The sequence below is a fragment of the Nocardia sp. NPDC050713 genome, assembly GCF_040654315.1.
Lineage (GTDB): Bacteria > Actinomycetota > Actinomycetes > Mycobacteriales > Mycobacteriaceae > Nocardia.
The window spans coordinates 57150-113542 of the sequence record NZ_JBFAHS010000022.1 but is presented as its reverse complement, the minus strand read 5'-3'; the positions used below and the strand labels follow the sequence as shown (position 1 = coordinate 113542).

Genomic DNA, 56393 nt, shown 5'->3' with positions numbered 1-56393 from the left:
CCAGGTGGCGCGTGCAGCCGGACTGGAATACGGTGCCTCGTTCCTCGGCGCCGCCGCGTCCGGCCTCGATTATGCTCGCCACGGGGCACCTCCCCGCGCCCGCCCCGCTCCGGATGGCCCGCCGCAGGAGGCATTTCCCATGGCCGACGCCCGCTTCGCCCGCACCAAGCGGATCATGCTCTGGACCGATCTCGGTTTCCTCGCGTACTGGGTCGCGACAGCGCTCGGCGCGCTCAGCGTCGGTACCGACCCTTTTCTGCGCCAATGGAACTGGTCGTTCCTCGGGCTCGACCTCGCCGCCATCGGCATCGGCCTCGCGAGCCTGGCCGTCACAGGCAGGCAGCCCGCGCTGGCCGAGCGGATGATGCTCGTCTCGTTGACCGCGACGGCCGCCGCGGGACTGATGGCGCTGAACTTCTACCTGGTGCGCTGCGAATTCGACCCGGCATGGTGGATACCGAACGCCTGGTTGCTGTTCTTCCCCATCGTCGCCATGACAACGATGATGGTCACTTCCGCGGGACGCGGGCGAATCCCCGATGCTGGATGATCGCTACCGCTCGTTCCGAGCGAGGGCACTCCCGCGAGCATGATTGTTCCCGCTGATCACGGCCGGTTCGAAGCAGACATCGACGAGACTATGTTGGGTTCGAATTCTCCTCGGGCGCAAGGATCTTCGACCCATACCCGCGGGTCGCGACCGGAAACACGGACAGCATCACCCCTGTGAAATCGCATCACGGATCTACCGTCCCATTGTGAGAATCACCAAGTTCGGTGTGTCGTTATCCTCGATTCGATCTTGGTTGCGATATGTTCGCCGCGGATAGTGGCCGTCGCCTGCGGCCTCGGGCAGCCACGGAGACGAAGGAGGTGCGCCAAGCCTCGCACGACCATCCGCCGCGAGGGGCGATGGCGTGCACGCGTCTCCAGCGACCCATTCCATTTCGACCGCGCTTCACGCGGTGACCGAAGTCGCTCCACTGCGTCGTTCCCACCTTGTCAAATACGTCACCGATGTCCGCCGCGGCCCCTCATCCCACGGTCGTCCATCGGCGATGCCCCAATGGACGAAAGAAAGACCGTGTCCAGAGTCACGACTCGAATATTGATCCTCGTCTCGAGCATCCTGTCCCTAGGCGTCCTGTGCGCCCCGGCGCAGGCCGATCCCCTTTATCCCGAACCCGATCCGGACCCGTTCTACAGCGCGCCCGCCGAACTGGCCGCGTTGCAGCCCGGCGACGTCGTCCGGACACGCAAGATCGACACCGGCCTCTACGTCGGCACCGAAGGCTGGCAGGTGGCCTTCCGCTCCACCAATTCCGGTGGCAATCCCATCATGGGCATCACCACCGTCCTGCTCCCCATCGGAGTGAGCAACCCGCCCCTGGTCTCCTACCAGGCATTGATCAATTCCCTTGGCTCCCGGTGTAATCCGTCGCGCTCGCTGTTCAACGGCGAACTCCAGGACGCGCCGGGCGCGTTGCTGCCGATCGGCCGCGGCTGGGCCGTCTCCCTGCCGGACTACCTCGGCCCGACCGTCGCCTACGGCGCGGCCAAGCTCAGCGGCATGGTCACGCTGGACAGTGTGAAGGCGGTGCAGAAGGTCGCCGAACTCGGCCTCGGTTCTTCGCAGGTCGCGATCGCGGGCTACTCGGGCGGCGGCATGGCCACCGCGTGGGCTGCCGCGCTCCAGCCGACCTACGCGCCCGACCTGAAGCTGACCGCCGCCGTCGCCGGTGGCATCCCCGCCGATCTCGAGCAGATGGCGCTCGGCCTCGGCTTCGAACCGCACCCCGGTTTCGGCCTGGCCTTCGCCGCCGCGATGGGGTTGGAGCGGGAATACCCTGAGCGGCTGCCGATCTCGGATCAGCTGAACCCGAACGGCCTGTGGTTCCGCGAGTTCACCCACGACGCCTGCCGCCGCTTCCTGCTCTTCCACGGCGCCTTCCGCAGCGCCGACCAGATGGCCGCCTCCAAGAGCCTGATGGACAGCCCCGAGGCGCGAGAAGTGCTGCACGAGAACAGCTTGCGCCACTACGAAGGCGTGCCGACCGTGCCGACCTATCTGTGGCAGGGCCGCTACGACACGCTGACGCCGTTCGACTCGGTCGCCGAGGTCGCCGATCGCTACTGCAAGGCGGGCGCCCCGGTGAAGCTGGTGACCTACGACATCGCGGAGCACATGACCGCGGCCGCCGCCGGATTCGCCGACGCGTGGAACTACGTCGAGTCGCGCTTCCGCGGTGATCCGGTGCCGACCAGCTGCTGACCCGGTATAGAACCGAAAGGGGACGCCCCGCCATCCGGCCGGGCGTCCCTTCTGTCGTTCCGGGCACCCGACGGCGCGGTGGCACCGCACTGTCCGCCCGATCCCGGTGCGTCACCGACCGGTCAGAGCGAACCGCCGCCGCCGATCATCCACGGGTTGAACGCGCACGTCAGCTCGATGGACGCCTGCGGGTCCAGGGCGCGCAACGCGATGGCCGCGGCGCGCGGCGAGTACATCAGCGTCAGGTGATCGGACATGTCCTGCTCGCAGCCGTCCTGCAGCGCGATGTTCTGCACCGGGGCGTCCGGACCCGGTTGCAGGAAGGTCCATTCGAACGGGTTCGAGATCTGGTCGTGCCTGGTGCCGATCGCGGTGTACTCGATGCCCGGCACGGTGTCGCCGTCCCGGTTCAGGTGGGCGTAGAACTCCGAACCGACGACCTGCTGGATGTTGGCCGCGCCGATCAGTGGCCGGTAGAAGCCGAGGATGGGGATGCCCAGGTTGGTGATGAGCCGTCCCAGTGTCGCCATGCCCATCAGCGAGGTGCCGTGGTTGGTGCCGCCGAAAGAGATGAGCTTGCCGACCTTGTCCGCGCCGCCTTCGAATTTCAGGTACTGGCTCGAGACTGGTCCGCCCTGGGAATGCGCGATGATGTCGACCTTCTCGGCGCCGGTGGCGGCCAGCACGGTGTCGACGTACTCGCGAAGCTGACGGGCCGAATCCTCCATCGGGCCGACGCCGTAGCGGCCGGGCAGGAGCGGTCCGAGGCCGCCGCCCTCGAACAGGCTCGCGCGGCCGAAGTTGAAGGTGAAGACGCAGTACCCGGCGCGGGCGACCCGCGGCGACAGGTACGCGAAGGTGTCGTAGGCGTTCAGCCAGGTGCCGTGCACCAGCACCACCGGGCGCGGATGTTCCGCACTGGGACGACAATTCGGCTGGTTCGCACCTGCGGGGGCCGCGTCGGGATGGCTGAGGCCGTGGGCGAAAGCCGCGAGGAACGCCGATACCTCGGGCCCCTCACCCGCCACCCGGGAGGCGTGGCTGCGCCCGGCCGAACCCGAGCCGCTGCCCGAGCTGCTTCCGGTGTCCACGATGGGCTGCGGCTGCCTGCCGTCCGGCGCGGGCCGCAGCCCGGCGCGGACCAGATCGGCGAGCTGCTGCTCGACCGACACGCCCACGGTGGGCTCGGGCGCGGCCGCCGCGGGACCGATGGCGTGGGTCGCGCCGAGAACCGTCACGCCCGCCACGACGGCTGCCGCGACGACACCCCGCAGTCGGCCTATAGGTCTATGTCTGACTCGTGCAAGAGAGACGACCCGCATGGAATCACACTCCAAAACTAGCGGTGAAAGTTTCCAAGGCGACCGTAAGGCCGATAAACTAGCAGCGCAAGTTTTTGTCTCCTGCGACAATGCTGCGACAGGACAAGGAGGCAAACCGTGGCCCGACCCCGCCACCCACTGCTCAACCGAGCGCGCATCGTGGCCACCGCACTGGCACTGCTCGACGCCGAGGGCATGGCGGCGGTGTCCACCAGGCGCATCGCCGCCGAACTCGGTGTTCAGGGACCGTCGCTGTACAACCACGTCGGCACCAAGGACGAACTCATCGATGCCATCGCCGACACGGTGCTCGGCGAGGTCGACACCGGAATGTTCGCCGCGCTCGGCCCGGAGAACCCGGATTGGCGTACGGCACTGTGGGATTGGGCCTACTCCTACCGCGCCGCCATGGCCGCCCACCCGAACATCGTCCCCGCGCTCGCGGGCGGCCCCGGGCATCGCCCCAACGCGCTGCGGATCGCCGACGCGGTGTTCGGTGGCTTGGTCGCGGCGGGCTGGCCGCGCCGCGAGGCGACCAAAGTCGGCGCACTGATGCGCTATTTCATCACCGGCTCCGCGCTCGCGTCGTTCGCCGCGGGATTCCCCGCCGACGCGACGGTCTACGGCGGCGACTACCCGCACCTCAGTGAAGCCCATCTGCTCGCCGATCGGCAACATCGCATCGACGAGGACGCCTTCGAGGTGGGGCTGCGTGCGCTGTTGGACGGACTCGGCGACCGCTATCGCACGGTGCGCGACGCGCTGTCCGATCGCCCCTGATTCGCCGCCGCCCTCCGGCGACCGTTCACGCGACGCGGAACGAGCCCGAATTGTCCGGATAGGGTGGAGTCGTGAACGTAGAGGTAACACCCTTGCCGGGTATTGGTGTCCGCAAAGATTTTCCGTTGAAGAACAACCGACGCGTCGGCGTGATCGACCACCGCGACGGCACTTTGGACCTGATCGTCAGCAAGCCCGACAACCCCGACGTCACCGAGCAGATCTCGCTCACCCGGCGCGAAGCGTCGCTGCTCGCCAACTTGCTCGGCGCACCGCAGGTGGTCGCTCAATTGCAAGACGAGCACCGCGCATTCGACGGGGTGATCACCCGGCAGCTCACCGTTCGCCCGGGCTCGCCCTACGACGGCAGGCCGCTCGGCGACACCGCGATGCGGACGCGTACCAAGACGTCCATCGTCGCGCTCGTGCGCGCCGGGCACGTGATCGCCTCGCCGGGACCGGAATTCGCGTTCGCCGCCTTCGACGTCCTGATCGTCGTCGGCACCGCGGACGGTCTGGCGGCCGCCGCCATCATCCTCACGGACGGCTGAGGCGTGGTGGCACACGAAACCGCGCTCTCCTTGATCCAGCTGGGCGCGGTCTTCTTCGGCCTCGGCCTGCTCGGCCGCATCGCCGCGCGCATCGGCATGTCGCCGATCCCGTTCTACCTGGTCGGCGGTTTGATGTTCGGCACAGGCGGTCTCGTCGAACTGGACCATGTCGATTCGTTCATCCATCTGGCCAGCGAGATCGGCGTCGTCCTTCTGCTGCTGCTGCTCGGGCTGGAATACACTGCCGCCGAACTCGTCACCGGCCTGCGCCGATCCTGGGCGGCCGGTGTGGTCGACATCGTGCTCAACGCCACCCCCGGCGTGCTCGTCGCGCTCTTCCTGGGCTGGGGTCTGACCGGCGCCATCGCGATGGCGGGCGTCACCTACATCTCCTCGTCGGGCATCGTCGCCAAGGTGCTCAACGACCTGGGCAGGCTGGGCAACCGGGAGACCCCCACGATTCTGTCCATCCTGGTGTTCGAGGACCTGGTGATGGCCGGTTACCTGCCGGTGCTGACGGCGGTGCTCGCGAGCGCGGGGTTCCTGGCCGGTCTCACCACCGTCGGAATCGCCCTGCTCGCCGTCACGGTCGTGCTCGTGGTCGCGCTGCGCTACGGGCGCTACGTCTCGATGATCGTGGACAGCGACGATCGCGAGATCTTCCTGCTCAAGCTGCTCGGCTCGGCGCTGCTCGTCGCGGGTCTCGCGTCCGCGCTCCAGGTCTCGGCCGCGGTGGGGGCGTTCCTGCTCGGTATCGCGATCTCGGATTCGACGGCGCACAACGCCACCAAGATCCTGGAGCCGTTGCGCGACTTGTTCGCCGCGCTGTTCTTCGTGCTGTTCGGGCTGAGCACGGATCCGTCGACCATTCCCCCGGTGCTGGGCTGGGCCTGCCTGCTCGCCGTGGTCACCACGGCCACCAAGGTCGCCACCGGCTGGTGGGCCGCCAAACGCGCGGGCACCTCGCGGTACGGGCGGGCGCGCGCGGGCACGGCGTTGGTCGCGCACGGCGAGTTCTCCATCGTCATCGCGGGATTGGCGGTCACCGCGGGCGCGGTGCCGACCGAGTTCGCGGCGCTGGCGACGACGTACGTGCTGCTGATGGCGGTGCTCGGCCCGATAGCGGCGCGTGTGGTGGAACCCGTTCTGGTGTGGCGCGACCGTCGCGTGGCCCGTCCCGTCTGACGAGCGACCCTCCCGGAAACGACCCGGCGCGGCCCCTCAGCGTAGCGGGGCCGTCGTGGTGTTCGACCGGCCGACGTATTCGTCGTTGAGCAGGTGATAAGCCTGCCCCAGATCGGTCAGCGCACGCCGCCAACGGATTTCGGAGTCGCTGCCCGCGGGGTTGCGGCTCAGCTCCAGCAACGCCGTCGTGGCGTCGGCCGACCGAGTGGCCGCGGCGAGCAATACCGGCGCGGGCTCGGCGGTCGCGTCCTCGGCCATCGCGCCGATGCGGTCGTGCAGCTCCGCGGCGTCGGCGCACATCCGTTCGGCCGGGTCCTCGGCCACCGGAATGGCATGGCGCGGTTCGCCGCCGACCACGTGTCGCAGCAGACCGACCAGCAGCGCCCGCTCCGCGGCGGCGTCCCTCGGTCCGTCGAAGGGCGGGTCCACCGCGTCCGGGTCGATGTGCAGTATCGCCAAGACGGCCCGCAACTGCGCGATGGTCACCACGTGCTCGGCCCCTCCCTGCCCTGCGCCGGGCGACCGATGTGTTCGTCCGCCTGGAATGTCCCCGTCACCGCACACCCCTTCTCGTCGGCCGCGTGCGACGCGCGAACCTCCGCCGCCGGGCCGGGGATAGTGTTTGCCAGATCTTCACTGAACGAGGGCCAAACTATCCAAAACCTCGACGGATGTCTCGGGAATCGACATCTAAAACAGAGTCTCGCGGGGTGGCGGCCATAGTCGCGGCGCGTCGCGATCCGCGCCTGGGCGGCGCCGGTCGCGAATAGGATTGCGCGGGAAGCACGCTCACGATCGGCGCGACCGCGGAAAGCATGGGGAGACGATGACGACTGGACGGTGGCGGCAGCCCGCCGCACTGCGTGCGATCGCCGCACTGGCGGTCATCGGCCTGACGGTCGGCGGCTGCGCGACTCTGCTCGGCGAGCCCGCCCCACCGCCTTCCGCCGACGAGATCGCGGCGGTCTCAGCCGAATTGACCGAATTGCCGTCTTCCGAGGTCGCCGAACAACAGGTCGCGTCGGTCGTCGAACAGATCGTGGCCGCCGCCTCGGCGCTCGAACCCGCGCTGCGCTGGCGCCAGACCGAAGACCGCGCGATCGGGCCCTGCTACGGGCCTTACGCGCACACCGGCGGCCGGCGCGTGGTCCTGCCGCGCTACCGCACCGAGGGTTCGCTGCCCGCGGCGGCGTGGCTGGGATTCCAGGAGACGGCGCGCGCGCTGGCCGTGTCCGTCGGCGCGACGGACATGCTGCCGGGCGGTAGCTTGTCACCCGACCGGCACGTCACCTTCGAGGGCGGCGACGGCGCGCGGTGGGACAGCGACACCGAGCTGTCGATCTTCGCGGACGCCCGGTCGATGACGATCACCGCGGTCGTGGGTTGTCGTCTATCCGCCGAGCAGTGATCGAGCCGCGCTCTCGTACGCCGGATCACCGGCGCCGACGATCTACCCGAGCTACGGCGGGCAGCTGCACCGAGCCAAGCGGCCGAAGGTCAGGCCGCCAGATGCTCGGTGTCGTCGCCGAGTGCCCGGTCGCGCAACGTCTTCAACGTCTTGGCGAGGATGCGCGAGATCTGCATCTGCGACACCCCGAGGCGCTCGGCGATCTGGGCCTGGGTCCGGTTCTCGAAGAACCGCATGACGAGCACCTGGCGTTCACGCTCCGGCAGTTCGGCGAGCAGCGGACGCACGGCCATCGCGTCCTCCAGCAGCCGGTAGCAGGGTTCCTCCGCGCCGAGGGTGTCGACCGCGGCGCGCGGCGAGCTGTCGTCGTCGTTGTCGCGCGGCGTGGCGTCCAGTGAGCTCGCCTGGTAGCCGTTGCTCGCGACCAGTGCCTGGGTGATCTCGGTGAGTTCCACATCGAGTTCGGCGGCGAGTTCGCGGGCGGTGGGCATACGGCCGAGCCGCTGCGCGAGCGTGTCGGTGGCGGGGCCGATCAGCTGCTGAATCTCTTTGAGCCGCCGCGGGACCCGCACCGACCAGGTGCGGTCGCGGAAGTGCCGCCGCACCTCCCCCATCACGGTCGGCACCGCGAACGACAGGAAGGAACTGCCGCGGGAGACGTCGAAGCGATCCACGGCCTGCACCAACCCGAGGCGGGCGATTTGGTGCAGGTCGTCGAACGCCTCGCCGCGGCCCGCGAAGCGACGCGCGATGTGTTCGGCCAGCGGCAGGCACATCCGGACGATGTCCTCCCGCAGCCGATGCCGGTGCGGGTCGTTCTCGTCCAGGCTCGCCAGCTTCTCGAACCACGGCTCGACGTTGTCGTACGAGTCCGTACGGGCGGTGTCGTCCGCGGCGCCCACGGTCGATTCCTGCTTCATCCGATGTCCCTCGTTTCCCACTGAATTCGACACTGATCGGATACCCGCGACCCCGTTATCGAAACGTGATCGCAAAGAAATCGGTCTCACCTGGGCCGACGGACCACCGCCCCGCGCGGATCAGAGGATGGGCCGACCGCCCGTCACCGCGAGCCGCGCGCCCGAGATGTAGCTGCCGTCGTCGGAGGCGAGCAGCACGTAGGCCGCCGCGAGTTCGGCGGGTTGACCCGCACGCCCCAGCGGCGTGTCGTCACCGAACTTCGTGACCTTCTCCACCGGCATGGTCGAGGGGATCAGCGGCGTCCAGATCGGTCCCGGCGCGACGCTGTTGACCCGAATCCCGCGCTCCCCCAACAACTGCGCCAGGCTGGCGGAGAAGTTGGCGATGGCCGCCTTGGTCGCCGCGTAGGGCGCCAGCGTCGGCGAGGGCATGTCCGAGTTCACCGACGAGCTGCCGATGATCGACGAGCCCGAAGGCATATGCGGCAGTGCGGCTTTCACGAGATAGAAGTACGCGCCGACGTTCAGCTTGAAGGTGTGGTCGAACTCCTCGTCGGAGATCTCCTCGAGGGTCTCGTGGGTCATCTGGTAGGCCGCGTTGCTCACCAGCACATCCACCTTGCCGAACTCCTGTACGGCGCGATCGATGACGGCGCGGCAGTGCGCGGGATCGGCGAGATCGCCTGCCACCAGCACGGCCTTGCGGCCCGCCTGGGTCACCAGATCGGCGACCTGCTTCGCGTCCTCGTCCTCGTCGAGATAGGAGATCAGCACATCGGCGCCTTCCCTGGCGAACGCGATCGCCACCGCGCGCCCGATGCCGCTGTCGGCGCCGGTGATCACCGCCGCCTTGCCGGTGAGCTTGCCCGAACCGCGGTAGCTGTCCTCGCCGCAGTCCGGCACCGGCGTCATCCTGGCCTGGACGCCGGGGACCTCTTGCTGCTGCTCCGGAAAACCCATTGCTCAACTCCTCCTGATGAATTCCTGCGCTTTGGCTTTCATGCCCTGGGTGATGAAGCGCCTGGCATCGGGATCACCGCGCAGTACGGCTTCGGCGGTGTCCTTCAACTGCTCCCAGGTGGCGTGCGGCGGGATGGGCGGCACCTCGGGATCGCACAGCACGTCGAGCACCACCGGACAGTCGGCGTTCAGCGCGCGATCCCAGGCGGGGCCCAGATCCTCTGGCGCCTCGACGGTGATCGCGGCCAACCCCATGACCCGGGCGACCTCCGCGTAGGAGACCTCCGGAAGCGATTGCGACTCCTCGAATTTCGGCGCGCCGCCCATCGCGCGCAGCTCCCAGGTGACCTGGTTGAGGTCGTTGTTGTGGAAGACGCAGACGATCAGCCGCGGATCCGACCAGCGGCGCCGGTAGCGGGCGATGGTGAGCAGCTCGGCGAGCCCGTTCATCTGCATCGCGCCGTCGCCGACCAGCGCGATCGCGGGCCGGTCCGGGTGGGCGAACTTCGCGCCGATGGCGTACGGGACGCCAGGACCCATCGTCGCGAGCGTCCCGGACAGCGAGCCGCGCATCTGGCCGCGGAAGCGCAGGCACCGGGCATACCAGTTGGTCGAGGAGCCCGAATCCGCCGTGACTATGGCGTTCTCGGGAATGCGTTGGGACAGTTCCCAGACCACGCGCATGGGGTTGAGCGGCTGCGCGTCCAGCATCGACTGCCGTTCGAGCGTCTCCCACCAGCGGGCCACGTTCTTCTCCACCTTCTCCCGCCACGACCGATCGGTCTTGCGCTGGATCAGCGGAATCAGCTCGGCCAGTGTGGATTTCGCGTCGCCCACCAGATTCACCTCGGTGGGGTACCGCATGCCGATCATGGTGCCGTCGATATCGATCTGCACCGCACGCGCCTGACCGAACTCGGGCAGGAACTGCGAGTAGGGGAAGCTGGAGCCGACGATGAGCAGGGTGTCGCAATCGCGCATCAGCTCGTAACTCGGCCTGCTGCCGAGCAATCCGATCGGCCCGGTGACGAACGGCAGATCGTCGGGGAGCACGTCCTTGCCGAGCAGCGCCTTCGCCACGCCCGCGCCGGTGCGGTCGGCGATCTCCACGACCTCCGCGGCGGCCGAGCGCGCGCCCTGGCCGATCAGGATCGCGACCCGTGATCCGGCGTCGAGGATCTCCGCGGCGCGCCGGATCTGGTCGCTCGCAGGGATCACTCGCGCGGGCGGCAGCGCGCCCGGCGGGCTGGAGGGCACCTGCTTGAAGGCGTGCTCGGGTGGCTCGTACTCTTCCTCCTGGAGGTCGGAGGGGATGATCACCGCCGTCGGCGCGCGCCGCGTGATGGCGACGCGGAAGGCGCGGTCGAGCGCGTTGGGCAACTGACTGGCGACATTGACCTCGACCACGTACTCGGCGACGTCCTGGAACAGGTTTTGCAGATCCACTTCCTGCTGGTAGCTGCCGCCCATCGCGCTGCGCGCGGTTTGCCCGACGATCGCCACCACCGGCACGTGATCGAGTTTGGCGTCGTAGAGGCCGTTCAGCAGATGGATCGCGCCCGGCCCCGAGGTGGCGGTGCAGACACCGGCGTTGCCGCTGAACTTGGCGTAGCCGGTGGCCTCGAACGCCGACATCTCCTCGTGCCTGGCCTGGATGAACGCGGGGTCGTCGTCGGCTCGCCCGAATGCGGCGACCAAGCCGTTGATGCCGTCACCGGGATATCCGAAGACCTGCTGGACACCCCATTCGCGCAGTCGTCGCACGACGTAGTCGCCGACCTGTTGACCCATGGTTCCTCCTGTCGGTGCGTCGCTGTCGGGATCCGTCCTCAGGCGGTGGCGCGGCGGTGCTTGCGGTGGCTGGTGTCACACAAGGGATAGGTCTTGGAACGGCGGCACAGGCAGATCGCGACCTGGAAGCGGTCGCAGCGGATCGTCTTCCCGTCGGCGGTCACGAGCTCCACCGGACCCTCGACGAGAGCGGGCCCGTCGTCGGTGAAAGTGACTCGCCTGCGCTCATTTTCGGATTCGATCGGCACGGATCACCACCAGATCTTCCTTGTCCTGGCCGGGTTCGATGAGTCCGATCGAAGCGAGCCAGTCGGCGCGCCCGCGCAGCACCGGCCCGAAGGGAACGGTGTGGCGGGCCACGATCGCGGCTTTCAAACCGGTGTCGCGTAATTGAATCAGCGTGCTGTCCGGATCGGACAGCATCGAGTGCACGACCAGCGCCGCGCCTCGGGGTTTCAGCAGATCCGGCATCATCCGGCACAGCCGGTCGAGCGCACCGCGCCCGGACACACCCGCGTTCCACGCGCGCGCCGCCCCGTGGTGGCCAGCGCCCGCGGGCGCTGGCACGTAGGGCGGATTGGCGAGAACGAGATCGAAGCGGCGTCCGCGCAGCGCGCGGCTGAAGTCGCCGCGGATCACCTCGGCCCCGATCCCCCGGATCCGGCAGTTCAGCCACGCCGACGCCGCCGCGGATCGGGAGATATCCACAGCGGTGACCGCCCTGGCGCCACCGCGCGCGGCCGCGATGGCCAATGCCCCGCTTCCCGTGCACACGTCCAGCACGTGCCCACCGCGCGGAATGCCCGCCTCGGACAGCGCCATGGCCAACAACCAGGTATCCGTTTGCGGGCGGTAGACCCAGGGCGGGCGAATCAACATCACGTACGCCGGATAGCCGGAATGAGCCGAATTAATCGTGCGGTCCGGCAGAACCCGGCTCACCGTCGCGCAGCGAACCGCGTCCCGCCTCCCAGCAGCCCAGCACATGCTCGGCGAACCGGTCTTCCAGCAGGTTCGTGGCCTGAATGCCGAACACCACCGATTCGGTCAACTCGGGCTCCTTGGCGAGCAGGTCGCCGATCACGTCGCGGCGCATGACCTGTTCGTGCACCGCGTCGGCTTCGACGTGCTCGCGGTAGAACAGCGTGCAGGCGGGATCGGCGTCGAGGCGGCGCAGCGCCTCCACCATCCGCCGCGCCCCCGGCGGCGAGCTGATCTCCACGGTCGCGAAATGACCGACGAGCGCCCCGCGCAGCTCACGGTGCAGTCCGAACAGCGAGATCGTGTCCATCAGGGCGAACATCGGCGCCGGAATCACGTCCAGATAGTGCAGATAGTCCGGATTCAGGCCCGCCGCGGCCATCAGCTTCGCGTACAGCTCGGCGTGCACCCGTTCGCCGCGCCCGCCGCCGAACTCGTCGAACTCGACCGCGACCAGCGACGCTTTAGCCTGACCGCGCAGCCGCGGAATGGCCCATGCGTACGGATCGGCCTCTTTGTGGTGGTAGAGCGAGCGGTGCACCAGGTACTCGCGCATCTGCCACCACTCGCCGCGATCGAGCAGGAACTGGCTCGGCCCGCTCGCCTCGACCGGTGTCACGAGCAGCTGTTCGAGTTCCCCTTCCAGATCGGTCCCGCCGGGGACGGCGTCGCGCAGCCCGCGCAGCAGCCGCTGTTCCATCTCGGCACGCAACCCGAGCAGGCCGGGGTCCCACTCCCAGCCGGGATGAACCTTCGCGAACCCGTAGTAGTGCAACTCGTAGCAGGTGTGCAGGGCGAGAAGCAGATCCTCGTCGAACGGGTCCGTCGACCCGGCCCCCGGTACGGACTGTCCCGGCGTGCCGTGCAGGAGTTCGACCACCGCCGCGGACAGCTCGCCGCGCGGCTCGGGCATGGGCTGGGCTTTCGGGACCATGGTCGCTGTCATGCTGGTGGTTTACCCCGCTCGCGCCGGGTTATCGCCCGGCTTCCGAGTGAGCCCGCCTGGCTCCTGGTCGATCAGGCCGCGGAGGCGGTTCTCACGAGGCGGACCGCAGCCGCTCGGCGACGACCTCGGCGATCGCCGCGGCCGCGCGCACCCCGGCGCCACGGGTCTGCCACGCGCGCCAGCGTCCGGTGTCCAGCTCGCGGGCTCGGGCGAGCAAGCCGGGCCAGTCCTCGAGATCGGGCCAGCGGTCGAGCGTCAGCGCCATGCCCGCCGACGCGAGTGCGCGCGCGGTGGCCAGTTGTTCGTCGAACGGGCGCGGCGCGGGCACCACCACGGCGGGTTTGCCCGCAGCAGCGACATCGGCGATCGCACCCTGCCCGGCGTGCGTCACGATCACGTCGGCCCGGCACAGCTCCGGCCACGGGTCGTCCACCCAGTCACCCAATGCGATAGTGCGCCAACGATATTGATGGTGACGCAGGGCGCAGGCGCGCACCATCCCCGCCGTGAACGCCGCACCGCCCGCGCCGCCGACGACCAGCACCGTCGGGCGGTCGTCGCGTGCCGCGAACAGCGGGGGGCGGCCGTCGAATCGGGTGATGCCGCCGACATAGCGGGTCTTGTCCGTGTACGGGCGCAGCCACGACGGATCGTAGAGTTCGCGCGGCCACGCCGCGATCAGGCGTTCGGCGATGCGGTGCACCAGCTGGTGGGCGGGATCGGTACGGGCGCCGGGCAGCGCCATGTAGACGACGGGCACCCCGTGCAGGCGGGCCAGCAGCGCCACCTCCACCGACACGTCCACCACCAGCGCGTCCGGCCGCGTCGCCGCGAGCCACGCCGCGACCGCCGCCATCCGCTCGGCCTGCCCGCGATCGTGTCGCGGCGCCCAGTGCAGAACGCCCGACGCGGTGGGATCGCGGACCGTCGCGGGAAGGTTGCCGGCGGGCAGGCGCACGACGTCGTCGAAGATCTCGTCGTCGGAGAGTGCCAGCGAGGACAGCGCCGTGACCGGCTGCGCTAGACAGGCGCTGATGCGGCGAGCGCGGACGAGATGTCCCGAGCCGTGGTGGTGGATGTAGTAACCGATCACGCGGCCCCCCGGTGCGTGCAAGGTCCCCGAGCTGGCAGAGGCCGAGGTCGGCGCGGATACGCCATGGCGAACCACACCAGGTCCGGGCCGCCGGGCCCCGGTGTCCATTGCGCGAGACCGTACATCGGACCTCCCGGCGGATCTGCGGTGACGTGCGACGATGCGGATCTACCCGGCCGAGTGCCCGGCAAACCTGGAGCACATTCCACTGGCGGGTCAGCTCGCGCTGTCGTTTGCCGGAGGCGGGCGGGGGTAGCCGGTCGGTGATCGACCGGCGACACCACCCGGCAAGGAGGTAGCGATGCAGATCGGATACAAGCTGGCGGCAGAGGGTTTCGGTCCCGCCGAACTGATCCGCCAGGCCGTGCAAGCCGAGCGCGCGGGTTTCGACTTCGTCGAGATCAGCGACCACTTCCATCCCTGGCTGGACAACCAGGGCCACTCGCCGTTCGCCTGGACGGTGCTCGGCGCCATCGCGGCGCGTACCGACCGCATCGGCCTGGCCACCGGCGTCACCTGTCCGATCCTGCGCTACCACCCCGCGATCGTGGCCCAGGCCGCCGCCACCATGGCGCTGGTCTCCGATGGACGCTTCACGCTCGGCGTCGGGTCGGGCGAACGGCTCAACGAGCACATCGTCGGCCTCGAGTTCCCGGACTCGGTGCGGGTGCGCCACGAGATGCTGCGCGAAGCGCTAGAGATCATCCGGTTGCTCTGGAGCGGCGGCTATCAGTCGTATTCGGGCAAGTACCTGCATCTCTCGGACGCCAGGATCTTCGACCTGCCCGAGCGGCTTCCGGCGATCGCGGTCGCGGCAGGCGGGGCCGCATCGGCCGAGCTGGCCGCCGAACTCGGCGACGGCCTGTTCGCCACCGACGCCGACCCCTCGATCGTCCGGCAGTACCGCGAGCACGGCGGCGACGGGCCGCGCTACGCCGAGGTGCCGCTGGCCTGGGCGCCCGACGAACACACCGGTGCGCAGGCGGCGCTGGAGACCACCCGCTGGGCGCTCACCGGATGGAAGGTCATGAGCGAGCTACCCAACCCGGTCAACTTCGCCGCCGCGAGCGCCACGGTCCGCGAGGAGGACATCCGCGACCACTTCACCTGCGGCTCCGACCCGGAACGCTACGTGGAAGCCGTCCGCGCCTACACCGACGCGGGATTCGACCATCTCGTGCTGCAGAACGCCGGACCGGATCCGGACGGCTTCCTCGAGTTCTATCGCGACGAGCTCGATCAGCGGCTGCGCGGTTCGCTCACCCCGGCCGCGAGCCCGAGCTGAGCGTTCAGCGCTGCCTGCCGGTGCGCGCCCGCCTGCGCGCCTCCTGCATCTCGGCGAGTTCCTGTTCGAGCGCCTCGGCGATGCGGAACTGCCCGGTGTCGTAGATCCCCGACGAGCGAACCACCTCGTGGTAGGCGCCGTCCGGATCCGGCGGAGCCGCCTTGCGGGAGTCCTTGGCGTTGCGCGAGTCTTTCGCGTTGCGCGAGTCCTTCGCGATGCGGGAGTCCTTCGTGCTCATCTTGATCGACGAGCTCTCGGCGGCCGGGCGCGACGCGACGTGCTTGTCGATCTCGATCGGCTTGGTCGGCGGCGGCGGGGGCGTCTGGCGGACGACTACTTTGGCGGCCACCGGCTCCGGCGTGCGCGCCGGGGCGGGCTCGACGACCGGCTTGTCCACCGCGAGCGCCGCCGCGGGCTTTTCGGCCTGCCTCGGCTCGGCCTTCTCGGGGGCCTTACCGTTGGTGCCGTTCGTGGCGGGCTGCGCGGGTTCGGCGGGCGCGCGGCGCTTCTCGGCCGGCGCGGGCGGCACGTCCTCGGGCGCGACCTCCGGAGCGTCGATCTCCTCGACCTCGACCTCCGCGTAGTGCTCCTCGACGACTTCCGGCTCGGGTCGCGGCGCGGGCACCGGTCGCTCCGCGACTACGGCGAGACTCTCGCGCCGGACCAACGCGGACAAGCTGGCCCGCATCTGTTCGGCCGGATCGGGCAGATCGCGCACTTGCTCGGTGGCCCGGTGGATGGCGAGGCCGTACCGCGCGCTCGCGGCATCGTGAATCAGCAGGGCCACACCGATCATCACGGGGGCGATGGCGTGCACGGCCACTTCATACCACTGGCCGGAGCGCAGATACGGGTAGGTGTTGAGGCCGACGGTCAACGCGAGCAGCGCCATTTCGGCGGCGGCGACCTGGCGGCGATTGTCGATGACGCCCCACTCGGCCACCTTGTTGGTGCCGATCATGATGATGATCAGACAGACGCTGATCATCCCTTCCAGCAGATAGCTGAACCAGTAGAGCGGGTCGCTCGGGCCGCCGGGGGCGATGTTGTGCTGCACGTTCACCGCGGACCACAGCATGCCCGCGCCGACCACGCCCGCCAGCGCGCGTAGCGACCAGGCGCGGTGCCGGTACAGCGAGGCGAGCTTGGCGTGCGGACTGGATTCGCGCCGCTGCGCGGCGATCGCCTTGCGGGCGAGCAACAAATCTCGCATATCGGCCTTCGCGATTTCCTCCGCCGTGTGCCTCGCGCGGTCGGAGGCGACCGCTGCGGCCTGCACCTCTTTCCAACGCTGCCCACGATCCTGTTCGCGAATTCGCTCGGCGAGTTCGCGTTCGGCGTGTAGTTCGTCCTCGGACAGCGCCTCGGTGAGAGCCGGGTCGAACTGATAGGCCAGCCGTCCGCGGGCCTTTTCGACCCGCCGCGCCAGCTGCGTGACCTCGTCCTCGATGGGGTGCTCTATGGTCAAATCGACCTCCGACCGTGGAGATCCGATGGCAGGCAAGTGATCACGAGTGTGAACAGCACCCCACATTCATAGTCGATGCATCGTTGCGAGCAAAACTATAGATTTGCCGCGTCGCGGATTCGGGCGGCGCGCCGTGCGCGACACACTGTATAGCGGACGCGGAAACCGATCACGCGGATTCGCCGACTCCAGTTCCGACAGAGGGCTTGTCGGGACGCGTCGACCCGTCCGGATCGGGACGGATCGACGCGCACCGGTTCCCCGCCGAGTCAGCTCTCCAGCAACGTCGCCCCCACCGCCTCCGCGCCGTCGAGCACCTGCTCGATGCGACGCAGGGTGTCGGCGTGCAGGCCGATATTCGCCGCGAACAGGTTGTCCTCGATGTGCGCGGGGGTGCGACTGCCCGGAATCGGCACCACGTGCGGATCCTGGTGCAGCAGCCAGGCGAGCGCCAATTGGCTTCGGCTGATGCCGAGTTCGGTCGCGATTGCCTGCAGCGCGGCGTAGGAGTCGTTGTTCGCGGCGAGATTGGCGGCGTCGAAACGGGGCAAGTTGGCGCGGAAATCGTCGGCGCCGACCCGATCGACCGTTCCGGTGAGGAAACCCGCGCCCAGCGGACTCCACGCGACAACGCCGACGCCCAATTCCCGAGCCGCCGCGAGCAATTCGGGGTCGATCGGGCGCCACATCGACCATTCCGCCTGCACCACCTGGACCGGGTGCGCCGCGTGCGCGCGCCGCAACTGTTCGGCGGTGACGTTGGACAGGCCGAGGTAGCGCACGAGGCCGTCGGCCACCAGTTCGCCTACCGCGCCCGCGGTCTCCTCGATCGGCACCTCGGGATCGGGGAAATGCGGGTAGTACAGATCGATCACGTCGGTGCCGAGGTTGCGCAGGCTCTGCTCGGCGTATCCGCGCACGTAACGCGGCTCGGCGTTGACGGCGAGCTCGCCGAACGCGAAGCCGACCGGGAACGTGTGCGCCGCGGCGCCTTCCGGAACGCGGAAGCCGAATTTGGTGGCGATGGTGAGTTCGTCGCGGCGACCGCGGATCGCGCGCCCGATCAGTTGTTCGTTGTGGCCGTCGGCGCCGTAGCCGTCGCTGGTGTCGATGAGCGTGGCGCCGTGGTCGACGGCGTGGCGCAGCGCGGCGAGGGCGCGGTCGTCGTCGATCGCTCCGTACATGCCGGGCGAGAGCACCATCGCGCCGAAACCGACTGCGGAAACCGGGATTTCGCCGAGATGGCGCACGGGGATCTTGGTCATGGCACCACTCTCGCCGAAGTGCACCCTGCCGTCCAAGTCATGTTGGTATAACCAAACGTTATGGACGTCGACCTGCGGGATCTGCGCTACCTGATCGCGGTGGCGGAGGAGGCCAACTTCACCAGGGCCGCGGCGCGGGTCTTCGTCTCGCAACCCGCGCTGTCCAAACAGATCCGAGCGCTGGAGCGCCGCCTCGGCTTCGAACTCTTCGAACGCACGCCGCGCGGCGTCACGCTCACCCCGCAGGGCGCCGAGTTGCTGCCGACCGCACGCGAGATGCTGCAGCTCTGGGACCGCGCCTACCCGCGCGCCCAGGCGATCGGCCGCCCGCGGACCCTGGTGGTCGGCATGCAGACCGCGGTAGGGCGGGATCTGCAGCGCCGCGCCATCTCCCGGTTCCGTGCGGCGGCGCCGGACTGGACCGTCTCGCTGCGCCTGGTCGGCTGGTCCGATCCGACGGCAGGGCTCGCCGACGCCTCCAGCGATGTCGGCATCGTCTGGCTGCCGATTCCGCTCGACGGACTGCGCACGCGGGTCCTGCGTCGCGAATCGCGCGGCGTGATGCTTCCCGAGGGGCACCCGCTCGCCGACCACGCGACGGTCGCGTTCACCGATCTGCTCGACGAACCGTTCGTCGCGCTGCCGCGCGCCGCCGGGCCGCTGCGCGATCACTGGCTGGCGATCGACGCGCGCGACGGGCACCCGGTCCGCGTCGGCGCCGAGGCCTCCGGGGCGGACGAGACATTCGAGGCGATCGTCTCCGGGCTGGGCGTCGCCTTGGTCGCGGCGGGCAACGCCGACCTCTATCGACGGCCCGGCTTGGTATTTCGCCCGGTCGACGGACTCGAGCCCGCCGAGCTGGCCGTCGCCTGGCGCGGCGACGACACCCGGTCGGCCACCGCGCTGTTCGTGGATTGCCTGACCGGGCCCTGACTCACGGGACGTGCGGAACGGCCGCGTCGCGATAGCCGAGGGATTGCCGACCCAGTACGGTGTGCCTGGCAGTGTGCGACGGACCCGAACGAGTCACGGAGGTACACCATGGAGCGGCCAGCGCTCGGCAGGCCCGCGATCGCGCTGGCGGCGGCCGCCGCGGCGATACTCACCACGCTCTTCCCTGGCGCGGCGCGCGCCGAGACCAGCGATCCGATCATGGCGAGCGGCGCCCTGCTCGCGCGTCCCGTGGCGCCGGATGGTTCGCGCATCGTCGATTTCACCATCGAGGACGACCGCAACCTGACGCTGAGCGTCTACTCGGCGGCGATGGGCCGTCCGATCACCATCACCGTGCAGCGCCCGGCCGACACCTCGGAGCCGCGCCCGACGCTGTATCTGCTCTCCGGCGCCGACGGCGGCGAGGGCACCGCGAACTGGGATCACCGCACCCCGGAGGCGCTACAGTTCCTCGGCACCAAGGACGTCAACGTGATTCAGCCGATCGGTGGCGCGTGGAGTTACTACACCGATTGGCGGGCGCCGGATCCGGTGCTCGGCGTGCACAAGTGGAAGACCTTCTTCACCGAGGAGCTGCCGCCGGTGATCGACGGCGCCCTGGGTACCAACGGACTCAATGCCATTGCCGGACTGTCGACTTCGGGCACCTCGGTGCTGCAACTGCCGATCGCCGCGCCCGGACTGTTTCGCGCGGCGGCGGCCTACAGCGGGTGCGCGCAGATCAGCGATCCGATCGGATATTCCTTCGTCAACCTGTCCGTGGGAGTGTGGGGCGGCGGCAACACCGACAACATGTACGGCCCCCAGGACGATCCGATGTGGGCGGCCAACGACCCGTACGTGAACGCCGAGAAGCTGCGCGGAGTGGAGCTTTTCATCTCCAGCGGCAGCGGCCTGCCCGGCCGCTACGACATGCTCAACGGCCCGTACGCGCTGCCCGGCCTGGACGGGCTGGCGAGTCAGGTGCTCACCGGCGGTGTGATCGAGGCGGGCGTCAACTACTGCAGCCACAATCTGCAGGCCAAGCTGAACTCGCTCGGCATACCGGCGACCTACGACTTCCCGCCGACGGGAACGCATTCCTGGGGTTACTGGCTCGACGCGCTGAAGGCCTCGTGGCCGGTGCTGGCGCGCGGCTTGGAACTGCCCGCGTGAGCCGTCGGCTCGCCTCGGCGCCCGGCAACCGCCGCAGCCTGTCTCGGTGATCTCCCTGGCATTCGTGCCAGCCGCCGCGACGGATAGGTCTACCGTGGTTGATCGACGGTTGCCAAGGCAATGCTGAACATCCACTCGCGATCTTCGATCAGGTAGGAGGAACGGATATGCCTACTCGGGACACCGCTTGGCCGCAGGGCACGCCGTGCTGGGTCGACTGCCAGGTCGACGACCCCGGCCGGGCCAGTGAGTTCTACTCGGCGCTGTTCGGCTGGGAGATCGACGACTCCCCGCCGGAAGCCGGCGGCTATCTGATGGCCTCGCGCAAGGGATCGTCGGCGGCGGGCATCGGACCCAAGCCGGAGAACATGGCGATGCCCTCGGTGTGGACGACCTACTTCGCCGCCGACAGCGCGGACGAGATGGCACGGAAGGTGACCGCAGCGGGCGGCACCGTCATGATGCCGCCGTTCGACGTGCTCGAGTTCGGCCGCATGTTCGTCGCCACCGACCCGACGGGGGCCGCCTTCGGCGTGTGGGAGTCCAAGGCCCACACCGGCGCCCGTATCTACAACGAGCACGGCGCGTACTGCTGGAACGAGCTGCACACCCCCGGCTACCGGGATGCGCAGCGGTTCTACGAGGCGGTGTTCGGCTACGACTACCAGGAGATCGGCGACGGCCAGAACTTCGACTACGCGACCTTCACCCTCCCGTCGGGCGGAGAAGTCGTCGGCGGCATCAACGACGACACGAAAGGCCGGCAGGTCGAGGCGCCGCCGCACTGGCTGGTGTGGTTCCAGGTGGACGACGCCGACGCGTCGCTGGCCAAGGCGGCCGAACTCGGAGCCACGGTGCTGGCCGGTCCCGACGACAGTCCGTTCGGCAGGATGGGTGTGCTGCAAGGGCAGCAGGGCGAGGTGTTCGCCGTCATCGACCCGACCCGCAAGGTCGGCGAGCCGCCGACGCCGAGCTGAGAGCGCACACCGCGGTGAGATCAGGACGGGCCCGGCGGCACGGCGTGTCGGCCCCGGGCACCGGTCTTCGCTGAGTACCATCCCGAGCGCCACAGCCGCTACCAGGAGGAACACTCACCGGAGGTATCCAGAGTTGGTTGGCCGCATCGAGATCAGCGACCGGGCTCGCGTCTCCGCCAGCGAGGCATCGGAGTTCGCCGAGCGGTTGAACCGGCTGTTCGACAGCGCCCGACCGCCGGGGTTCCGTCGGCGCTACAGCAACGCGGAGGTGGCCCGTGCGCTCACCGCGGCGGGTCACCCCATCTCGCCACGGTATGTCGCGCGCTTGCGCAACGGCACGCGCACGCCGCCGACCGTCCGCACGGTGCGCGCGCTCGCCGACTTCTTCGACACCTGCCCGGTCGGTTTGCTGGCGAGCACATCCGGCGCCGACCACCCCGGCGACCGCGGGATCGTCGAACAGTTGCTCGACGCGAAGCTGCGCAGGCTGACCCGCGCCGCCTGCGATCTGTCCGCGGAGTCCCAGGATCTACTGATCGCCATGGCGATCGGCTTCCGGCGCGCCGAGGACCTACCGGACACTCCGCCGGACTGCGCGCATTGACAACGTGCCTCGCGCGCGATTCGTTTGCCGCGCACGGGGTATGACCCCTATGTCGGCAACTGGCTCAGGATGAGGGCCTGGTCAGCGGCCCGGCACGACGACAGGGACAGGCTGTCCACTACCGGCATCGTCAACGGCGACGACGGACCTCAACGGCGAGGACCACGTCCGGCGGACCGGCCCGCCCCTGACGCGAAGCGATCGACCGGATCTGCCGAGGTGCCCGACCGGATATACCGACGTGCCGCCGGGTCGGCCACGTCGCTCCGCATTCCTTGCCGCAGTGGACATCGCACACGGTCGCGGGCGGGGGGGCGCCACCCCCCCACCCGCCCGCGACCGTGTTCAGGCCGCCACTCGTCCCTTGCGGACGCCCTCGGCCAGCACACGCACGACAACGGCCTCGGGCCGCTCCCGCGATCGGATGAACGCGACCGGCTGCCCCTCCACGAGGGTGCGATAGCCGACCATCTCGATACTCGAATAGTCCACGTACACCAATGCGCGTGGATCCGACGCGGGTTCGATGAAGCCGAACCCTTTCGGTGCGTCGAACCACGCCACCCTCCCGCGCGACCAGCTCGCCGTTCCCGACCGTGCAGGCGTCATCGGCATCACCTCCGGGTCCGAGCCGCCCCCTACGAGCAGCCAGTGCACGCCGATTTCCCGATCCACCGCGATCGAAACAGCGACCGGATCGATGGCCGAGGCGAGCGTGCGCCGGTAACGTCGAAACGGACCCGACGGAGGAGGAAGACCGGTGACGCAAGCAGACGAGCGAGCCACCGAGCTCGCCGAATTGGCGCTCGACCGTGACATCACCCTCGCGGTCGCGGAATCGCTGACCTGCGGCCGGCTGTCTTCCTCGCTCGGCGCCGCGCCGGACTCGGGCACCTGGTTCCGCGGCGGTGTGGTCGCCTACCGCCCGGAGATCAAGCGCAGGGTGCTCGACGTACCCGATGTGCCGGTGGTCTCCGAGACTGCCGCGCGGGCGATGGCGACCGGCGTCCGCACGCTCATGGACGCCTTCGCCGGCGTCGCGGTCACCGGAGTCGGCGGCCCCGATCCGCAGGACGGCGAACCGGCGGGCTCGGTCTGGTTCGCCGTCGCCACCGAGAGCGAGGTCCGTGCCGAGCACCGTCAGTTCGACGGCGGGCCCGATCGGGTCCTCGACCAGACCATCGAGCACGCTCTCGCCATGCTCGTGGACGCGGTGAAGTCCGCTCACGGGCAGCGTCTTTGAGCCCAGGCCTCAGTCGAGGACGGCGGTGGCCTCGACCTCGACCATCAGGTCGGGCTCGCCCAACGCGGCGACACCGAGCAGGGTGATCGGCTTGACCGGATCGACGCCGAGCTTCGCGGCCGCGCGCGCCACACCTTCGCCGAGCAGCGGGTACTTCTCCTCGTTCCAATCCACCACGTAGATGGTCAGCTTCGCGACGTCGTCGAACGAGCCGCCGATCGCGGCGAGCGCGGTGCCCACGTTGAGATACGCCTGCTCGACCTGCGCGGCGAAATCCCCCTCCCCCACCTTGTTGCCCTCGGCGTCGCGGGCCACCTGCCCGGCGAGGAACACCAGCCTGCTGCCCTGGGCGATCGAGAGCTGGCGGTACACATCGGGTTTGGGCAGTCCCTCGGGGTTGACCAGCGTGATGGCCATGGCCACTCCTCCCTCTTCGGTTCCGCGCGTGCGGCTGTCAGCCAAACCATAACAATGCTATGTATTGTTGCGCCATGGCCCGCACCAAGAATCCGCACGTGCGCTCGATGCTGCTCGACCGCGCCGCGCTGATGCTGCGCAGGCGGGAGCCGGTCACCTTGCGCGGGCTGGTGGCGGGCACGAGTGTGTCGACCATGGCCGTCTACACCTACTTCGACGGCATGGACGGTCTGTGGCGGGCCCTGCGGCAGGAGGGCTTCACCCGGCTGTCCGCCAGGCTCGCCGAGGTGGCGGCGACCGCCGATCCGGTGCGCGATCTCGCGGCGCTCGGCGCCGCCTACCTGCGCAACGCCATCGAGAATCCGGACCTCTATCGGGTGATGTTCGACGCGGGCTTCGAGCTCGAGGATTCGGCCGCCGCCGACGAGACGCTGGACCGCGTGGTGACCACCGTGCACCGCGCCAAGGACGCGGGCCGGTTCCGGTCCGGCCTCGATCCGCTGGAGCTGGCCACCCAGAGCTGGACCATCGGACACGGCCTCGCTTCCCTCGTCGCCACCGGCCCCCTCCCCCGCGAAACGCTGTCGAACGGAGTTCCTTTGCTGACCGCCCTGTTCGTCGCGGCGGGCGACGAGCGGACCCGCTGCCGCCGATCGGTGCGCGAAGGCTGGCGACTCTGAGTCAGGTCGCCGAGCGCCGCACCTCGGCGAAGAACGCCCGCATGGTCGGGCCGATCTCGGCCAGTTCGATGAACGGCACGCCTTCCGAGGCGCCGTCGACATAGGCGAAACGCATATCCGCGGCCATGTTCCCACGCTGCACTACCGTGAGCCCGTCGCGTTCGGCCGCGGCGACGGCGGCGTCGAAATCGTCCGGCTCGAAGCACACGTGATGCAATCCCGGACCGCGGCGGGCGAGGAACTCCGCGTAGATGCTCTCGCCGCGGACCGGCTGGATCAATTCGAGCTGGATGTCGTCGAGGTACGACAGCGCGATGTGCGCGGTGAAATCGGCGGGGCGGCCGCGATAGACGCAGGCGTCCGGGCCGAATTCGACGTCGGGGATACGCGCCCATTTCCGCACGCCGAAATGCGTGACGAAGAAGCGTTCCGCCTTCTCGATATCGTCGGTCACCCAGGCGATCTGGGTGATGGGGCCATCAGCGTAGTTCATACCGAGTCCCGCGTTCGACCGTCGGGGCTGCTGTGAAACACCTGTCGTTCATGAATCGACGTTAAGCGACCTCGCTTAATCTCTCAATTCGAACCGTTTAGATTGTCGGCGGTATGCCGGTCCGCTCGACGCTCGGTGTTTGACGTGCGCGGCGCGTGGAATCACGAAGGCGATCACCGACCGGGCGGGAGGACGCATGAACGACGACGGACTCGGCCCCGCGGCCGCGGACCGGGTCGACGCGACGATCGTCGACACCGGCGGGGCGATCTTGCCGCGCGACCGGCTGATCGAGGCGCTCCAGCGCCACCGCGCGGCCGGGGCGCGAGTCGTGTTCACCAACGGCTGTTTCGACGTCCTGCACGCCGGGCACATCGCCTACCTCGACGAGGCCAAGCGCCTGGGCGACGTGCTGGTGGTGGCGGTCAACTCCGACCGCACCGTCCGCGAGCTGAAGGGTCCGGATCGCCCGGTGAACCCGGAAGGCGATCGCTGCGCGGTGCTCGCCGCCCTCGGCTGCGTCGATCACGTGACGATCTTCGACGAGGACACCCCGGTCGAGCTGCTGCGCGCGACCGAACCCGACATATACGTCAAAGGCGGCGACTACCGGCCGGAGACACTGCCGGAGTCACCGATCGTGCGGGCCTACGGCGGCGAGGTCAGGGTGCTCGGCTACCTCGCCGATCGCTCGACCTCGGCGATGATCGAGCGAATCCGTGCGCGCGCACCGAACGATGGGTTGTCCGCACGCGGGTGACGGGGCACACGGCCTCGAACGATCGCATCTGGCGACCTGCCCCGCCCCGACCGGCGGCTCCGAGGAAGCGTCGATTGGCCGAAGGGAAAGCGGGTAAGCGCCGCACATGGCACCACCGTGATCATCGCCGCGCGCGGCGAGCGAGTTCGCCCGCGCCCCGACGCCGAGCATTCCGCTTCGCGCCGACGGAAGGGAGCACCTCGTGAGAATCGCCATGGTTTCCGAGCACGCCAGTCCACTCGCCCAGCTCGGCGGAGTCGACGCGGGCGGACAGAACGTGCACGTCGGCGAGCTCGCGGCGGCGTTCGCCCGACGCGACCACGACGTCACGGTGTACACCCGCCGCGACGATCCGGCACTCGACACCACGATCACCACCGACGCGGGTTATCGGGTCGTGCACGTGCCCGCTGGCCCGGCGAAACCCATTCCGAAGGACGACATCCTGCCGCATCTCGGCGAATTCGCCACCTTCCTGCGCGAGCAGTGGTCGGTGAATCGGCCCGATCTGGTGCACGCGCACTTCTGGATGTCCGCCGTCGCCGCCGAACTGGCAAGCCGCGAACTCCGCATCCCGGTCGTGCTGACCTTCCACGCGCTCGGCACCGTCAAGCGCCGGTATCAGGGCGCGGCCGACACCAGCCCGCCCGCCCGCCTCAAGCTCGAAAGACTGGTCGCCACTCGCGCCCACCATGTGATCGCCACGTGCACCGACGAAGTCGAAGAGCTGAGCCGCATGGGACTTCCGCACGCGCGCGCCACCGTCGTTCCGTGCGGCGTCGACCTCGCCAGGTTCGGTCCGCACGGCCCCGCCGACGAGCGCGACGGCCGCCACCGGCTGGTGTCGGTGGGCAGACTGGTGCCGCGCAAAGGTTTCGACACCACCATCAAGGCGCTCGCCCAGCTGCCCGACACCGAACTGCTGATCGCGGGCGGATCCGCCGATGGCGACGACCCGACCGGCGCGGAATCGCGGCGACTGCGCCAGGTCGCGGTCGACGCGGGCGTCGCCGAGCGCGTCCACCTGCTCGGACAGGTCTCACGCGAGAGCATGCCCGCGCTGCTGCGTTCGGCGGACGTCGTCGTGTGCACGCCCTGGTACGAGCCGTTCGGGATGGTCCCGCTCGAGGCGATGGCCTGCGGCAAACCGGTGGTGGCCAGCGCTGTCGGCGGACTGCTCGACACCGTGGTCGACGGCGTCACCGGCACCCTGGTCGGTCCGCCGGAGCCGGGCCCGGTCGCGCGGGCGCTGTCTCCGCTGCTGGCCGACCACGAGTTGCGCCGCGCCTGGGGCGTGGCCGGATATCAGCGGGCGCGCAGCCGATACTCCTGGGATCGCGTCGCCGACGAGACGCTGACCGTGTACCACCGCGTCATCCCCGAAGCGGCGACCGCGACGCTCGCGGCCGCCGGTTGATCTCCGTCATCGACATTCGAAGGGACCCCTGGTGAATCAACCGACGAAGAACGAACTCGGCACCGTCCTGATCACCGGCGGCGCGTCTGGACTCGGCGCCGCGACCGTCGACGCAGTACGCGCCGCGGGCGGCGTCGCCCTCGTCATCGACCGTGACAAACCCGAAACCGACGTCGCTTGGGAGTACGCGGATCTGGCGTACACCGAGGACGCCGAGCGCGCGGTGCGGACGTTGGTCGCGCGCACGGGCGGGCGGCTGGACGCTGTGTTCACCGCCGCGGGCACCGATGCGTGCGGCAAGCTGGACGAGGTCGCGGTCGAGGAGTGGGAGCGCGTGGTGCGGGTCAACTTGCTCGGCACCGCCGCGGTCATCCGCGCCGCGCTGCCCGCGTTGCGTGCCAGTCGCGGCACCATCGTCACCTGCGCCTCCACCCTCGGGCTCAAGGCGCTGCCCGACGCGACCGCCTACTGCGCTTCGAAATTCGGCGTGGTCGGCCTGACCAGGGCGCTGGCCGCCGAGACCGCGGGCGAAGTCGGCGTCACCCTGCTGATACCCGGCGGCATGCACACCGCCTTCTTCGACGGCAGGCCCGCCCAATACGCTCCGCCGCCGGACATCCAGCTCAACAAGCCGGAGGACGTCGCCGCGACCGTGGTGTTCGCCATGTCGCAGCCACCCGGCTGCGAGCTCAGGGAGATGGTCGTGTGCCATTCGACCGAGCGGTCGTGGCCGTGAGCGCTCCAGTGCAAACATGACGGGGCATGTACTGGCGGCCCGGCTCGACAGCGTCGGCGACGTGCTCGTCACCGGCCCAGCCGTCCGGGCCGTCGCGGCACGGGCGGAGCGGGTGACGTTCCTGGCCGGGCCGCGCGGACGGGCGGCCGCCGAACTGCTGCCCGGCGTGGACCGGGTGCTCGAATTCCATGCTGGCTGGGTGGATTTCGATCCGCCGCCGGTGACCGCGACCGCGATCGAGCGCCTTCGCTCCTCGATCGCGGCACTCGCCGTGGACGAGGCGCTGATCTTCACCTCGTTCCACCAGTCGCCGCTGCCGCTCGCGCTGGTGCTGCGCACCGCGGGCGTCGGCCGGATCTGCGCGATCAGCACCGACTATCCGGGCTCGCTGCTGGACGTGCGGCACCGGCCGGACGAGGATTTGCCCGAACCGGTCCGGGCCGTATCCCTGGCTCGGGCGGCTGGTTATCCGGCCGCCGACACGTCGTTGCGGATCCGTGCCGACCTGCCGGACGCACGCACTCTGACGGGCGAGCCCGGCTACGTGGTCGTCCATCCGGGCGCGGCGGTCCGTGCGCGGCGGCCGTCGGCGCGCCGGTCGGCGTCGATCGTCGCGGCGCTGCGCCGCGCGGGACATTGGGTGCTCGTCACGGGCGGACCAGAGGAACGGGAACTGACCGCGACCGTCGCGGGCGAGGTCGCCGAGGACTTGGGCGGTGCGACCGATCTACCGATGCTGGCCGCGGTGCTGCGCGACGCCCGCGTGGTCGTCGCGCCCAACACCGGGGCCGCGCATCTGGCGGCGGCCGTGGGCACACCGGTCGTCTCGCTGTTCGCTCCCGTGGTTCCGGCGCCGCGCTGGGCGCCGCACGGCGTGCCGTCGATCGTGCTCGGCGACCAGACAGCCCCTTGTGCGGACTCACGCGCCAGGGTCTGCCCGGTGCCCGGCCATCCGTGCCTGGACGGCATCGCCGACGACGCCGTCGTCGCGGCCGTGGGGAAGCTGGCAGCCATCGAGCGCACCGCGCTCGGCAGGGACGACCTCACCGAACGCACCGCCTGACGAAGATCCGCCGCTGGGAGCAAGCACACCGCGAACGATCCGACCGGCGATCCTCCCGGACTGTTTCGAAGTGGTCGGTCTGGGCATCACCGAGACAAGGTGGGCGTCGAAACCGCCATACCCTGCGGAAACTCTCGCCGCCGCGATCACCTTCGTCCTGGTGGGCGTGCACGGATAAGGAAGGGGCCGTCGTGAGCAGCGCAGAGTATCGGCAGAACAGCCCGGTTACGGTGGAACTGGAGGAGCACTTCGACGCGCTCGTCGCGGCCCTCGGTCGCAATCTTCGGCCCGCGGTCGCGCGGGTGCTGGCCTGGGGCGAGCAGCTCGCCGCCGTCTACGACCGCGGCGGGCGCTTGTTCGCGTGCGGCAACGGCGGCAGCGCCGCGGAGGCGCAACACCTGACCGCCGAGCTGACCGGCCGGTTCCGCGACGACCGCCGACCGCTGTCTGCCATCTCGCTGCACGCCGAAACCTCCAGTCTCACCGCGATACTCAACGACTACGGACCCGACGAGATGTTCGCCAGGCAACTGCGCGCCCACGGCCGCCCCGGCGACGTCTTGATCGCCATGTCCACCAGCGGCTCGAGCGCCAACGTCATCGCGGCCGCCAAGGCCGGACACGAGATCGGCCTGGCGACCTGGGCGATGACCGGACCCTCGCCCAACACGCTCGCCGCGCTGTGCGACGACGCGATACCGATCGAAGCCGACACCGTCGCCACCGTGCAGGAAATGCACTTGGTGCTGGTGCATTCGCTGTGCGCGGCGGTGGAGGCCGCGCTCGAGGCGGATTCGTGATCTCCGGAGCCCCGCTGGTCGTGGTCGGCGACGCGCTGCTCGACATCGAGGTGGTCGGCCGCGCCGACCGGCACAGCCCGGATGCCCCGGTCCCGGTGGTGGACGTGACCGCGCGGTCGTTTCGTCCCGGCGGGGCGGGACTTGCCGCACTACTCGGCGCCAGCGACCTCGAGGATGTCGTGCTCGTCGCCGGTTTCGCCGACGACTCGGCGGGTGAACGGCTGCGCGCGTTGCTGCCCAAGGGGATTCGTCTCGCTCGCTTGCCGTTCGCGGGCAGCACGGTGTGCAAGGAGCGCGTGCGGGCGGTGGGCCCGTGCGCGGGGCCGAGCGTGGACAGCGTCCCCGCTCCGATCACCCGGCTCGACTCCGGGGACGGGCGCGTCACCGACGAGCCCCTCGACGACGATGTGCGGACCGCCATCGGATCGGCCCGTGCCGTGCTGATCGCCGACTACGGCCGCGGCGCAGCGGCGCACCCGGAGATCCGCGCCCTCGTCGAGGCGCGGGCCCGCGAGGCGCCGGTGGTCTGGGACCCGCATCCCCGAGGTCCGGAGCCGGTGCGCGGCGCCGCCCTGGTCACGCCGAACCGGGACGAGGCCGAACGATTCGCGCCCGGCGGCACGGAATTCGGCGGCCGCGCGCGGACGCTGACCGATCGGTGGGCGGCCAGGGCCGTCGCGGTGACACTCGGCGCGGACGGCGCGGTGTTGTACTGCCATGGACGGCCCGACAGCGTGCCCGTCCCGGTTCCGGTCGAGCGCCGCGCGGCGGCGAACGCGGACACCTGCGGGGCGGGCGACCGGTTCGCCTCGGCAGCCACCGTCGCGATGGCCGACGGAGCCGGTACGGAGAAATCGGTGCGGTACGCGGTCGCCTCCGCGGCCGAATTCGTCCGCGCCGGTGCGGCTTCCGCCTTCGCCGTCACACAGACCGAAGCGGCGATGCGGCTCCGGGTATTCGCCACGGAGAACGAGAGTGCCGAAGCATCGCCTCGGCACCGCTGATCACGCGAAAGGAGGACACGATGGAACGCGGAAACAGCAAGCACGGGCCCAAGCGCGACGACCAACTCGCGCACGAGCTGCACGGCGCGTTGCAGGGCAACCTGTCGAGCCGCGCCGAAGAATGGCGCGATCCCGAACCGCTTGCCGACGACGACGAAGCCCTGACCGCTCGCCCCGACCTCCCGCGTCCGGCACCGCCGGACAACCCGCAACCCTGACGGGCGGCCGGTTCGCCCCGGTGATTCGGCCGCGCTTCCGGCACGGCCGCACCAGAATCGGACTACTGTGGTGGTCTCCGTCCCGGCACGTTCGCGTACCGAGCCGCCGTGGACGGCCCATCCGATGCAATCGCCCGCAGCGGGCCCGGCCGAGGCGGGAAGCATGGACACATTCGTCTTCGACAGCGAGGATCTCGGTGCGACCGAGGCCATGCTGAACTCGGCCTACACGAAGATGCGGATCGGCAGCAGTCACGAGCGGACGCGCGCGCAAGTCTCGCGCGAGGTGATGGGCACCGTCAGCGTCGACCAGCTGGATCTGGAATTCGACATGGCCTACCGCGCCGATCCGCTCGGCCGGGTGTGCCTGTGCGACATGCGGACCGGCGCCATCGAGGAATCCTTCGCCGACGGCTCGACGGACACCTTCCTTCCCGGCGATCTCACGCAGATCGCGCTGCCGGACGAACCGTATTCCGGCGTGGTGCGCAGCGCGCGCTATCAGCTGACCATGTTCGATCCGCGCCTGCTCACCCAGGTGGCTTCGGCGGCGCCGGGCCGGAGCGCCGAGCCGGTCAGGTTGACCCACCACCGACCGGTGTCGGACACCGCGGTCGCCGAGTTACGCCAGGTGATCCGGTGGCTGCGCGAGCACGTCCTCGCGGTACCGGAGGCGCGGGCATCGTCGCTGATCGCCGCCTCGGCGGAGCAGTGTCTCGCGGCGAGCGTGCTACGGGCCTTCCCGAATACCGCGACGCCCGAACCGACGTCCGTCGACCGCAGGGACGCCCACCCGGACACTCTCCGCCGCGCCATCGCCTATATCGAGGCGCACGCCACCGAGCCGATCAGCGTCGCCGACATCGCGGCGGGCGCCCACGTCACCATTCGAGCCGTCCAGCTCGCGTTCCGCAGGCACCTGGACACGACGCCGATGGGCTATCTGAGGAAGGTGCGCCTGGCCGGCGCGCACGAGCAGTTGGCCGCGGCCTCCCCCGACGACGGCCACACCGTCACCGGTGTCGCCGCGGCTTGGGGTTTCGCCCATCCCGGCCGGTTCGCGAGCAGCTATCGCCAGACCTACGGCGTCGCCCCGCGGGCGACGTTGCACGACTGACCGGCTACCGGCCGTCCAGCATCGCGACGATCTGGTGGCAGGCCGCCGCGACGGCGGGGTCGAGGCTCGCGTCCAAGACGTGCGGGCGCTCGGCGTAGACGGCCAGCACAGCGGTCGTGCCGTTCGCCGCGCGCATACCGCGGCAGTGCATCGAGCGCACGCCGAGCAGGCGCAGCTGCGCCCGGCAGTCGCTCCAGCGGGTCTCGCCGTCCAGATCGGCGACGGTGACGGCGACGTCCTCGTTCAGCGCCGTCCTGTTCGGCGCGGCATCGCTGATGAGCTGGGATTCTTCGGCCAGTTTCGCCCGCGGTGAGGACCACGCGCGCACCGCGAACTCGTCACCCACGCGGACCGTCAGTCCGACGAGCACGTTGTGCGGTAGCGCCTCGGCCAGTTCGCGCGCCACCGTGTGCGGATTCCGGATGTCGGCGGTCGCCTGCGCGGCGGGCGGCGGGTCACCAGCCTGGTCGCAGGGGCTCGTTTCGAGCATGGTGGCTCCTTCGGACGTCGGCGATGGACGCAGCCGACGACGCGCACGACCACGGAGGTATCAGCGTGGCAACACCCGGTCGAACCCCACAACACAGAGAACGAAGTGTCGCCCTCCAGAAAACGAAGCGCGAAGTCGGCGGCTCACCGCCCGAGCGCCTCGTCCAGGTTGGCGTAGTAACAGAACAGCGCGCGCACTCCCACCACGTCGAGCACTCGGTCGATCTCGGCATGTCCCGACACAAGCCGCAGGTCGACGCCCCGTTCCGCGAGCTTCCTCTTGAATTCCCCCAGTGCGATGGCGGCTCGAATCCCGACGAAACGGGTGGTACGGAAATCGACGATCACGGCGCGACAGCCGTGCTCGGGTATGGAGTCCAGCGCAGCGCACAGCTCGGGCAGTCCGGCGAGATCCAGTTCGCCGTCCACCGCCATCACCACGCAACTGCCGCGCATGGCTACCGACCGTCCCCCTGGCCGCCGCTTGTCGTACATATAGCGGTGAACTCGCCCGACACCGGACCGCACAACGATTTTCGTCGACATCGCAGAACCTCCCAACGGGATGGTGTCCCACCCATCGGCCGAACGGCACCGTTGAACGGCGCCACCATGGTCGGTGCGATTCGCCCGAGAACCGCGTGGGACTGTGCTCGTCTGAAGATCTCAGCCTGCGGCCGGTCCTGTCTTTCGGCCCTCGGCGTCGCTGGATCGTAGCCACGATCCGCGGCCCCGGCCGCCATCCAATGTTGTGCTCCAAGCATAGGCCGGTAGCCGATCGACTTCACCATTTGCGGCAAAGGACCGTTCCCACCTGCGCGCGATCCGGAGTCCCAGCCCGGAAATCCCCCTGTGTCCCCCTGCGGTTCGACCGTCGACCCCGCGCGTCACATCATCATCGGCATGCCGGGGAACATGCTGCTCCACCACTCGCGCAGCATCCCGATCATCTGCGAGAACATATCCATCATCGCGAACACCTCCTCTCCGGCCAGATCGTCCAGTCAACTTTCGGCTACCCTCACGGGCGTCGAACATGCCTTCGGATGGGCCGGAACACGGCGTGCTCAGCTGTAGTGGCGCACGAGTTCGCGCTTGAGAACCTTGTGGCTCGGGCCGAGCGGCAGCTGGTCGACGAACTCCACGCGGCGCGGGTACTTGTGCTTGGCCAGGCGCTTGCGGCCGAACGCGATGACCTGGTCGGCGGTCAGCGGGGCTCCGGCGACGACGACCGCGCAGATCTCCTCGCCGTAGGTCTCGTCGGGCAGGCCGATCACCGCGACCGCGTCGATGGCGGGGTGGTACAGCAGCGTCTCTTCCACCTCGCTCGGGTACACGTTGAACCCTCCGCGAATGATCATGTCCTTGATCCGGTCGGCGATGTTCACGTAGCCGTCGGCGTCCCGCACACCGAGATCACCCGTCCGGAACCAGCCCTGCACGACGGCGGCGGCGGTGGCGGCCGGATTGCCGATGTATCCGTTGAACACGTTGTGCCCGCGGATCACGATCTCGCCGAGTTCGCCGGACGGCAGCAGGACGATCTCGTCCGCGATGCCAGGGTCGGCGATCTCGACCTCGACGCCCCACACCGCGTGCCCGACGGTGCCCGCCTTCGGCCCGAAGTCCGGCTGGTTCACCGCGGCGGTCGGCGAGGTCTCGGAGAGTCCGTAACCCTCCAGGATCGAGGTGCCGAACAGCTCGTGGAAGGTCTCCAGCACCGGCTGCGGCAACGACGCTCCACCGGAGATGCACAAACGCAATTGCGGCGCACCGAGTTTCGTCGCCGCGGTGATGAGCCGGACGTACATCGTCGGCACGCCGTGGAAGGTGTTGACGCCCTCGGCGTGCATCAGGCGAATGGCCTCGTCGGGGTCGAAGCGCGGCTGCAACACCAGCGTCGCGCCCGCGCGCCAGGTGGAATTCATGGAGACGGTCTGGCCGAAGATGTGGAACAGCGGCAGCGCGCCGAGGGCGACGTCGTCGCTGCGCACGTCGTTGGCGTCGAAGGCGTTCACCGTCGCGTTCATGACCATGTTCAAGTGGCTGAGCTCGGCGCCCTTCGGCTTGCCCGTGGTGCCGCTGGTGTAGAAGATCACGGCGGTGTCGCCGGGCGCTTGGGAGACGAACGACCGAATCGGTTCCGCCACAAGGGTGTTCGGGTCGTGACAGCCGATTCCGACCGCGCCCGCCGCGGCCTTGCCGACCTCGGCGAACTGCTCGTGACACACCAGCAACGTCGCCCCGCTGTCGCGCAGGACGTGCTCGGCCTCGTTCGCCGTCAGCAGCAGGTGCACTGGAATCACCGCGGCGCCCGCAGCGAGGATCGCATAGTAGGCGCGCGGGAACTCGGCGGTGTTGGGGCACATCAGCGCCACGCGGTCGCCGGGGCGCACACCGAGTTCGATCAGCGCGGCCGCCTGTTCCCGGGCCTGCGACCACAACTCGGCGAACGTGATGCGCTGCGCACCCTCGATCAGCGCGATCCGGTCCGGGCGGCGGCGCGCCTGCTCGGCCAGGATGCTCGCCAACGACAGCGTGGCGTTCATGCCACCTCCAAAACTAACGTCGCAAGTTTTTCGCCAACCGTAGATCAGCCAAACTAGCGGTGCAAGTTTCTGCGGCTACTTCGACGCCTCGTGCAGCTCGATGGCGACGAGCAATTCGACGAGGTCGTTGACGCTGCGGACATTACGGCCGGTGAGTTCCTGGATGCGGCGCAGCCGGTACTTGGCCGTGTTGTGGTGGATGCGGAGGCCGTCCGCGGCCTCGCGCAGATTCATGTCGGCGCCCGCGAAGGCGCGAATGGTGTCGGCGAGCATTCCGCCGCGCAGCCGATCCTCGGCCAGCGCGGCGGCGATCCGCGGATCCACCAGCTGGCGGACGGTGTCGTCGGCGCGCAGCATGAGGTAGCGGAACGGCGAGAGGTGTGGAAGGGCGAGCACGCCACCGTCCTCGGGCAGCAGATCCAACGCCGAACGCGCCTGCTGATAAGACCGCGGGAACTGGGCGATCTCGGTGAACACCGTGCTGACGCCGATGCCGAGGGTGATGCCTTCGGCGTGCAGCTTGTCGCGGGTGCGCCGCAACAGCGCGCACAGTTCGTCGGCGGACCCGTTGCGACCGAGCGCGGGCAGCGCGACGATCTCCGATCCGCGCACCACCGACAACGTGCGCAATCCGTTGACGCCGGTGCGCGCGAGCGCCGCCGACGCGATGTGCCTGGCCTCCGCTTCGGAACTGCCCGGCTCACCGCGATGGGCCGTGCGCAACACGACCGCCGTCACCGCCACCATGGGCGTCGCCCGCTCGGTGCCGATGCCGTGCGCGTGGGCCATGGCCAGCTGCGGCCCGCGGTCGGGCAAGGCACCGTCCAGCAGACTCTCCACCAGTTCTCGGCTGTCGCGCCCGGCCTCGGCGGACAGGTACTGCTGAAATTCCAGATAGGCGTTGGCCGCCTGGGTACTGATCAGGTCGCAGTAGCGGGTCAACGGCACGACCATCGACAGCGCCGCGTCGCGCCCGGCCTCCGAGTCTCCCGCGTGGGCGAGCAGCGATTTCCAAATCGCCTGCTGCCCGAGCCGGAACGCGGAGATGTAGTCGACCAGCGTCAGCCCGGACTGCGCGCGGCGCGCCGCGGCCCGCCGCGCGTAGCCGATGTCGTCGACGGTGACCCGCCGCTTGTCGAGCAGCGCGCCGAGTCCGGTCCGGCAGAGCCGGGTCAGCTGATCGTGTACGTCGGCGTGGAAGCTCGTGTCCCGCGCCGCGTACCCGGGGACCTGCGCCAGGATCGCGGACATGCCCGCGTCGGCGATGTCGTGCGCGTGCTCGAAGACGCTGCCGACGATCCGCGTGCGCTCGGCCTGGACCGGCGCGGATACCCCGGTCGAATGTGATCCAGCTGACATAACCCGGCATACTCCACGGCCCTCGTCGCGGGTGTCAACAGGGCCGAAGGAGGCACCCACCCCTGTCCACGCCGGACAAATCGCGCCGCCGAGATTGGGCCTCCGCGTCCGATGTGCGCCCTGACCAGCGTCTTTACGCTGACCACGATCCACTGGCCAGACCGCAAGGACTGCGCCGACCCGCACGGAATTTCACCCACGTCTCGGACGCGGGCCGGAGGACGAATGCTCGAGATATCCCACCTGACCGTTCGCTTCGGCGGCATCACCGCCCTGCACGACGTCGGCTTCGGCGTCGCGCCGGGCGAGATGGTCGGTCTGATCGGTCCGAACGGGGCGGGCAAGACCACCCTGTTCAACTGCCTCACCAGGCGCTACCAGCCCACCGAGGGCACGATGCGCTACCAGGGCGAGGACCTGCTGACGGTCCGCCCCGACGCGCTGGCCGGACTCGGTATCGCCCGCACCTTCCAGAACCTGGGGTTGTTCCCCCGCATGTCCGTCCGGGACAACGTGCTCGTCGGCGCCCACCACCGGGCCTCCGCCGGTTTCGTCTCCGCGAGCCTGCGCCTGCCGCGGGTCCGCGCGGAGGAGCGGCGGCTGCGCGCCGAGGTCGACGCGCTGCTGGAGCGGCTCGACCTCGCCGATGTCGCCGACCACCCCGCCGCGGGCCTGCCGTTCGGCACGCTCAAGCGGATCGAGCTGGCCCGCGCGCTGGCCGTCGGGCCGCGCCTGCTGCTGCTGGACGAGCCGGTCAACGGGCTCAGCCACGGCGAGGTCGACGTGTTCGCCGAGCGTCTACGCGCGCTGCGCGACGAGTTCGACCTGACGGTGATCGTCGTCGAGCACCACATGGGATTCGTCATGGGCACCTGCGACCGGGTGGTGTGCCTCGAGTTCGGCCGCGTCATCGCCGAGGGCGAACCCGAAGCGGTGCAACGTGATCCGGCGGTCATCCGGGCCTACCTGGGGACGGCGGCATGACCGGCGAACCCTTCCTCACCGTCACCGACCTGCGCGCGGGCTACGGCGCGGCCAAAGTACTGCACGGCCTGAGCTTCTCGGTCGCCCGCGGCGAGGTCTGCGCGGTCCTCGGTCCCAACGGCGCGGGCAAGACGACCTTGTTGCGCGCACTGTGCGGCATGATCCGGGTGCGCGGGACCGTGCGCCTCGACGACGCCGAGATCACCGGCCGCACACCGGAAGCCATCGCCCGGCTCGGTGTGGCGCACGTGCCCGAGGGCCGCGGCACCTTCCTGCCGCTGACCGTCGAGGAGAACCTGCGCCTCGGCGCCTATCAGCACCGCGACCGGGTCCGCACCGAGGCCGACCTGCGCCGGGTCTTCGACTTCTTCCCCATCCTGCGCGACAAGCTGCGCGAGACGGCGGGCGGACTCTCCGGCGGCCAGCAGCAGATGCTGGCCATCGGCAGGGCGCTCATGTCCCGGCCCCGGCTGTTGCTGCTGGACGAGCCGTCGCTCGGCCTCTCGCCCCTGGTCACCCAGGAGCTCTTTCAAATCGTGCACACCATCAACGAAGAGGAGCGCACCACCGTGATCGTCGTCGAGCAGAACGCGCATCTGGCGCTCGGGACCGCCCACCGGGCACATGTCCTGGAGACCGGCCGAATCGTCTTGTCCGGCACCGCGGCCCAGATCAAGGCCGACGAGCAGGTCGCCGAGTCCTATCTCGGATACCGGGTGTGACCATGGCCGGATTTCTGCAACAGATCATCGAAGGCCTCACGGCCGGAGCGATTTACGCCGGTTTGGCGCTGGCGCTCGTGCTCATCTACCGATTCACCGGCATCGTCAACTTCGCCCAGGGCGAGCTGGCCATGTTCTCGGCCTTCCTCGCCTGGCAGTGCGTGCAGAGCGGCCTGCCGTTCTGGGTGGCGCTACCGGCCACGCTCGCGGTGTCCTTCGTCGGCGGCATGCTGATCGAACGGGTGATCATCCGGCCCGTCGAGGGCGCACCGGAACTGACGCTGGTGATCGTCACCGTCGGCCTGTTCTTCTTCATCAACGCCGCCGCGGGCTGGATCTGGTCCTACCAGGTGAAGTCGTTCCCGAATCCGTTCCCGGAGGGGGCTTTCCGAGCCGGTGGCGTCACCGCCGGGTACAGCAGCCTCGGGGTGCTCGGCGTGGTCGCCGCGGTGATGGGCTTGCTGTACCTGCTGTTCCGCTACACCAAGATCGGCCTGGCGATGCGGGCCGTGGCCTGCAACCCGCAGTCGGCGCGCTTGGTCGGCATCCGGGTGGGCACCGTGCTCGCGCTCGGCTGGGGCCTCGCGGCGCTGGTCGGCGCGGTCTCCGGCGTGCTGTCGGCGCCGCTGCTGTTCCTCGAGCCGAACATGATGGGCGGCGTCCTGATCTACGCCTTCGCGGCGGCGACGCTCGGCGGCTTCGACAGCCCCGGCGGCGCGGTGGCGGGCGGACTGATCGTCGGGGTGGCCGAAACCCTCACCGGCGCTTACCTGGACGTCATCGGCACCGAACTCAAGATCGGCGTGCCCCTGGTGATCATTCTCGGCGTCCTGCTGCTGCGGCCGCAGGGTCTGTTCGGTCGCGCGGTGGTGGAACGGGTATGAGCGACATGGGAACTCGAAACACCGCCGTCGCGGCGGAAACATCGTCGGCGCCAACCGAAACCGTCGCTCCCCGCGCGGAAACACGACGGCTGCGGATGCCGAACTGGACATGGCTCGGGATCGGCGCGCTGCTGCTGATCGCCTGTCTCGCACCGTTCCAGCTGGTGCCGTTCCGCACCTTCCAGCTGGCGCTGGCGATGATCTACGCGGTCGCGCTGCTCGGCTTGAACGTGCTCGTCGGCCACACCGGCCAGATCTCGCTCGGGCACGGCGCGTTCTTCGCGGTCGGCGCGTACACCAGCGCGGTGCTGATGGATCGTTGGGACACACCGTATTTCGCGACCCTTCCGGTCGCCGCGGCGGTGGCCTTCGCGCTCGGATTCGCCCTCGGCATTCCGGCTCTGAGGTTGCGGGGGCTGTACCTGGCACTGGTCACCTTGGCCATCGCGATCTTCCTGGTGCCGCTGCTCAAGCGGTTCGAGTCGGTCACCGGCGGCTCCATGGGGCTGACGCTGACCAAGCCCGCGCCGCCGGTGTGGACCGGGTTGGCCGAGGACCAGTGGCTGTACTTCCTGGCGCTGCTCGTCACCGTCGTGAGCTTCGTCCTGGTCGCGGGGCTGCTGCGCTCCCGGGTCGGCCGGGCGCTGCACGCGATCCGCGACAACGAGATCGCGGCCGAGGTGATGGGCGTGCGCCTGGCCTTCTACAAGACGCTCGCCTTCGCCTGCGGCGCCATGCTCGCCGGTGCGGCGGGCTGCGTCTACACCTGGGTGATCGGCTTCGTCTCGCCGGACTCCTTCGCCGTCGGATTGTCGATCACGCTGCTGGCCGGATTGGTCGTCGGCGGGCTCGGCGGGCACTGGGGACCGCTGCTGGGCGGGCTGTTCGTGATGTACGTCCCGAGCTTCGCCCAGGACCTCAACCAGGCGGCGCCGGGAGTGATCTTCGGACTGCTGATCATCGCGGTCATGTACCTCGCGCCCAACGGACTGGCCGGACTCCTCGGCCGCACGGCGCGCTGGCTCGAACATCTCGTTCGGAAAGGGAAGAACAATGCGCACTAAGGCAATCCGCGCCGCCGGCGTCGCGGCCGCCGTCCTGCTCGCGGTCTCCGCCTGTGGCGGCCGCGACGACACGGGCAGCACCGTCGGACAGGGCGAATGCCGTGGTCAGCAGACCACGGGAATCACCGACAGCAGCATCAAGCTGGGCGGGGTCTACCCGCTGTCGGGTCCCGCCTCCGCTTACAGCGAGCTGCCGAAGGGCGTTCGCGCCTACTTCGACTACCTCAACGCCGAGCACGGCGGAATCGGCGGCCGCGCCGTCGAGTACCTGGTGCGCGACGACGGCTACCAGCCGCCGAAGACCGTCGAGGAGACCCGCCGTCTGGTGGAGCAGGATCAGGTGTTCGCCGTCTTCCAGACCCTGGGCACCCCGACGTCCTCGGCGGTGTGGGACTACCTCAACCAGCGCAAGGTGCCGCAGGTGTTCGTCGCGGGCGGTGCGACGAAATGGGGTGCGGACGAGGGACATCCGTGGACCATCGGCTGGCAGCCCAGCTACCGCGCCGAGGGCCGCGCCTTCGCGCAGTACGTCCGCCAGCACAAGGCCGATGCGACCGTGGCCGTGATCTACCAGAACGACGATTTCGGCAAGGATCTGCTGTCCAGCTTCACCGAGGCCGTCGCGGGCAGCGGCGTCCGAGTGGTGGCCGAGCAGAGCTACGAGGTCACCGACCCGACGGTGGAACCGCAGGTGCGCAACCTGGCGAACTCGAAAGCCGATGTGCTGCTGAACTTCTCCACACCGAAGTTCGCCTCCCAGGCGCTGGCCGCCGAGCGGCGCAACACCGACTGGAACCCGCTGCACATCCTGACCCAGGTGGCCAACACCATCAGCACACTGAAGCCGGTCGGCCTGGAGAACGCCCAGGGCGTGGTGTCTGCGGCGTTCACCAAGGACCCGTCCGACCCGCAGTGGTCGTCCGACGCCGCCATGCGCCACTACCAGGAGAAGCTGGCCGAGTACGCGCCCGGCGCCGACCCGACCAACCAGTACACGGTGGTCGGCTGGGCGGCCGCGGAGAGCTTCCACAAGACCATGGAAGCCGCGAAATGCCCCACCCGCGAGGGACTTCGCGACGCCATGCGCTCGCTCGACAATGTCGGCATCGACCTGCTGCTGCCCGGCATCACGTTGAAGACCGGCGAAGGCGACGCGTTCCCGATGGAGTCCCTGCGCATCCAGAGGTTCGAGGGTGACCACTGGGTGCTGACCGGCGACGTCATCGACACCGGCAAGTAGCCACTCCCCACCACGTGCCGCGGCGCATTCCGGCGTCGTCGGCAAGCACGAAGAAAACCGATCGATGAGGATCAACTATGAAACTGCGAAACAGCGTCGTGACCGCAGCTATGGCGGCCGTTGCCGTCGGCGTCTGCGGCGCGGGCGTCACCAACGCCCAGCCCGCCGAGGAACAGGGTGCGGTGCGCTACGAGGTCACCCGCCAGGGTGATTCGGCCGTGGTAGCCATCGGCGACGGCAAGTTGCGCGTCGTCGCGGACCAGCTGGTGGTCACCGACGTGCACGACACGCCGGTCGCGGCCGTGCCACTCACCTACCGCATGGATGCCATGTCGTATCCGATCGCGGCGCGGGTCGAGGGTGACCGCGCGATCCTGACGCCGTCGCGTGAGGGCGGAACGCCGGTGGCGGCCGTGTCGGCGAACGAGGTCATCAGCCAGGAGCAGGCGGCCAAGCAGGTCGCCGAATCCTTCACCCCGCGTGACCAATCCGCACTCGGCGTGTTCGCCCAGCGGATGACCATCAGCGCCGCGGTGAGTGCCGTGGTCGGCGCGGTGCTCGGCGGCGGCGTCGGCTGTCTGCTGGGTGGCGCGGCGGGTGCGACGGTCGCCAGCCCGGTGATCGCGCTGCTGCTCCCCTGGGTCGGCGCGACCATCGCCGGGTGCGTGCTCGGCGCGGCGACGCTGGGCGCGGTGGGCGCCATGGTCGGGCTGATCACGGTGGGCGGTCCGATCGCGCTGTTCTCCGCGTTCCAGTACTTCTCCACCATCCTGACCCCCTGCCCGGCGGAACTGCCCTACTGCAAGGACCCTTCGGTTCCGGCTCCCCCTAAGTAACACCCCGAGAAAAGATCCCGCAGGCCTGTCCGGCACACCGCCGGACAGGCCTGCGCGGCGGTGCGACGCCGCCGACGACGAGGAAGGAAATCAGCGTGCGCAGAACAGTTTTCGAGGCCGACCACGAGGCGTTCCGGGAGACCGTCCGGTCGTTCATCGAATCCGAGGTCGTCCCGGAGTACGACAAGTGGTACGCCGACGGCATCGTGCCTCGCGACTTCTACCGCAAGCTGGGCGAACTCGGCGTGTTCGGCATCGAGGTTCCGACCGAGTACGGCGGCGCCGGTATCGAGTCGTTCTCCTTCCAGGCCGTGCTCACCGAGGAGATCGCGCGGGCCGCGGTGTCCTTCGGCGGCTCCAGTGTCCATGTGTCGCTGTGCCTTCCGTACCTCAAGGCGCTGGCCACCGAGGAGCAGAAACAGCGCTGGCTGCCCGGCTTCGTCAGCGGCGACATCATGTTCGCCATCGCCATGACCGAACCCGGCACCGGCTCGGACCTCGCGGGCATCCGCACCACCGCGACCCTGTCCGAGGACGGCACGCACTACGTGCTCAACGGCGCTAAGACCTTCATCACCGGCGGCGTGCACGCGGACCGCGTCATCGTGTGCGCGCGCACCGCGCCCTCGACGGCGGAGGACCGCCGCCACGGCCTGTCCCTGCTCGTGGTCGACACCAGCTCGCCCGGCTACTCCGTCGGCCGCAAGCTGGACAAGCTGGGCCTCAAGGTCTCCGACACCGCCGAACTCACCTTCACCGACGTCCGGGTTCCGGTCGAGGATCTGCTCGGCGAGGAACACCGCGGCTTCTCCTATCTCGGCCAGAACCTGCCGCAGGAGCGGCTCAGCATCGCCGTCGGCGCCTATGCCCAGGCCAAGGCGGCCATCCGCTTCGCGCACCAATACACCAGGGACCGGCTGGTTTTCGCCAAGCCGGTGGCCAGCTTCCAGAACACCAAATTCGAGCTTGCGGCCTGCCGCGCCGAGGTGGACGCGGCCGAAGCCGTGGTGGATCGCGCCCTCGCCGCGCACGACCGTGGCGAGCTGACCGCGGCCGACGCCGCCTCGGCCAAGCTGTTCTGCACCGAGACCGCCTCCCGCGTGATCGACCGCTGCCTGCAACTGCACGGCGGCTACGGCTACATCACCGAGTACCCGATCGCCCGGCTCTACGCGGACAACCGCGTCAACCGGATCTACGGCGGGACCAGCGAGGTGATGCGCATGATCATCGCCAAGGACATGGGCCTGTAAGGGATTTCAGCGTGCGCCCGCCGTCGGCTCGGGCGGAGTGGGCAGCACCTCCTCGGCCACCTCGAGCACGGCGGCCAGCGCACGCGAGGCGTTGTCCGCCCGCCAGGCCAGTGCGGACGCGAGCGCGGGGACGTCGCCGCGCAACTCCTTGTAGACCATGCCGGTCCGGTGGATGTGCTGCACCGAGGAGAGCGTCAGCGTCACGCCGACCCCGGCGGCGACCAGGTCGAGGATGGTGTAGGAGTCCGGCGCCTCCTGCACGATGCGGGGCGTGAACCCGGCGTCGAGCGCCGTGCGCACCAGGTGGTCGCGCACGCTCGAGCCCTGCGTGCCGGGAAAGGTGACGAAGGCGTCGTCGGCGAGGTCGGCCACATCGATATCGACGGCGTCGGCGAGCGGGTGCTCCGCGGGCAGCGCGGCGACCAGTCGCTCGTATTGGATGACCCGCACCGCGACGCCCTCGCGCCGCACCGGCAGCCGGACGAAGCCCAGATCCAGCTCGCGGGCGGCGACCAGGTTGAGCGCGGCGCCCGCGTAGGTCTGTCCGCGCAGGCGCACCTCGATACCGGGGTGCGCGGCGCGGACCGCCCTGGTCAGCGTCGGCAGCGCCTCGTGGCTGCTGGCGCCCGCGAAGCCGATCGAGACCCGGCCGACCTCGCCGCGCCCGGACGCGACCGCCGCGCGCCGGGCCACCTCGATGTCGTCGAGGACCTTGCGCGCGTGCGGCAGCAGCACCTCGCCCGCGGCGGTCAGCCGCACCGACCGGGTGTTGCGTTCGAACAGCGCGACCCCGAGCTCCTTCTCCAGCGCGCGGATCTGCTGGCTCAGCGGCGGCTGAGCCATGTGCAGACGCTCGGCCGCGCGGCCGAAGTGCAACTCCTCGGCGACCGCGACGAACCCGGCGAGATGACGGAACTCCACGACGACCCCATTAGGTAAGAATCGGTATCACTGAATTGCGAATTGAGTATTGGACTATATCGGTTCGACAAGGCACCGTGAGGATCGATCCGAACGAAGGAGCCCGATGCCCCGGTCCAAACAGCTGACGGTGCGCGAGGCCGTCGCCGCGTTCGTCGAGGACGGCGCCACCGTGGCACTGGAGGGATTCACCCATGCGATCCCGGTCGCCGCGGGGCACGAGCTGATCCGCCAGCGCAGGCGCGAGCTGACGCTGGTCAGGATGACGCCCGACATCGTCTTCGACCAGCTGGTCGCGGCGGGCGTGGCACGCAAGATGATCTTCTCGTTCACCGGCAACAGCTCGGTCGGCTCGCTGCACGCCATCCGCAGGGCCGTGGAGCGCCGTGAACCGCGTGGACTGGAGATCGAGGAATACAGCCACTACGGCCTGCTCGCCCGTTATCTCGCCGGGGCCGCCGATCTGCCCTTCTACCCGCTGCGTTCGTACGCGGGCGGCGATCTGCCCGCGCGCAATCCGCGCATCGCCAAGGTGACGTCGCCGTATCCCGCCCCGGATGGCGGCGTCGAGGAGATCTACGTGGTTCCGCCGATTCGACCGGATGTGGCGATCCTGCACGCGCAGCGCGCGGACCGCGCGGGCAATGTGCAGGCGTGGGGCATTCTCGGGCCGATGCAAGAGGTGGCGTTCGCGTCGGAGCGCACCATCGTGGTGGTCGAGGAGATCGTCGACGACGAGGTGATCCGCGCCGACCCGAACCGCACCGTGATCCCTGGATTCGCGGTCGACGCGGTCGTCGAGTGTCCGCGCGGCGCGCACCCCTCCTACGTGCAGGGCTACTACGACCGCGACAACGACTTCTACCGGTCGTGGCCCGAGATCGGCAAGGATCCCGCCGCGCTGGACCGGTGGTTGCGCGAATGGATCTACGACTTGCCCGATCACGCCGCCTACCTGGACAAGCTCGGCCCTGGCTATTTCGATCGCCTGATACCGGAGCCCGCGCTGTCGCACCCCGTCGACTACGGATGCGCACGATGACCGACGCACCGCCGAGGACACGCGCCCACACCACGAGTGAACTGCTCACCGTCCTCAGCGCCCGCCATCTGCGCGGCAAACGCCGGGTCTTCGCCGGAATCGGCCTGCCGACTCTCGCCGTGACGCTCGCGCGGGCGACCACCTCACCCGACCTCGAGCAGGTCTACGAGTCCGGCGTCTGTGGCGCGCATCCCCCGCGCCTACCCGAGACCATCGGCGACGCCCCGCTGGCCACCGGAGCCGAGGCGATTCTCGGGATGCACGCGCTCTTCGGGTACGTCCTCCAGGGCGGCTACCTCGACGTCGGGTTCCTCGGCGCGGCGCAGATCGACCGCTTCGGCAGCCTCAACAGCACCGTGATCGGCGACTACGCCACTCCGGCCGCCCGGTTGCCCGGCGCGGGCGGAGCCACCGAGGTGATGGCGAACGCGGACGAAATCTTCGTGGTCCTGCGTCGACACGATCCGCGCTCGTTCGTCGATCGGCTCGATTTCACCACCAGCCCGGCGCCGTCGGTGGCGCGCCGGGCCGAGCCGCGGGTGCGCACCCGCGGGCGCGGCGTGACCACCGTGATCACGCCCCTCGGGGTGCTCACGGCGGACGCCGATGGCGAATTGTGCCTCACCGCAACGCATCCAGGCGTCTCCGTCGAACAGGTCGTGGCCGCCACCGGCTGGCGGCTCCGGGTGGCCGAGAACGTCACCGTCACCGAACCCCCGACCGCGGCGGAGCTCGACCTGCTGCGCACCACCATCGATCCGACCAGGGTGTATCTCCGATGACCGAACCTTCCGTTCTCCGTTCCGATCTGTCCGGCGAACACGCGGGCATCCGTGTGCTGCGCATCTCCCGGCCGCAGGCCCGCAATGCGCTGAACTCTTTCACGAAAACTTCGCTCGCCGAGGAGCTTTCAGCTGCCGATGCCGACCCCGCGGTCCGCGTCGTCGTCCTCACCGGCGACGCGGGAGTCTTCGTCGCGGGCACGGATCTCAAGGAGATGAGCACGTATCGGCCCACCGATCTGTTCGCTCAGGAGACCGGCAAGGTCTTCTCCGTGCTCGACGAACTCGGCACACCGGTGATCGCCGCGGTCGAAGGCTATGCGTTCGGCGGCGGATGCGAACTCGCCATGGCGTGCGATCTCGTGGTCGCCGGCGCCTCGGCGCGGTTCGGGCAGCCGGAGATCCGGGTCGGGCTCATCCCCGGCGCGGGCGGATTGAGCCGCCTCGTCCAGCGGGCCGGGCGGGCTCGCGCGCTGCGCATGGTGCTGACCGGCGAACCGATCGATGCCGCCACCGCCCAGCAGATCGGGATCGTCGCCGACATCGTGCCCGACGGCACCGCGCTGGACGCGGCCGTCGAGATCGCGGCGACCATCCTGCGCCAGCCGCCGCTGAACGTCCGCGCGATTCGCAGCATCGCGCGGCACGCCGAGAACGCTCCGTTGAGCACCGCGATCGCCTTGGAGCGCACGACCTTTCAGATGTTGTTCGATACCGCCGATCATGCCGAGGGCATCGCCGCCTTCCTGGCCAAGCGCACGCCGACCTACGAAGGACACTGATGGAACCGATCGAACGCATCCGCATCGTCGGCGCGGGGGCGATGGGCCGCGGCATCGCCCAGGTCGCCGCGACCGCCGGATACCGGGTCGAACTGACCGACGCCGACGCGGCCGCTGTTCCGTCCGCGCTCGAGTTCGTCGCGGCGATGATCCAGCGGTCCGTCGACAAGGGCAAGCGCGACGCCGACGAGGCCGCGGCCATCCTGGCGCGGCTCACCGCGGGCGCCGCCCCGACCGCACCCGCCGACGACATCGATCTCGTGATCGAGGCCGTCGTCGAGAAGCTTCCGGTCAAGCAGGCGATCTTCGCCGAGCTGGAGACCGCGACACCGAACGCCGTGCTCGCCTCCAACACCAGTTCGCTGTCCATCACCGCGATCGCGTCGGCGCTGCACGACCCGACCCGGTTGATCGGGCTGCACTTCTTCAATCCGGTGCCGCTGATGTCCCTGGTGGAGATCGTGCCCGGTCTGCGGACCGCGCCCGAACTCATCGATACCGCAACGGCTTTCGTCGACCGAATCGGGCACACCCCGATCCTTGCCCGGGACACCCCCGGCTTCCTCGTCAACCACCTGGGGCGCGCCCTGCCCAGCGAGGCGCTGGCCATCCTGTCCGAACAGATCGCCTCTCCCGCCGATATCGACCGCATCGTCCGCGACACACTCGGCCTGCGGATGGGCCCGTTCGAGCTGATGGACCTGACCGGATTGGACGTCAGCCACCCCGTCATGGAAACCGTCTCCGCGGGCTTCTACGGTGACCCGCGGCTGCGCCCCTCCCCGATCGCGGCCGCCCGTGTCGCCGGCGGTCTGCTCGGCCGCAAGACGGGCGAAGGGTTCTACCGCTACCAGGACGGCGCACCGCTGCTGCCCGCCGAACCGGACATCACGCCGGATGCCGATGCGACCCCGGTCCACGTTCACAACCACCCCGATTTCGCGGCGGCGCTGCGCCGAGCCGGTGCGACGGTGCTCGAATCGCCCAGTGCCGAAGCGGTTTCGCTCGTCCTGCCGATCGGCGAACCGACCTACCGCCTCGCCGCACGCTACGGCCTCGACCCCGCCCGGACCCTCGGCATCGATCCGCTGGGCCTCGACCGCAGCCGCCTCACCGTCGTGGTGCCCACCGCCGCCGACCCGCTCGCCACGGCGCCCGCGTTGCGCCTGCTGGCCGCCGCCGGTTACACACCGACGCCGACCGCCGACGGCACCGCCCCTGTCGCGCAACGCATCCTGGGCGCGATCGTGAACCTCTCCTGCGCCCTCGCCGAACACGGCATCGGCACACCGGAGGACATCGATCGCGGCGCTCGCTTGGGCCTCGGCTACCCGCTGGGACCGCTGGAACTCGGCGAATCCGTAGGCACCGAGCGGGTCACCGCGATACTCGACGGCTTGTACGCCTACACCCGCGATCCCCGCTACCGGGTGAGCTCCTGGTTGCGCAGCCGCTCCGAGCAGCGAATCCCCCTGCACACCAAGGGCACCCGTCCCGAAGACCTGCTCACGAACCGAGGAACCGATGTTCGTTCTCGATGACACCCACCGCGAGATCCGCGCGCTGGCCGCCGATTTCGTCGACACCGAGATCACCCCGCATGCGCGCGACTGGGACCGTGCCGAGACCGTCGACCTGGCCATCGTCGACCGACTCGGCGAACTCGGCTTCCTCGGGCTCGGCATCGCCGAGGAATTCGGCGGCACCGAGGTCGACATGCTCTCCTACGTCCTGGTCTGCGAGGAACTCGGGCGCGGTGATTCCGCCGTGCGGGGCATCGTCTCGGTGTCGCTCGGACTCGTCACCAAATCTATTGCGGCACATGGCACTGACGAGCAGAAGCACAGGTGGCTCCCGGAGCTGACCTCCGGACGCGCGCTCGGCTGCTTCGCCCTCACCGAACCCGACAGCGGTTCCGACGCGGCCTCCCTGCGCACCAAGGCGGTTCGCGACGGGGACGACTGGGTGATCTCCGGCGAGAAGATGTTCATCACCAACGGCACCTGGGCCAAGGTCGCCCTGGTGTTCGCCCGCACCTCCGCCGACGGCGGCAAAGGCATCACCGCCTTCCTCGTGCCCACGGACACACCGGGTTTCACGGCGACGACCATCCACGGCAAGCTCGGCCTGCGCGGACAGGCGACCGCCGCGCTCTCGCTTCAGGATGTCCGGGTGCCGGACTCGGCGCGGTTGGGCGCGGTAAGCAAGGGTCTCGGGATCGCCCTGGGCGCCTTGGCCAAGGGACGCATCTCCGTGGCCGCGGGCAGCGTCGGCGTCGGGCAAGCAGCTTTGGACGCCGCGGTGCGCTACTCGACCGAACGCACCCAGTTCGGCAAGCCGATCGCCACCAAACAGCTCGTCCAGGAGCTGCTCGCCGACTCCGCGCTCGACGTCGAATCCGCCCGCCTGCTCACCTGGAAGGCCGCCGCCCTCGTCGACGCCGGAGCCTCGCGCGACGAGATCCAGCTCGCCTCGTCCATGGCCAAACTCGCGGCCAGCGAGACCGCCGTACGGGTCAGCAACAACTGCTTACAGGTCTTCGGCGGTTACGGCTTCATCGACGAGTACCCCATGGGCAAATACCTGCGTGACGCGCGAGTCCTCACCCTCTACGAGGGCACCAGCCAATTGCAGAAACTCATCATCGGCCGCGCCCTCACCGGCATCGACGCGATGTGACCGCCCCTCTTCAAGGACAACGAATGCCCGACGCAGTCATCTGCGAACCGTTGCGCACACCCGTCGGCCGCTTCGGCGGCGTGCTCAAAGACGTTTCGCCGCAACAACTCGCCACCACGGTCATCGGAGAACTGGTGCGTCGCACCGGCATCGACGGCGCCTCGATCGACGACGTGATCCTCGGCCAGGCCTCCCCCAACGGCGAAGCCCCCGCCATCGGACGAATCGCCGCCCTCGACGCGGGCCTCGGGATCGACGTCCCCGGCATGCAGGTCGACCGGCGCTGCGGCTCCGGACTCCAGGCGATCATCCAGGCGTGCCTGCAAGTCGCCACCGGCGGCAGCGATCTCGTGCTCGCGGGCGGCGTCGAATCCATGAGCCAGACCGAGTTCTACGCGACCGGAATGCGGTGGGGCATCAAGGGCGACGGCGTCGCGCTGGCCGACCGCCTCGCCAGGGCCCGGGTCACCGCGGGCGGCCGCGACTTCCCCGTGCCGGGCGGCATGATCGAGACCGCGGAGAACCTGCGCGCCGAGTACGCGATCAGCCGAGCGGATCAGGACGCACTGGCCGTACTTTCCCACCAGCGCGCCGTGGCCGCCCAGCGCGCGGGACGATTCGCCGACGAGATCGTCGGAGTCTCTGTTCCGCAACGCCGCTCGGCACCCGTCCTTGTCGACGCCGACGAGCACCCGCGCGCCGACACCACCGTCGAGGCGCTGTCCGCACTGCGGCCGATCCGTTCCTCGATCGATCCCGAATCAACGGTCACCGCAGGCAATTCCAGCGGCCAGAACGACGGCGCGGCCCTCTGCCTGGTCACCACCCCGGAGCAGGCCCGCAGACTCGGCCTGCGCCCAATCGCCCGCCTGCTCTCCTGGGCCGCGGCGGGCGTAGCCCCACGCACCATGGGAATCGGCCCGGTTCCGGCAACCGAGCGCGCCCTCGCCCGCGCGGAACTCACTCTCGCCGACATGGACGTCATCGAACTGAACGAGGCCTTCGCGGCCCAAGTCCTCGCCGTCCTCCACCACTGGAACCTCGACCCCACCGACCCGCGCCTCAACCCAAACGGCTCCGGCATCTCCCTCGGCCACCCCGTCGGCGCCACCGGCGCCCGCATCCTCGCCACCCTCCTGCGCGAAATGGACCGCCGCGAAGCACGATACGGCCTGGAGACGATGTGCATCGGCGGCGGTCAAGGCCTCGCCGCGGTCTTCGAACGCATGTCCTGATCCCGACCTACGACGTCCCGGTCGACCCACTTCGACGCGCACGCGCGTGATATCCCCATCTCCACGCCGACGTGGGTGATCGGCCGGGTTCTCCAGCCGATCACCCACCGCTGCCGGGCGCGTTCCTATGTCACCGCCGGGACTCTTTCGCATCCAAGGTTGAACGATGGTACAAATAGTACGTACGTTCAATTAGATTTGAGGGTGAGATGGACACAGAACCGTCGTCACGTGCCGGCGGGCGGCAGTGGGCCGGCCTAGCGGTGTTGGCGTTGCCGACCGTCCTGTTGGGACTCGATGTCACGGCGCTCTACCTCGTGGTCCCGAGCCTGACCGCGGACCTGCATCCCACCGCGACAGAGACGCTGTGGATCATGGACGCCTACGGATTCCTCATCGCCGGGTTCCTGATCACGATGGGAACGCTGGGCGACCGGATCGGGCGCCGGCGCCTGCTGATGATCGGCATGACCGCGTTCGGCGCGGTGTCGGTGTTCGCGGCATTCGCCCCCAGCGCCTTCTGGCTGATCGTGGCGCGGGCACTGCTCGGCGTGGCCGGGGCGACGCTGATGCCATCCACCCTGTCCCTGGTCAGCAACATGTTCACCGATGCCAGGCAGCGAGCTTTGGCGATCGGCGTGTGGGCCACGATGTTCGCCCTCGGCATGGCCGCGGGACCGGTTGTCGGCGGGATCCTCGTTGCTCATTTCTGGTGGGGCGCAGCGTTTTTGATCGCGGTACCGATCAGCGTCGCAGTGCTGGTCGTGGCACCGGCGTTACTGCCGGAGTATCGGAGCGATGCTTCACGGCTCGACCTGCGGAGCGTCGCTCTGTCGCTGGCGGCGATGCTTCCGATCGTCTACGCGATCAAGCACGTGGCCACACACGGCATCGGTGCCCAGGCCTTGGCAGCCGTCCTGCTCGGTGGCGGTTCGACGGTCGCCTTCATCCATCGCCAACTGCGCTTGCGAGAGCCGCTGCTGGACATCAGGCTTTTCAACAGCCGGGCCTTTTCCGCCGCCTCGACAGTCTTGCTGATCGGCCTTGTCGGCTTCGGCGGGATGATGTATCTGGTCACGCAGTACCTGCAGCTCGTCGAGGGCCTCTCGCCACTGGCGGCCGGGCTGTGGATGGGACCACCGGCGCTGGCCATGCTGATCGGCGGGATCGGTGCCCCTTTGATCGCCGGTCGCATTCCGCCGGGCACGGTAATGGCCGGCACCTTGGCCTTGTCACTGATCGGATACGCCTTGCTCGCCTTCGCCGACACCGACAGCAAGCCGAATGTGGTCGCCGGCTTCGCGTTCCTCTATCTCGGCCTGGGTGTCATCGCCGCACTCGGCACCGACATCGTCGTGAGTGCGGCGCCGTCAGAGAGATCCGGGTCGGCCGCGGCGCTGTCGGAGACCGTGCAAGAGTTGGGAATCGCGGCCGGGGTGGCGCTGCTGGGAAGCCTCACGACGGCGATCTACCGGACCGCGGTCGAGGTCCCATCGGGGCTACCCCGATCCGTGGCCGAGTCGTACAGCGACACCCTCTCCGGCGCGGTCTCCGTGACGGACCAGCTGCCCATAGCGGCTCTCCACCAAGCGCAGGACGCGTTCACCGCCGGACTCAACACCGCCGCGATCGCCGCGGGTCTCGCCATCGCCGGCGCATCGATCGCTTGCTTCCGGACGCTGTGCCACATCCGCCCGATCGGCGCCGCCACCGCCGAGGCGGAGCCGATAGCCTCGACTCCCGGCAGCGGCGAAGATCGGCGAGAGGACCACGGTGGTTGAACACGACACTGGCGATGGCCGCAAACTGCGCGGCCAACGTCGCCGAGCCCAGATCATCGAGGCAACACTCACGATCGTTCACCGCGACGGCGCCGCCGGCGTGACCCACCGAACCGTCGCCAAAGAGGCAGGCATCACCACCAGCCTGACCCTCTACTACTTCGCCACCCTGGACGACCTGCTGGTGGCAGCCCTGACCAGCGTCACAGACGCCTACACGCACCGCATCCGCCAACTCGTCGACACCGCGGACGACCCGCTGGACGGGCTCGCCAGGATCATCGCCGAATCCGCGGGCCCCGGGCGGGAGCGCGCACTCGCCGAACGTGAACTCGCGACCCTGGCGGCTCGCCGACCCGCCCTACGCCCCGCAGCGCGACGCTGGCGTGACAGTGTCGCGGAACTCGCCCGGACACGAACCACCGATCCCGACACCATCGAAGCCTTCGTCGCACTGTGCGACGGACTGTGTACAGCCATCCTCCTCGACGACCACGAAGCCGACCCGGACCACATCCGCGCAGTCCTCAGTGGCGCGCTACTGCGCCCCAGCCCATAGCCCGGATCGGGTCGACATTTCCCAGTCGCGCAACAGTCGGCGTTCGATGTAATCCATTGGTGCCTCCCGCACGGATTTCCGTCGCACCGCTCGAGTCCATCAATCGGCTGCGCGGTTGGCGGGTAGTGTCGTCTTCTCCTGTTCCAATCCGCGCATGGACGGCGCGATCCAAGTCATTCGCTGCGCGTACACGGCCTGCTTATAACCTTTCCGTATGTCTTCGAGGGAAGTCGCCGGGTCGTCCGCATCCAATAGCAGACTGTCCAGGTCATAAAACGCGTTTCGGTTCGCCTGCCATTTCGTTTCGAAGCCCCCGACGATATTGAGCGTGGACAGCAAGGCGGCGACGGTCGCGCAGATCGCCGCGAGGTCAGCCTGAGGCGGGTCCGGAATCTGGATCGCCAGCGCGGCAGCAGCACTCAGGACGGCCGCACCGATGAGACTCACATGGTGCGCCACAGACCACCCGGCTGACCCGCGCCGAAACTTGTTTCGCGCCAGGCGGACTCGTTCGAGCAGGGGCTCCCTGGCCGACCCGGACGCAGATCCACCAGTGCTGCTTTGCGTTGTCATGGCACCATCTTCTCGCGAAACCTGTTGCGGAAGAGGGCGAGCACAGCCGCCAGGTTCGATTCAGCTGCCGCTACCGCTGCCACCACTGGATCCCCCGAGACCACCACGCTCCGTGGTGGTTGTCGGGGGTTTGGTCGCCGTCGGCTGTTGCGGGAGCGTCGTACGCGGTGACTGGGTGGCGGACGGTGCGGGCCGGGGCGCGGTCGTGGTGACCGACGTCGGCGGCTTGGGCGCTTTACGCGGTTGGGTGGAGCCACATCCCGTGGCGAGCAGTGAGGCTGCCACCGCGGCAGGCAGCGCGTACGCCACTCGCCGCGACATGCGCCGTCCGCCGGCACGAACGTTCCCAGATGGATTGCCCCGCACAGTCTTCCCCCCCTTGTTACCGATCGAGCGAACCGATCTTAACAACAGGCGAGGCCAGAGCGAGAAGTAGGTGAACGTCGCTGGCTGTGCCCGCCACACGAAGCGGGCCGGGCGGCAACACGACTCGTGGCGTTCACCGCGACGGCCCCGCGCGGCGGTAGAGGACGCATGCCACAGCGCCCTCTACGCCGAGGTCACAGATCGCCGGCGATTATGTTCTCGATATTGCGTTCCGCCAGAGCGGTAATGGTGACGAAGGGATTGACACTGGTATTGCCCGGAATCAGCGAACCGTCGATGACGTAGAGCCCGGTGTAGCCGGGGAGGCGACCGTAGTTGTCGGTCGCCTCGTTGAGCACACAACCACCCAGCGGGTGATAGGTGAAGTCGTCCCCCCAGGTCTTGTAGACGCCGAAGAGGTCGGTCCGGTAGATCGTCCCCTCCTTCCGATTGATCTTGTCGAAGATGCGCTTGGCGGCGTCGATGGCGTACTGGTTCTGGGAGGTCTGCCAGCTCAAATCGACCTTGCCGGTACCGGAGTTGAAAGTGAACTGGGCGCGAGCGGGGTTCTTGGTGATCGCCAGGTACAGGCTGACGTAGGTCTCCAGCCCCGCGGGGAACGGCGCGACCTCGGCGAAGGCCGGGCCACCCGAATCCGCCCAATTGTCGATACCCAGGCAAGGCATGCTGGATTGCAGTACGCCCGTGCCGTCCCACATGTGGTTGGCGCGGCCCACCATCACATTGCCGTTGTTGCCCCACTTCTTGCCGACGGCATCGGGCAGGTCCGGCAGTTTGCCCTGCGCCTTCATGGCGACCAACAGCTTCGAGGTGCCGATACTGCCCGCCGCGAAGAACACCTTCTGCGCCACAACGGTTTTGGTCGCCACCGCGGCGCCGCTGGTGTCGATCTCTTTCATCTCCACCCGATAGCCGCCCTCCGTGGGCGATACGGCGGTAACGGTGTGCATGGGCGTGATACGCACCTTGCCGGTCCCGGTGGCCGCGGCCAGATACGTCTTGTCCAGCGACCGCTTGCCGTGGTTGTTGCCGTAGATGACCTCACCGGCCAGTGCCGATCGGGTGACCTGCTCGGCCTGCTCCTTCTTCATGTACTCGAAGTCGTAGACGTTCGGCACGAAAGTCCAGCCGAAGCCGGAGCGTTCCGCGTGTTTGCGCCCCACGCGGGCGAATTGGTAACACTCCGCGCTCTCGAACCAGTTTCGGTCGATATTGTTCACGCCCAGACCGGTATTGGCGCGCGGGTAGTAGACGTTGTACATCTCGTCGGCGTTCACCGAAGGCAGGATGGCCGCGAAGTTCTCCCGCTTGGGTGTCACCGCCATACCGCCGTTGACCAACGAGCCACCTCCGACGCCGCGGCCCTGATACACGCGAATCCCGCTGAACTGTTCGGAATCCAGGACGCCCGTGTATCTTTCGATGTCCTTGTTGTAACTGCTGCCCGCGAAGTAGCCGACCGGCTGATCGGTGCGGTCGCGCAGCCAGTAGGACCGCCCGTCGGGTTTCAGCACGGGACAGAAGATCTTGCCGTCGGAGCCGGGCGTCGTCCACGACCTGCCCATCTCCACCACGGTCACCTCCACGCCCGCCTGCGCGAGCCGCAGTGCGGCGACCGCTCCCCCGTATCCGCTGCCGATGACGAGCGCGGACACCTTCTCGCCATCCGCCAGCGGCGCCGCGGTCGCCCGCGCCATGGACCTCCCGACTAGCGCGGCACCAACGGTGATACCCGTTGCCGCTAGGAATCCGCGCCTGCTCACCCCCCGCCCGGACCGGCTACCAACAGGAATTTCATGGGTGCGAACAGACATCGCAGGCTCCTCGTCGAGTCATGGATTGGAACCTGTTATAGAGGTGTGAAACGCGGCCGCGCGGTATTTTCCGGGCAAGCAGGAAAACTTTCGATCTTGGGCCGATGGGAGAAGTGTGAACAGAATGTTCACCGCTGGCGCCGCGGTTTTCGACGTCCTCGACCGAACGCTCACCCGAGGGCCGTTTCGGTCCCTACGACGCCACCGGCGATTTCACTCGAGTAGTCATCGCGGGACAGCGGCACAAGAAATCTCGGCGACATCCCGCAAACGCTGCCGAGGCACATCCAACCGGCTCAGCTGAATCAGCCCCTGGGAAACCAGCACGATGTGGGAGCTGAGCGCCGCTAACTCCTTCTCGTCCAGCACCTTTCGCGGAATATCGGCGCGCAGCCGGTCGGCGACGTGGCTCTCCATCCGCGCGGTCGTCCGATCGGCGATGGCGATGACCTCCGGAACCCGGTGCCCGAGTTGGCCGATGCTGTTGAGCATCAGGCATCCGCGCCGGTTGGGGTGAGCGAGGCAGTCCGCGATCACCGCGTCGAAGAACGCGCGCACCGCGGCCTGCGGCGACCCCGAGTCGGCACGCAGCA

58 protein-coding genes (1 of these 58 only partly in view) are annotated in these 56393 nt (G+C 69.1%); 36 read left to right on the top strand and 22 right to left on the bottom strand.

The window, feature by feature from the left end; genetic code table 11:
* Both AB0H49_RS31425 and AB0H49_RS31420 read left to right on the top strand, forming a co-directional pair.
* Window positions 1-550 (top strand): DUF5360 family protein (locus AB0H49_RS31425; protein WP_357256387.1); only part of this gene is annotated, 550 nt, incomplete at its 5' end.
* A gap of 534 nt (window positions 551-1084) precedes the next feature.
* Window positions 1085-2272 carry a lipase family protein gene (locus AB0H49_RS31420; protein WP_357256386.1) on the top strand — a complete coding sequence of 396 codons (1188 nt, stop codon included), beginning with the start codon at window positions 1085-1087 and terminating at the stop codon, window positions 2270-2272.
* A 122-nt stretch (window positions 2273-2394) separates the two neighbouring features.
* Here AB0H49_RS31420 and AB0H49_RS31415 read toward each other — a convergent pair whose 3' ends face one another.
* Window positions 2395-3519: an alpha/beta fold hydrolase gene (locus AB0H49_RS31415; protein WP_355002987.1), complete on the bottom strand. Its 1125-nt coding sequence runs from the start codon at window positions 3517-3519 to the stop codon at window positions 2395-2397.
* A 192-nt stretch (window positions 3520-3711) separates the two neighbouring features.
* Here AB0H49_RS31415 and AB0H49_RS31410 point away from each other — a divergent pair, with 192 nt between their 5' ends.
* From AB0H49_RS31410 to AB0H49_RS31400, 3 genes are all read left to right on the top strand, one after another.
* Complete coding sequence (locus AB0H49_RS31410; RefSeq protein WP_355002988.1) at window positions 3712-4374, top strand: TetR/AcrR family transcriptional regulator C-terminal domain-containing protein; 663 nt, start codon at window positions 3712-3714, stop codon at window positions 4372-4374.
* 71 nt (window positions 4375-4445) lie between these two features.
* Window positions 4446-4925 (top strand): TrkA C-terminal domain-containing protein, encoded by a 480-nt coding sequence (locus AB0H49_RS31405; RefSeq protein ID WP_355002989.1) that lies wholly within the window; start codon window positions 4446-4448, stop codon window positions 4923-4925.
* 3 nt (window positions 4926-4928) lie between these two features.
* Window positions 4929-6110: a cation:proton antiporter gene (locus AB0H49_RS31400; protein WP_355002990.1), complete on the top strand. Its 1182-nt coding sequence runs from the start codon at window positions 4929-4931 to the stop codon at window positions 6108-6110.
* Window positions 6111-6146: 36 nt separating this feature from the next.
* Here the strand turns inward: AB0H49_RS31400 and AB0H49_RS31395 are convergent, their stop codons facing one another.
* On the bottom strand, window positions 6147-6599 hold the full coding sequence (locus tag AB0H49_RS31395) for a hypothetical protein (protein WP_355002991.1): 453 nt from the start codon (window positions 6597-6599) through the stop codon (window positions 6147-6149).
* Between the two features lie 337 nt (window positions 6600-6936).
* Between AB0H49_RS31395 and AB0H49_RS31390 the strand changes: the two genes are divergently transcribed.
* Window positions 6937-7518, top strand: a complete 582-nt coding sequence (locus tag AB0H49_RS31390) for an LppA family lipoprotein (RefSeq protein ID WP_357256385.1) — start codon at window positions 6937-6939, stop codon at window positions 7516-7518.
* Window positions 7519-7607: 89 nt separating this feature from the next.
* On the opposite strand, the gene AB0H49_RS31385 is transcribed toward AB0H49_RS31390, so the two are convergent.
* From AB0H49_RS31385 to AB0H49_RS31355, 7 genes are all read right to left on the bottom strand, one after another.
* Window positions 7608-8438 carry an RNA polymerase sigma factor SigF gene (locus tag AB0H49_RS31385; protein ID WP_355002993.1) on the bottom strand — a complete coding sequence of 277 codons (831 nt, stop codon included), beginning with the start codon at window positions 8436-8438 and terminating at the stop codon, window positions 7608-7610.
* A 120-nt stretch (window positions 8439-8558) separates the two neighbouring features.
* Window positions 8559-9398, bottom strand: a complete 840-nt coding sequence (locus AB0H49_RS31380; RefSeq protein WP_355002994.1) for a glucose 1-dehydrogenase — start codon at window positions 9396-9398, stop codon at window positions 8559-8561.
* A gap of 3 nt (window positions 9399-9401) precedes the next feature.
* Entirely contained in the window at window positions 9402-11189 is a 1788-nt protein-coding gene (locus AB0H49_RS31375; RefSeq protein WP_357256384.1) for a thiamine pyrophosphate-requiring protein, read from the bottom strand.
* A gap of 38 nt (window positions 11190-11227) precedes the next feature.
* Entirely contained in the window at window positions 11228-11437 is a 210-nt protein-coding gene (locus tag AB0H49_RS31370) for a CDGSH iron-sulfur domain-containing protein (RefSeq protein WP_355002996.1), read from the bottom strand.
* The gene (locus AB0H49_RS31365) at window positions 11415-12131 is read right to left on the bottom strand and encodes a HemK2/MTQ2 family protein methyltransferase (protein WP_357256383.1); all 717 of its coding nucleotides are present in this window, start codon (window positions 12129-12131) and stop codon (window positions 11415-11417) included. Before AB0H49_RS31365 ends, AB0H49_RS31370 begins: the two co-directional genes overlap by 23 nt.
* Entirely contained in the window at window positions 12100-13116 is a 1017-nt protein-coding gene (locus AB0H49_RS31360) for an iron-containing redox enzyme family protein (RefSeq protein WP_355002998.1), read from the bottom strand. Before AB0H49_RS31360 ends, AB0H49_RS31365 begins: the two co-directional genes overlap by 32 nt.
* A 91-nt stretch (window positions 13117-13207) precedes the next feature.
* Entirely contained in the window at window positions 13208-14209 is a 1002-nt protein-coding gene (locus AB0H49_RS31355; protein WP_355002999.1) for a glycosyltransferase, read from the bottom strand.
* A 301-nt stretch (window positions 14210-14510) separates the two neighbouring features.
* Here AB0H49_RS31355 and AB0H49_RS31350 point away from each other — a divergent pair, with 301 nt between their 5' ends.
* Window positions 14511-15494, top strand: a complete 984-nt coding sequence (locus AB0H49_RS31350) for a TIGR03557 family F420-dependent LLM class oxidoreductase (protein ID WP_357256382.1) — start codon at window positions 14511-14513, stop codon at window positions 15492-15494.
* A 4-nt stretch (window positions 15495-15498) separates the two neighbouring features.
* On the opposite strand, the gene AB0H49_RS31345 is transcribed toward AB0H49_RS31350, so the two are convergent.
* Both AB0H49_RS31345 and AB0H49_RS31340 read right to left on the bottom strand, forming a co-directional pair.
* Window positions 15499-16962, bottom strand: a complete 1464-nt coding sequence (locus AB0H49_RS31345; protein ID WP_357256381.1) for a hypothetical protein — start codon at window positions 16960-16962, stop codon at window positions 15499-15501.
* 269 nt (window positions 16963-17231) lie between these two features.
* Entirely contained in the window at window positions 17232-18227 is a 996-nt protein-coding gene (locus AB0H49_RS31340; protein WP_355003002.1) for an aldo/keto reductase, read from the bottom strand.
* A 60-nt stretch (window positions 18228-18287) separates the two neighbouring features.
* Between AB0H49_RS31340 and AB0H49_RS31335 the strand changes: the two genes are divergently transcribed.
* The 4 genes from AB0H49_RS31335 to AB0H49_RS31320 all read left to right on the top strand — a co-directional run bounded on the left by AB0H49_RS31335 (window position 18288) and on the right by AB0H49_RS31320 (window position 21917).
* Window positions 18288-19160 (top strand): LysR substrate-binding domain-containing protein, encoded by an 873-nt coding sequence (locus AB0H49_RS31335; RefSeq protein WP_357256380.1) that lies wholly within the window; start codon window positions 18288-18290, stop codon window positions 19158-19160.
* A 108-nt stretch (window positions 19161-19268) separates the two neighbouring features.
* The gene (locus AB0H49_RS31330) at window positions 19269-20336 is read left to right on the top strand and encodes an alpha/beta hydrolase family protein (protein ID WP_357256379.1); all 1068 of its coding nucleotides are present in this window, start codon (window positions 19269-19271) and stop codon (window positions 20334-20336) included.
* Window positions 20337-20503: 167 nt separating this feature from the next.
* Window positions 20504-21313: a VOC family protein gene (locus AB0H49_RS31325; protein ID WP_355003005.1), complete on the top strand. Its 810-nt coding sequence runs from the start codon at window positions 20504-20506 to the stop codon at window positions 21311-21313.
* Between the two features lie 133 nt (window positions 21314-21446).
* Window positions 21447-21917, top strand: a complete 471-nt coding sequence (locus AB0H49_RS31320) for a transcriptional regulator (RefSeq protein WP_357256378.1) — start codon at window positions 21447-21449, stop codon at window positions 21915-21917.
* Window positions 21918-22262: 345 nt separating this feature from the next.
* Here the strand turns inward: AB0H49_RS31320 and AB0H49_RS31315 are convergent, their stop codons facing one another.
* Entirely contained in the window at window positions 22263-22526 is a 264-nt protein-coding gene (locus AB0H49_RS31315; protein WP_067779444.1) for a cold shock domain-containing protein, read from the bottom strand.
* Between the two features lie 151 nt (window positions 22527-22677).
* On the opposite strand from AB0H49_RS31315, the gene AB0H49_RS31310 reads away from it, so the two are divergent.
* The gene (locus tag AB0H49_RS31310; protein WP_355003007.1) at window positions 22678-23160 is read left to right on the top strand and encodes a CinA family protein; all 483 of its coding nucleotides are present in this window, start codon (window positions 22678-22680) and stop codon (window positions 23158-23160) included.
* Window positions 23161-23169: 9 nt separating this feature from the next.
* On the opposite strand, the gene AB0H49_RS31305 is transcribed toward AB0H49_RS31310, so the two are convergent.
* Window positions 23170-23577 (bottom strand): RidA family protein, encoded by a 408-nt coding sequence (locus tag AB0H49_RS31305; protein WP_357256377.1) that lies wholly within the window; start codon window positions 23575-23577, stop codon window positions 23170-23172.
* A gap of 74 nt (window positions 23578-23651) precedes the next feature.
* Between AB0H49_RS31305 and AB0H49_RS31300 the strand changes: the two genes are divergently transcribed.
* Entirely contained in the window at window positions 23652-24257 is a 606-nt protein-coding gene (locus AB0H49_RS31300) for a TetR/AcrR family transcriptional regulator (RefSeq protein ID WP_355003009.1), read from the top strand.
* Between the two features lies 1 nt (window position 24258).
* Here the strand turns inward: AB0H49_RS31300 and AB0H49_RS31295 are convergent, their stop codons facing one another.
* Window positions 24259-24750 (bottom strand): VOC family protein, encoded by a 492-nt coding sequence (locus AB0H49_RS31295; protein WP_357256376.1) that lies wholly within the window; start codon window positions 24748-24750, stop codon window positions 24259-24261.
* A 196-nt stretch (window positions 24751-24946) separates the two neighbouring features.
* Here AB0H49_RS31295 and rfaE2 point away from each other — a divergent pair, with 196 nt between their 5' ends.
* The 8 genes from rfaE2 to AB0H49_RS31255 all read left to right on the top strand — a co-directional run bounded on the left by rfaE2 (window position 24947) and on the right by AB0H49_RS31255 (window position 31865).
* A complete protein-coding gene (gene rfaE2, locus AB0H49_RS31290; protein WP_357256375.1) occupies window positions 24947-25510 on the top strand; it encodes a D-glycero-beta-D-manno-heptose 1-phosphate adenylyltransferase in 564 nt (187 codons plus the stop codon).
* 202 nt (window positions 25511-25712) lie between these two features.
* The gene (locus AB0H49_RS31285) at window positions 25713-26927 is read left to right on the top strand and encodes a glycosyltransferase (RefSeq protein WP_357256374.1); all 1215 of its coding nucleotides are present in this window, start codon (window positions 25713-25715) and stop codon (window positions 26925-26927) included.
* Window positions 26928-26958: 31 nt separating this feature from the next.
* Window positions 26959-27663 carry an SDR family oxidoreductase gene (locus tag AB0H49_RS31280; protein WP_357256373.1) on the top strand — a complete coding sequence of 235 codons (705 nt, stop codon included), beginning with the start codon at window positions 26959-26961 and terminating at the stop codon, window positions 27661-27663.
* A gap of 16 nt (window positions 27664-27679) precedes the next feature.
* A complete protein-coding gene (locus AB0H49_RS31275; RefSeq protein WP_357256372.1) occupies window positions 27680-28726 on the top strand; it encodes a glycosyltransferase family 9 protein in 1047 nt (348 codons plus the stop codon).
* Window positions 28727-28962: 236 nt separating this feature from the next.
* On the top strand, window positions 28963-29526 hold the full coding sequence (locus tag AB0H49_RS31270; protein WP_355003095.1) for an SIS domain-containing protein: 564 nt from the start codon (window positions 28963-28965) through the stop codon (window positions 29524-29526).
* Window positions 29523-30530, top strand: a complete 1008-nt coding sequence (locus tag AB0H49_RS31265; RefSeq protein WP_357256371.1) for a PfkB family carbohydrate kinase — start codon at window positions 29523-29525, stop codon at window positions 30528-30530. The genes AB0H49_RS31270 and AB0H49_RS31265 overlap by 4 nt, the downstream gene beginning before the upstream one ends.
* A 20-nt stretch (window positions 30531-30550) precedes the next feature.
* Window positions 30551-30748, top strand: coding sequence for a hypothetical protein (locus AB0H49_RS31260; protein WP_355003016.1), 198 nt, complete (start codon window positions 30551-30553; stop codon window positions 30746-30748).
* A 163-nt stretch (window positions 30749-30911) separates the two neighbouring features.
* Complete coding sequence (locus AB0H49_RS31255; RefSeq protein ID WP_357256370.1) at window positions 30912-31865, top strand: helix-turn-helix transcriptional regulator; 954 nt, start codon at window positions 30912-30914, stop codon at window positions 31863-31865.
* A 4-nt stretch (window positions 31866-31869) separates the two neighbouring features.
* On the opposite strand, the gene AB0H49_RS31250 is transcribed toward AB0H49_RS31255, so the two are convergent.
* The 4 genes from AB0H49_RS31250 to AB0H49_RS31235 form a co-directional block, all read right to left on the bottom strand.
* Window positions 31870-32355 carry a hypothetical protein gene (locus AB0H49_RS31250; RefSeq protein ID WP_357256369.1) on the bottom strand — a complete coding sequence of 162 codons (486 nt, stop codon included), beginning with the start codon at window positions 32353-32355 and terminating at the stop codon, window positions 31870-31872.
* A 143-nt stretch (window positions 32356-32498) separates the two neighbouring features.
* Window positions 32499-32900, bottom strand: a complete 402-nt coding sequence (locus AB0H49_RS31245; protein ID WP_355003019.1) for an STAS domain-containing protein — start codon at window positions 32898-32900, stop codon at window positions 32499-32501.
* 521 nt (window positions 32901-33421) lie between these two features.
* A complete protein-coding gene (locus AB0H49_RS31240; RefSeq protein ID WP_357256368.1) occupies window positions 33422-34903 on the bottom strand; it encodes a long-chain fatty acid--CoA ligase in 1482 nt (493 codons plus the stop codon).
* Between the two features lie 75 nt (window positions 34904-34978).
* Window positions 34979-36262 carry a helix-turn-helix domain-containing protein gene (locus AB0H49_RS31235; protein ID WP_357256367.1) on the bottom strand — a complete coding sequence of 428 codons (1284 nt, stop codon included), beginning with the start codon at window positions 36260-36262 and terminating at the stop codon, window positions 34979-34981.
* A gap of 225 nt (window positions 36263-36487) precedes the next feature.
* Between AB0H49_RS31235 and AB0H49_RS31230 the strand changes: the two genes are divergently transcribed.
* The 7 genes from AB0H49_RS31230 (at window position 36488) to AB0H49_RS31200 (ending at window position 43245) form a co-directional block, all read left to right on the top strand.
* Window positions 36488-37246 carry an ABC transporter ATP-binding protein gene (locus tag AB0H49_RS31230; protein ID WP_355003022.1) on the top strand — a complete coding sequence of 253 codons (759 nt, stop codon included), beginning with the start codon at window positions 36488-36490 and terminating at the stop codon, window positions 37244-37246.
* A complete protein-coding gene (locus AB0H49_RS31225; RefSeq protein ID WP_357256366.1) occupies window positions 37243-37968 on the top strand; it encodes an ABC transporter ATP-binding protein in 726 nt (241 codons plus the stop codon). The genes AB0H49_RS31230 and AB0H49_RS31225 overlap by 4 nt, the downstream gene beginning before the upstream one ends.
* A 2-nt stretch (window positions 37969-37970) precedes the next feature.
* On the top strand, window positions 37971-38852 hold the full coding sequence (locus AB0H49_RS31220; RefSeq protein ID WP_357256365.1) for a branched-chain amino acid ABC transporter permease: 882 nt from the start codon (window positions 37971-37973) through the stop codon (window positions 38850-38852).
* A gap of 95 nt (window positions 38853-38947) precedes the next feature.
* Window positions 38948-39916 carry a branched-chain amino acid ABC transporter permease gene (locus AB0H49_RS31215; RefSeq protein ID WP_357256364.1) on the top strand — a complete coding sequence of 323 codons (969 nt, stop codon included), beginning with the start codon at window positions 38948-38950 and terminating at the stop codon, window positions 39914-39916.
* The gene (locus AB0H49_RS31210) at window positions 39906-41156 is read left to right on the top strand and encodes an ABC transporter substrate-binding protein (protein ID WP_357256363.1); all 1251 of its coding nucleotides are present in this window, start codon (window positions 39906-39908) and stop codon (window positions 41154-41156) included. Before AB0H49_RS31215 ends, AB0H49_RS31210 begins: the two co-directional genes overlap by 11 nt.
* Before the next feature lie 77 nt (window positions 41157-41233).
* The gene (locus AB0H49_RS31205) at window positions 41234-41992 is read left to right on the top strand and encodes a hypothetical protein (RefSeq protein ID WP_355003027.1); all 759 of its coding nucleotides are present in this window, start codon (window positions 41234-41236) and stop codon (window positions 41990-41992) included.
* 95 nt (window positions 41993-42087) lie between these two features.
* Complete coding sequence (locus AB0H49_RS31200) at window positions 42088-43245, top strand: acyl-CoA dehydrogenase family protein (RefSeq protein ID WP_357256362.1); 1158 nt, start codon at window positions 42088-42090, stop codon at window positions 43243-43245.
* 6 nt (window positions 43246-43251) lie between these two features.
* Here AB0H49_RS31200 and AB0H49_RS31195 read toward each other — a convergent pair whose 3' ends face one another.
* Entirely contained in the window at window positions 43252-44166 is a 915-nt protein-coding gene (locus tag AB0H49_RS31195; RefSeq protein WP_355003029.1) for a LysR substrate-binding domain-containing protein, read from the bottom strand.
* 106 nt (window positions 44167-44272) lie between these two features.
* On the opposite strand from AB0H49_RS31195, the gene AB0H49_RS31190 reads away from it, so the two are divergent.
* From AB0H49_RS31190 to AB0H49_RS31155, 8 genes are all read left to right on the top strand, one after another.
* Complete coding sequence (locus tag AB0H49_RS31190) at window positions 44273-45208, top strand: CoA-transferase (RefSeq protein ID WP_357256361.1); 936 nt, start codon at window positions 44273-44275, stop codon at window positions 45206-45208.
* On the top strand, window positions 45205-45990 hold the full coding sequence (locus tag AB0H49_RS31185) for a CoA-transferase (RefSeq protein WP_357256360.1): 786 nt from the start codon (window positions 45205-45207) through the stop codon (window positions 45988-45990). Before AB0H49_RS31190 ends, AB0H49_RS31185 begins: the two co-directional genes overlap by 4 nt.
* Window positions 45987-46772: an enoyl-CoA hydratase-related protein gene (locus AB0H49_RS31180; protein ID WP_355003032.1), complete on the top strand. Its 786-nt coding sequence runs from the start codon at window positions 45987-45989 to the stop codon at window positions 46770-46772. Before AB0H49_RS31185 ends, AB0H49_RS31180 begins: the two co-directional genes overlap by 4 nt.
* Window positions 46772-48313 carry a 3-hydroxyacyl-CoA dehydrogenase gene (locus tag AB0H49_RS31175; RefSeq protein WP_357256359.1) on the top strand — a complete coding sequence of 514 codons (1542 nt, stop codon included), beginning with the start codon at window positions 46772-46774 and terminating at the stop codon, window positions 48311-48313. Before AB0H49_RS31180 ends, AB0H49_RS31175 begins: the two co-directional genes overlap by 1 nt.
* The gene (locus AB0H49_RS31170; RefSeq protein WP_357256358.1) at window positions 48297-49451 is read left to right on the top strand and encodes an acyl-CoA dehydrogenase family protein; all 1155 of its coding nucleotides are present in this window, start codon (window positions 48297-48299) and stop codon (window positions 49449-49451) included. Before AB0H49_RS31175 ends, AB0H49_RS31170 begins: the two co-directional genes overlap by 17 nt.
* A gap of 23 nt (window positions 49452-49474) precedes the next feature.
* On the top strand, window positions 49475-50686 hold the full coding sequence (locus AB0H49_RS31165; RefSeq protein WP_357256357.1) for an acetyl-CoA C-acetyltransferase: 1212 nt from the start codon (window positions 49475-49477) through the stop codon (window positions 50684-50686).
* 209 nt (window positions 50687-50895) lie between these two features.
* A complete protein-coding gene (locus AB0H49_RS31160; protein WP_357256356.1) occupies window positions 50896-52467 on the top strand; it encodes an MFS transporter in 1572 nt (523 codons plus the stop codon).
* Window positions 52468-52567: 100 nt separating this feature from the next.
* A complete protein-coding gene (locus AB0H49_RS31155; RefSeq protein WP_355003036.1) occupies window positions 52568-53026 on the top strand; it encodes a TetR family transcriptional regulator in 459 nt (152 codons plus the stop codon).
* 99 nt (window positions 53027-53125) lie between these two features.
* Here AB0H49_RS31155 and AB0H49_RS31150 read toward each other — a convergent pair whose 3' ends face one another.
* The 3 genes from AB0H49_RS31150 to AB0H49_RS31140 form a co-directional block, all read right to left on the bottom strand.
* Window positions 53126-53473: a hypothetical protein gene (locus AB0H49_RS31150; RefSeq protein ID WP_355003037.1), complete on the bottom strand. Its 348-nt coding sequence runs from the start codon at window positions 53471-53473 to the stop codon at window positions 53126-53128.
* Window positions 53474-54159: 686 nt separating this feature from the next.
* The gene (locus AB0H49_RS31145) at window positions 54160-55683 is read right to left on the bottom strand and encodes a GMC oxidoreductase (RefSeq protein ID WP_357256355.1); all 1524 of its coding nucleotides are present in this window, start codon (window positions 55681-55683) and stop codon (window positions 54160-54162) included.
* Between the two features lie 342 nt (window positions 55684-56025).
* Window positions 56026-56393, bottom strand: the 3' portion of a protein-coding gene (locus AB0H49_RS31140) for a TetR/AcrR family transcriptional regulator (protein WP_357256354.1). It continues 217 nt past the right edge of the window; 368 of the gene's 585 nt are visible here — the last part of the coding sequence; its start codon lies off the right edge, out of view; the stop codon is at window positions 56026-56028.

Excerpts from the sequence above, each read along its gene's own strand:
- AB0H49_RS31255 (WP_357256370.1), top strand. The coding sequence starts at position 30,912 with ATGGACACATTCGTCTTCGACAGCGAGGATCTCGGTGCGACCGAGGCC.
- AB0H49_RS31190 (WP_357256361.1), top strand. The coding sequence starts at position 44,273 with ATGCCCCGGTCCAAACAGCTGACGGTGCGCGAGGCCGTCGCCGCGTTC.
- AB0H49_RS31300 (WP_355003009.1), top strand. The coding sequence starts at position 23,652 with ATGGCCCGCACCAAGAATCCGCACGTGCGCTCGATGCTGCTCGACCGC.
- AB0H49_RS31235 (WP_357256367.1), bottom strand. The coding sequence starts at position 36,262 with ATGTCAGCTGGATCACATTCGACCGGGGTATCCGCGCCGGTCCAGGCC.
- AB0H49_RS31220 (WP_357256365.1), top strand. The coding sequence starts at position 37,971 with ATGGCCGGATTTCTGCAACAGATCATCGAAGGCCTCACGGCCGGAGCG.
- AB0H49_RS31390 (WP_357256385.1), top strand. The coding sequence starts at position 6,937 with ATGACGACTGGACGGTGGCGGCAGCCCGCCGCACTGCGTGCGATCGCC.
- AB0H49_RS31250 (WP_357256369.1), bottom strand. The coding sequence starts at position 32,355 with ATGCTCGAAACGAGCCCCTGCGACCAGGCTGGTGACCCGCCGCCCGCC.
- AB0H49_RS31245 (WP_355003019.1), bottom strand. The coding sequence starts at position 32,900 with ATGTCGACGAAAATCGTTGTGCGGTCCGGTGTCGGGCGAGTTCACCGC.
- AB0H49_RS31230 (WP_355003022.1), top strand. The coding sequence starts at position 36,488 with ATGCTCGAGATATCCCACCTGACCGTTCGCTTCGGCGGCATCACCGCC.
- AB0H49_RS31385 (WP_355002993.1), bottom strand. The coding sequence starts at position 8,438 with ATGAAGCAGGAATCGACCGTGGGCGCCGCGGACGACACCGCCCGTACG.
- AB0H49_RS31340 (WP_355003002.1), bottom strand. The coding sequence starts at position 18,227 with ATGACCAAGATCCCCGTGCGCCATCTCGGCGAAATCCCGGTTTCCGCA.
- rfaE2 (WP_357256375.1), top strand. The coding sequence starts at position 24,947 with ATGAACGACGACGGACTCGGCCCCGCGGCCGCGGACCGGGTCGACGCG.
- AB0H49_RS31325 (WP_355003005.1), top strand. The coding sequence starts at position 20,504 with ATGCCTACTCGGGACACCGCTTGGCCGCAGGGCACGCCGTGCTGGGTC.
- AB0H49_RS31305 (WP_357256377.1), bottom strand. The coding sequence starts at position 23,577 with ATGGCCATCACGCTGGTCAACCCCGAGGGACTGCCCAAACCCGATGTG.
- AB0H49_RS31350 (WP_357256382.1), top strand. The coding sequence starts at position 14,511 with ATGCAGATCGGATACAAGCTGGCGGCAGAGGGTTTCGGTCCCGCCGAA.
- AB0H49_RS31205 (WP_355003027.1), top strand. The coding sequence starts at position 41,234 with ATGAAACTGCGAAACAGCGTCGTGACCGCAGCTATGGCGGCCGTTGCC.
- AB0H49_RS31275 (WP_357256372.1), top strand. The coding sequence starts at position 27,680 with ATGACGGGGCATGTACTGGCGGCCCGGCTCGACAGCGTCGGCGACGTG.
- AB0H49_RS31215 (WP_357256364.1), top strand. The coding sequence starts at position 38,948 with ATGCCGAACTGGACATGGCTCGGGATCGGCGCGCTGCTGCTGATCGCC.
- AB0H49_RS31170 (WP_357256358.1), top strand. The coding sequence starts at position 48,297 with ATGTTCGTTCTCGATGACACCCACCGCGAGATCCGCGCGCTGGCCGCC.
- AB0H49_RS31315 (WP_067779444.1), bottom strand. The coding sequence starts at position 22,526 with ATGACGCCTGCACGGTCGGGAACGGCGAGCTGGTCGCGCGGGAGGGTG.
- AB0H49_RS31160 (WP_357256356.1), top strand. The coding sequence starts at position 50,896 with ATGGACACAGAACCGTCGTCACGTGCCGGCGGGCGGCAGTGGGCCGGC.
- AB0H49_RS31225 (WP_357256366.1), top strand. The coding sequence starts at position 37,243 with ATGACCGGCGAACCCTTCCTCACCGTCACCGACCTGCGCGCGGGCTAC.
- AB0H49_RS31145 (WP_357256355.1), bottom strand. The coding sequence starts at position 55,683 with ATGGCGCGGGCGACCGCGGCGCCGCTGGCGGATGGCGAGAAGGTGTCC.
- AB0H49_RS31175 (WP_357256359.1), top strand. The coding sequence starts at position 46,772 with ATGGAACCGATCGAACGCATCCGCATCGTCGGCGCGGGGGCGATGGGC.
- AB0H49_RS31295 (WP_357256376.1), bottom strand. The coding sequence starts at position 24,750 with ATGAACTACGCTGATGGCCCCATCACCCAGATCGCCTGGGTGACCGAC.
- AB0H49_RS31210 (WP_357256363.1), top strand. The coding sequence starts at position 39,906 with ATGCGCACTAAGGCAATCCGCGCCGCCGGCGTCGCGGCCGCCGTCCTG.
- AB0H49_RS31180 (WP_355003032.1), top strand. The coding sequence starts at position 45,987 with ATGACCGAACCTTCCGTTCTCCGTTCCGATCTGTCCGGCGAACACGCG.
- AB0H49_RS31380 (WP_355002994.1), bottom strand. The coding sequence starts at position 9,398 with ATGGGTTTTCCGGAGCAGCAGCAAGAGGTCCCCGGCGTCCAGGCCAGG.
- AB0H49_RS31165 (WP_357256357.1), top strand. The coding sequence starts at position 49,475 with ATGCCCGACGCAGTCATCTGCGAACCGTTGCGCACACCCGTCGGCCGC.
- AB0H49_RS31260 (WP_355003016.1), top strand. The coding sequence starts at position 30,551 with ATGGAACGCGGAAACAGCAAGCACGGGCCCAAGCGCGACGACCAACTC.
- AB0H49_RS31185 (WP_357256360.1), top strand. The coding sequence starts at position 45,205 with ATGACCGACGCACCGCCGAGGACACGCGCCCACACCACGAGTGAACTG.
- AB0H49_RS31240 (WP_357256368.1), bottom strand. The coding sequence starts at position 34,903 with ATGAACGCCACGCTGTCGTTGGCGAGCATCCTGGCCGAGCAGGCGCGC.
- AB0H49_RS31330 (WP_357256379.1), top strand. The coding sequence starts at position 19,269 with ATGGAGCGGCCAGCGCTCGGCAGGCCCGCGATCGCGCTGGCGGCGGCC.
- AB0H49_RS31360 (WP_355002998.1), bottom strand. The coding sequence starts at position 13,116 with ATGACAGCGACCATGGTCCCGAAAGCCCAGCCCATGCCCGAGCCGCGC.
- AB0H49_RS31335 (WP_357256380.1), top strand. The coding sequence starts at position 18,288 with ATGGACGTCGACCTGCGGGATCTGCGCTACCTGATCGCGGTGGCGGAG.
- AB0H49_RS31375 (WP_357256384.1), bottom strand. The coding sequence starts at position 11,189 with ATGGGTCAACAGGTCGGCGACTACGTCGTGCGACGACTGCGCGAATGG.